The organism is Rhodobacteraceae bacterium M385 (assembly GCA_025141835.1).
In the GTDB taxonomy this organism is placed as follows: Bacteria; Pseudomonadota; Alphaproteobacteria; order Rhodobacterales; family Rhodobacteraceae; genus Gymnodinialimonas.
Genome location: CP081102.1, coordinates 2559594 through 2617264, shown reverse-complemented (window position 1 = coordinate 2617264; position 57671 = coordinate 2559594). Strand labels below are relative to the sequence as shown.

General features: G+C 58.4%; 52 protein-coding genes and 1 pseudogene (1 of these 53 only partly in view). 32 read left to right on the top strand and 21 right to left on the bottom strand.

Going from position 1 to position 57671, the window contains the following annotated elements:
- The first annotated feature begins 1010 nt into the window (after positions 1-1010).
- From K3728_12715 to K3728_12685, 7 genes are read left to right on the top strand one after another with little or no spacing between them, the layout of a single operon-like run.
- A complete protein-coding gene (locus K3728_12715; protein UWQ94568.1) occupies positions 1011-1730 on the top strand; it encodes a TetR family transcriptional regulator in 720 nt (239 codons plus the stop codon).
- 49 nt (positions 1731-1779) lie between these two features.
- Complete coding sequence (locus tag K3728_12710; GenBank protein ID UWQ94567.1) at positions 1780-2844, top strand: C4-dicarboxylate TRAP transporter substrate-binding protein; 1065 nt, start codon at positions 1780-1782, stop codon at positions 2842-2844.
- Positions 2841-3407, top strand: a complete 567-nt coding sequence (locus K3728_12705) for a TRAP transporter small permease (GenBank protein ID UWQ94566.1) — start codon at positions 2841-2843, stop codon at positions 3405-3407. The genes K3728_12710 and K3728_12705 overlap by 4 nt, the downstream gene beginning before the upstream one ends.
- Positions 3404-4711 (top strand): TRAP transporter large permease, encoded by a 1308-nt coding sequence (locus tag K3728_12700; protein UWQ94565.1) that lies wholly within the window; start codon positions 3404-3406, stop codon positions 4709-4711. The genes K3728_12705 and K3728_12700 overlap by 4 nt, the downstream gene beginning before the upstream one ends.
- Before the next feature lie 12 nt (positions 4712-4723).
- Entirely contained in the window at positions 4724-5722 is a 999-nt protein-coding gene (locus K3728_12695; protein UWQ94564.1) for an MBL fold metallo-hydrolase, read from the top strand.
- 3 nt (positions 5723-5725) lie between these two features.
- Positions 5726-6475, top strand: coding sequence for a glutathione S-transferase family protein (locus tag K3728_12690; protein ID UWQ97549.1), 750 nt, complete (start codon positions 5726-5728; stop codon positions 6473-6475).
- Entirely contained in the window at positions 6472-7392 is a 921-nt protein-coding gene (locus K3728_12685; GenBank protein UWQ94563.1) for a fumarylacetoacetate hydrolase family protein, read from the top strand. Before K3728_12690 ends, K3728_12685 begins: the two co-directional genes overlap by 4 nt.
- A 138-nt stretch (positions 7393-7530) precedes the next feature.
- On the opposite strand, the pseudogene K3728_12680 reads toward K3728_12685, so the two are convergent.
- Positions 7531-8949 (bottom strand): annotated as a pseudogene (locus tag K3728_12680) (IS3 family transposase).
- 86 nt (positions 8950-9035) lie between these two features.
- Between K3728_12680 and K3728_12675 the strand changes: the two are divergent.
- From K3728_12675 to K3728_12660, 4 genes are all read left to right on the top strand, one after another.
- Positions 9036-9233, top strand: coding sequence for a ParD-like family protein (locus K3728_12675; protein ID UWQ94562.1), 198 nt, complete (start codon positions 9036-9038; stop codon positions 9231-9233).
- A 779-nt stretch (positions 9234-10012) separates the two neighbouring features.
- Positions 10013-10573, top strand: a complete 561-nt coding sequence (locus K3728_12670) for a hypothetical protein (protein UWQ94561.1) — start codon at positions 10013-10015, stop codon at positions 10571-10573.
- A gap of 41 nt (positions 10574-10614) precedes the next feature.
- A complete protein-coding gene (locus K3728_12665; GenBank protein UWQ94560.1) occupies positions 10615-13074 on the top strand; it encodes an autotransporter domain-containing protein in 2460 nt (819 codons plus the stop codon).
- An 8-nt stretch (positions 13075-13082) separates the two neighbouring features.
- A complete protein-coding gene (locus K3728_12660) occupies positions 13083-13571 on the top strand; it encodes an invasion associated locus B family protein (protein ID UWQ94559.1) in 489 nt (162 codons plus the stop codon).
- Positions 13572-13593: 22 nt separating this feature from the next.
- Here the strand turns inward: K3728_12660 and K3728_12655 are convergent, their stop codons facing one another.
- A complete protein-coding gene (locus K3728_12655; GenBank protein ID UWQ94558.1) occupies positions 13594-13959 on the bottom strand; it encodes a hypothetical protein in 366 nt (121 codons plus the stop codon).
- 928 nt (positions 13960-14887) lie between these two features.
- Between K3728_12655 and K3728_12650 the strand changes: the two genes are divergently transcribed.
- From K3728_12650 to K3728_12620, 7 genes are all read left to right on the top strand, one after another.
- Entirely contained in the window at positions 14888-15241 is a 354-nt protein-coding gene (locus K3728_12650; protein ID UWQ94557.1) for a hypothetical protein, read from the top strand.
- 82 nt (positions 15242-15323) lie between these two features.
- A complete protein-coding gene (locus K3728_12645) occupies positions 15324-16046 on the top strand; it encodes a hypothetical protein (protein ID UWQ97548.1) in 723 nt (240 codons plus the stop codon).
- Positions 16047-16115: 69 nt separating this feature from the next.
- Entirely contained in the window at positions 16116-17315 is a 1200-nt protein-coding gene (locus tag K3728_12640) for a DUF1611 domain-containing protein (GenBank protein ID UWQ94556.1), read from the top strand.
- Positions 17312-18433 (top strand): alanine/ornithine racemase family PLP-dependent enzyme, encoded by a 1122-nt coding sequence (locus tag K3728_12635; GenBank protein UWQ94555.1) that lies wholly within the window; start codon positions 17312-17314, stop codon positions 18431-18433. The genes K3728_12640 and K3728_12635 overlap by 4 nt, the downstream gene beginning before the upstream one ends.
- A gap of 49 nt (positions 18434-18482) precedes the next feature.
- Entirely contained in the window at positions 18483-18674 is a 192-nt protein-coding gene (locus K3728_12630; GenBank protein UWQ94554.1) for a hypothetical protein, read from the top strand.
- A gap of 104 nt (positions 18675-18778) precedes the next feature.
- Positions 18779-19060, top strand: a complete 282-nt coding sequence (locus K3728_12625) for a hypothetical protein (protein UWQ94553.1) — start codon at positions 18779-18781, stop codon at positions 19058-19060.
- A 559-nt stretch (positions 19061-19619) separates the two neighbouring features.
- Positions 19620-20303: a hypothetical protein gene (locus K3728_12620; GenBank protein UWQ94552.1), complete on the top strand. Its 684-nt coding sequence runs from the start codon at positions 19620-19622 to the stop codon at positions 20301-20303.
- A gap of 369 nt (positions 20304-20672) precedes the next feature.
- On the opposite strand, the gene K3728_12615 is transcribed toward K3728_12620, so the two are convergent.
- Positions 20673-21395 (bottom strand): DeoR/GlpR family DNA-binding transcription regulator, encoded by a 723-nt coding sequence (locus K3728_12615; protein UWQ94551.1) that lies wholly within the window; start codon positions 21393-21395, stop codon positions 20673-20675.
- A gap of 234 nt (positions 21396-21629) precedes the next feature.
- Here K3728_12615 and K3728_12610 point away from each other — a divergent pair, with 234 nt between their 5' ends.
- Positions 21630-22178 carry an SDR family oxidoreductase gene (locus K3728_12610; GenBank protein ID UWQ97547.1) on the top strand — a complete coding sequence of 183 codons (549 nt, stop codon included), beginning with the start codon at positions 21630-21632 and terminating at the stop codon, positions 22176-22178.
- A 1334-nt stretch (positions 22179-23512) separates the two neighbouring features.
- On the opposite strand, the gene K3728_12605 is transcribed toward K3728_12610, so the two are convergent.
- The 3 genes from K3728_12605 to phnF form a co-directional block, all read right to left on the bottom strand.
- Positions 23513-26620 carry an efflux RND transporter permease subunit gene (locus tag K3728_12605; protein UWQ94550.1) on the bottom strand — a complete coding sequence of 1036 codons (3108 nt, stop codon included), beginning with the start codon at positions 26618-26620 and terminating at the stop codon, positions 23513-23515.
- Positions 26617-27918: an efflux RND transporter periplasmic adaptor subunit gene (locus K3728_12600; GenBank protein ID UWQ94549.1), complete on the bottom strand. Its 1302-nt coding sequence runs from the start codon at positions 27916-27918 to the stop codon at positions 26617-26619. Before K3728_12600 ends, K3728_12605 begins: the two co-directional genes overlap by 4 nt.
- A 136-nt stretch (positions 27919-28054) precedes the next feature.
- A complete protein-coding gene (phnF, locus tag K3728_12595; protein UWQ94548.1) occupies positions 28055-28777 on the bottom strand; it encodes a phosphonate metabolism transcriptional regulator PhnF in 723 nt (240 codons plus the stop codon).
- Positions 28778-28869: 92 nt separating this feature from the next.
- Between phnF and phnN the strand changes: the two genes are divergently transcribed.
- Positions 28870-29448 carry a phosphonate metabolism protein/1,5-bisphosphokinase (PRPP-forming) PhnN gene (phnN, locus tag K3728_12590; GenBank protein ID UWQ94547.1) on the top strand — a complete coding sequence of 193 codons (579 nt, stop codon included), beginning with the start codon at positions 28870-28872 and terminating at the stop codon, positions 29446-29448.
- Here phnN and K3728_12585 read toward each other — a convergent pair.
- Positions 29424-30104 carry a DUF1045 domain-containing protein gene (locus K3728_12585; GenBank protein ID UWQ94546.1) on the bottom strand — a complete coding sequence of 227 codons (681 nt, stop codon included), beginning with the start codon at positions 30102-30104 and terminating at the stop codon, positions 29424-29426. The genes phnN and K3728_12585 overlap by 25 nt on opposite strands.
- Before the next feature lie 40 nt (positions 30105-30144).
- Here K3728_12585 and K3728_12580 point away from each other — a divergent pair, with 40 nt between their 5' ends.
- Positions 30145-31290, top strand: coding sequence for an alpha-D-ribose 1-methylphosphonate 5-triphosphate diphosphatase (locus K3728_12580; protein ID UWQ97546.1), 1146 nt, complete (start codon positions 30145-30147; stop codon positions 31288-31290).
- Here K3728_12580 and K3728_12575 read toward each other — a convergent pair.
- Positions 31287-32213, bottom strand: coding sequence for an aminotransferase class IV (locus K3728_12575; protein UWQ94545.1), 927 nt, complete (start codon positions 32211-32213; stop codon positions 31287-31289). The genes K3728_12580 and K3728_12575 overlap by 4 nt on opposite strands.
- A 125-nt stretch (positions 32214-32338) precedes the next feature.
- Here K3728_12575 and K3728_12570 point away from each other — a divergent pair, with 125 nt between their 5' ends.
- Positions 32339-32587 carry a hypothetical protein gene (locus tag K3728_12570; protein ID UWQ94544.1) on the top strand — a complete coding sequence of 83 codons (249 nt, stop codon included), beginning with the start codon at positions 32339-32341 and terminating at the stop codon, positions 32585-32587.
- Here the strand turns inward: K3728_12570 and ltaE are convergent.
- Positions 32584-33615, bottom strand: a complete 1032-nt coding sequence (gene ltaE / locus K3728_12565; GenBank protein ID UWQ94543.1) for a low-specificity L-threonine aldolase — start codon at positions 33613-33615, stop codon at positions 32584-32586. The two genes, K3728_12570 and ltaE, sit on opposite strands and share 4 nt — an antisense overlap.
- A 130-nt stretch (positions 33616-33745) precedes the next feature.
- Between ltaE and K3728_12560 the strand changes: the two genes are divergently transcribed.
- The gene (locus K3728_12560; GenBank protein ID UWQ94542.1) at positions 33746-35221 is read left to right on the top strand and encodes a PLP-dependent aminotransferase family protein; all 1476 of its coding nucleotides are present in this window, start codon (positions 33746-33748) and stop codon (positions 35219-35221) included.
- A gap of 135 nt (positions 35222-35356) precedes the next feature.
- On the opposite strand, the gene K3728_12555 is transcribed toward K3728_12560, so the two are convergent.
- The 6 genes from K3728_12555 to K3728_12530 form a co-directional block, all read right to left on the bottom strand.
- Complete coding sequence (locus tag K3728_12555) at positions 35357-37795, bottom strand: FAD-dependent oxidoreductase (GenBank protein ID UWQ94541.1); 2439 nt, start codon at positions 37793-37795, stop codon at positions 35357-35359.
- Positions 37796-37863: 68 nt separating this feature from the next.
- A complete protein-coding gene (locus K3728_12550; GenBank protein UWQ94540.1) occupies positions 37864-39195 on the bottom strand; it encodes an aminotransferase class III-fold pyridoxal phosphate-dependent enzyme in 1332 nt (443 codons plus the stop codon).
- A 113-nt stretch (positions 39196-39308) separates the two neighbouring features.
- On the bottom strand, positions 39309-40334 hold the full coding sequence (locus K3728_12545) for an acetate kinase (protein ID UWQ94539.1): 1026 nt from the start codon (positions 40332-40334) through the stop codon (positions 39309-39311).
- Positions 40334-42115, bottom strand: a complete 1782-nt coding sequence (xsc, locus tag K3728_12540; protein ID UWQ94538.1) for a sulfoacetaldehyde acetyltransferase — start codon at positions 42113-42115, stop codon at positions 40334-40336. The genes K3728_12545 and xsc overlap by 1 nt, the downstream gene beginning before the upstream one ends.
- Before the next feature lie 225 nt (positions 42116-42340).
- The gene (locus K3728_12535; protein UWQ94537.1) at positions 42341-42862 is read right to left on the bottom strand and encodes a chemotaxis protein CheD; all 522 of its coding nucleotides are present in this window, start codon (positions 42860-42862) and stop codon (positions 42341-42343) included.
- On the bottom strand, positions 42859-43698 hold the full coding sequence (locus tag K3728_12530) for a chemotaxis protein CheB (protein ID UWQ94536.1): 840 nt from the start codon (positions 43696-43698) through the stop codon (positions 42859-42861). Before K3728_12530 ends, K3728_12535 begins: the two co-directional genes overlap by 4 nt.
- A gap of 403 nt (positions 43699-44101) precedes the next feature.
- Between K3728_12530 and K3728_12525 the strand changes: the two genes are divergently transcribed.
- The 7 genes from K3728_12525 (at position 44102) to K3728_12495 (ending at position 48998) form a co-directional block, all read left to right on the top strand.
- On the top strand, positions 44102-44407 hold the full coding sequence (locus K3728_12525; protein ID UWQ94535.1) for an STAS domain-containing protein: 306 nt from the start codon (positions 44102-44104) through the stop codon (positions 44405-44407).
- Complete coding sequence (locus K3728_12520; GenBank protein ID UWQ94534.1) at positions 44404-44784, top strand: response regulator; 381 nt, start codon at positions 44404-44406, stop codon at positions 44782-44784. Before K3728_12525 ends, K3728_12520 begins: the two co-directional genes overlap by 4 nt.
- Positions 44781-46901 (top strand): chemotaxis protein CheA, encoded by a 2121-nt coding sequence (locus tag K3728_12515; GenBank protein UWQ94533.1) that lies wholly within the window; start codon positions 44781-44783, stop codon positions 46899-46901. The genes K3728_12520 and K3728_12515 overlap by 4 nt, the downstream gene beginning before the upstream one ends.
- Positions 46888-47355 (top strand): chemotaxis protein CheW, encoded by a 468-nt coding sequence (locus K3728_12510; protein ID UWQ94532.1) that lies wholly within the window; start codon positions 46888-46890, stop codon positions 47353-47355. Before K3728_12515 ends, K3728_12510 begins: the two co-directional genes overlap by 14 nt.
- Complete coding sequence (locus tag K3728_12505) at positions 47352-48212, top strand: protein-glutamate O-methyltransferase (protein UWQ94531.1); 861 nt, start codon at positions 47352-47354, stop codon at positions 48210-48212. Before K3728_12510 ends, K3728_12505 begins: the two co-directional genes overlap by 4 nt.
- 10 nt (positions 48213-48222) lie before the next feature.
- The gene (locus tag K3728_12500; GenBank protein UWQ94530.1) at positions 48223-48609 is read left to right on the top strand and encodes a response regulator; all 387 of its coding nucleotides are present in this window, start codon (positions 48223-48225) and stop codon (positions 48607-48609) included.
- A 74-nt stretch (positions 48610-48683) separates the two neighbouring features.
- A complete protein-coding gene (locus K3728_12495) occupies positions 48684-48998 on the top strand; it encodes a hypothetical protein (GenBank protein UWQ94529.1) in 315 nt (104 codons plus the stop codon).
- Between the two features lie 48 nt (positions 48999-49046).
- Here the strand turns inward: K3728_12495 and K3728_12490 are convergent, their stop codons facing one another.
- A complete protein-coding gene (locus tag K3728_12490; GenBank protein ID UWQ94528.1) occupies positions 49047-49535 on the bottom strand; it encodes a hypothetical protein in 489 nt (162 codons plus the stop codon).
- A 361-nt stretch (positions 49536-49896) separates the two neighbouring features.
- Here K3728_12490 and K3728_12485 point away from each other — a divergent pair, with 361 nt between their 5' ends.
- Positions 49897-51621, top strand: a complete 1725-nt coding sequence (locus K3728_12485; protein ID UWQ97545.1) for a hypothetical protein — start codon at positions 49897-49899, stop codon at positions 51619-51621.
- 3 nt (positions 51622-51624) lie between these two features.
- Complete coding sequence (locus K3728_12480; GenBank protein UWQ97544.1) at positions 51625-52647, top strand: hypothetical protein; 1023 nt, start codon at positions 51625-51627, stop codon at positions 52645-52647.
- Positions 52648-52708: 61 nt separating this feature from the next.
- Here the strand turns inward: K3728_12480 and K3728_12475 are convergent, their stop codons facing one another.
- The 5 genes from K3728_12475 to K3728_12455 form a co-directional block, all read right to left on the bottom strand.
- Positions 52709-54175: a hypothetical protein gene (locus K3728_12475; GenBank protein ID UWQ94527.1), complete on the bottom strand. Its 1467-nt coding sequence runs from the start codon at positions 54173-54175 to the stop codon at positions 52709-52711.
- Between the two features lie 206 nt (positions 54176-54381).
- Positions 54382-55116: an SDR family oxidoreductase gene (locus K3728_12470; protein UWQ94526.1), complete on the bottom strand. Its 735-nt coding sequence runs from the start codon at positions 55114-55116 to the stop codon at positions 54382-54384.
- Positions 55113-56411 carry an FAD-binding oxidoreductase gene (locus tag K3728_12465; protein UWQ94525.1) on the bottom strand — a complete coding sequence of 433 codons (1299 nt, stop codon included), beginning with the start codon at positions 56409-56411 and terminating at the stop codon, positions 55113-55115. Before K3728_12465 ends, K3728_12470 begins: the two co-directional genes overlap by 4 nt.
- Complete coding sequence (locus K3728_12460) at positions 56408-56818, bottom strand: GtrA family protein (GenBank protein ID UWQ94524.1); 411 nt, start codon at positions 56816-56818, stop codon at positions 56408-56410. The genes K3728_12465 and K3728_12460 overlap by 4 nt, the downstream gene beginning before the upstream one ends.
- A protein-coding gene (locus K3728_12455) for a UbiA family prenyltransferase (GenBank protein ID UWQ97543.1) crosses the window boundary here: on the bottom strand, positions 56815-57671 show its 3' portion. Its footprint extends 583 nt past the window's final position; only the last 857 of its 1440 coding nucleotides appear in the window; the start codon falls outside the window, past its right edge — the gene reads right to left on this strand; it ends in the stop codon at positions 56815-56817. Before K3728_12455 ends, K3728_12460 begins: the two co-directional genes overlap by 4 nt.

The window sequence follows — 57671 nt, the reverse complement described above, 5'->3', positions numbered from 1 at the left end:
CGATTCCGCCCCCGGGCACCATTTGGAATCTATAAGCTATTGATTTGTAATATTTTAAGTCGATTCTAATTTATCCCATAGATATACACCCTATGGCCTTTAGTTGGCGTCTGTTGCTCACCTTCTGAAAACGTCAGCCTCAAACCTATGGCACCACTCTGATCCTCCTGCACTGGGTTGGTCAGCCGCTATAGTTAGAAAATGGAGGACCAAACATGGGAAGCAAACACCACAAGCCGGAAGAGATTGTTGCTAAGTTACGGCAAGTTGAGGTGCTGTGCGGACAGGAAATGCCGCGCTAGGATGCAATCAGGCAAGTTCAGATAACAGCACGGACATTCTATCGCTGGCGCAACCGCCCAGACATTACGCGCCATCTTTCGCTGAAGGCGCAATCGCAGCCGAAGCCAGCTCACGCAGGCTGTTCTTAAGGTCAGATTCCGGCCAGTAGACGCGGCCACCCAGTTTCAGAGGTTGTGCGGTAACCGACCGGCCGCCAGATCGGTGTAAATTGCCGAGCGGCTGCGCCCACCAAGATTTTGAGAGACTTCACGGAGGGTGAGATACTTTTGCACGTCCTGTCCTTTCCATCGCTGTTCAGATGGCCACCCTGCTAGTTGGGGAAACGCAGACCCGTCGTGGGCGATAACCCCCATGTTTTGGAGCTAAAATACGCTATCTGTGGAAAGAAACATCTTAAGCTGCTGATACAAATAACTTTCATACGTTTTAGATGGGCCATGAATTGGGAAAAATGCGTTGGGTGGTGTAAGCGAGATTGAGAGTGGCAACCCAATTGAGTTTGCCTCGCAGATGCGCTCTAGCCTCGGATCTGTGTGCTGAGTCTTCGCCGATCCGCGCTGCGAGCCCGCTTTCGCGGTCACTGCTTGTCAGCCGTAGGCGACCACTAGCCAGCCCCATGAAGACTCCTTACGGCCTTCAAACTTCTCAAAATGTGGAAGTCCTAGGTCTATTTGGCGTTCGCCATTCAGTTGATCTAGGAGCGCAGGTTGACAGCTGATAAAATTCAAACGTATGTTTCAAACATGCGTTTAGAATCAAAAACAGATGAAGCGACTCTTGATCGAATACTTGATGCCGCTGCATCGATGTTTGCAGAACGTGGGATCGAGGGCGTCACGATGCGCGCTCTGGCAGAACGGTCAAATGCCAATCTTGCCGCTGTCTCGTACCACTTCGGTGGGAAGGAAAACCTCGCTGTCGCAGTGTTTCGACGTGTCGCGCGCGAGAGCGCCGATCTTCGGATGGCCGCACTGGACGCCGTCCTAAACCTCGCGGAGCAAGAGGGAAGAGCTCCGAGCGTCGAGGAGATCGTCACTGTATTTGTCGATGCTTACGTTAGTACCGACGAGCCCCGCGATGGCGTTCTGCTTTCGCACTTCGTATTGAAACACCGTGCCAATCCAACGGCTTGGACAAACGCTGTCGTAAAGGAAGAGCTCGACACGATGGCGCATCGCTTCATTAATCTTCTACAGCAAGCTGCCCCGCATCTTTCGACCAAAGAGGTGAACTGGCGCTACCATATGATGGTTGGCGCGACGGTTCTCACTCTCAGCGATCGGGGCGTAACCAATCGCATCAACCGACTTTCAAGTGGGCTGTGTTCGACCGCGGAAACGACCGAGATGCGCGACGCTTTGGTCCGCTTTCTCACGAGCTCCTTCATAACAACTGACGACGGAACACTCGCAAACTCGAACAGCTAATCCGCACACAGCCAATGCTAATGACTGACATTTTCTGGGAGGAAACCACATGTCACGACTACCTACGAAAATTGCCCTTGTTGGGCTGCTTTGTCTGACGACATCCATGACAAACGCCGAGACGTTCAACCTGACCGTTGTGGCGGGACACCCACCAGTCACGAAAGGCGTCGCCGCTGTGCGCGACTTTTTCATTCCCGAAATCAATCGGCGTTTAGAAGAGGCGGGCAGTGAACATTCGATTGAATGGACCCAAGCCTACGCTGGATCAGTTGCCGATGTCCGTGGCGTGTTGGAAGCCGTCGAAGACGGCATTGCAGATTTCGGCTACGTCCCGCATTTGTTTGAAGCTGACGCCGTTCCATTGGAACAAATTACTTACGTCACCCCCTTCGGCACAAACGATTTGCCTTTGCTGATGCAAGTCATCAGCCAACTCCACGATGAAATTCCTGAGATGAACGAAGGTTGGGAACGTCACAACCAAATGGTTCTCGCCCCTGTCGGCATTGACACATACCACTTTGTTACGAACTTCCCGATCGAAGAGATTGCGGACCTCGATGGTCGCCGCATCGGCACAGCAGGTCTTGCGCTGAACTGGCTCAATGGCAGTGGTGCTATTCCGGTGTCGGGTGCTTTGCCCAGTTTCTATAACTCGCTTTCGACTGGGTTGGTTGACGGTGTAATGACCTTTGAATCTGCCGTTGCCCCTTACGACTTCTATGAGGTCGCGCCCTATATCACACGGATCAATTTCGGGGCGCAGTATTCGTCAGCCTTGACCGTCAACCTCGACACATGGGAGCGCCTCCCCGAAGATGTCCAGGCAATAATCCTTGAGGTGTCAGAGCAATATCGCGATCAGACGGCAACTGATTACTTCGAAGGCGGGCAGGTCAGCTTGGACATCGCGTCCGAGGCTGGTGCCACAATCTCTGACTTGTCGACTGAGGTACGTGAAGCCTACGCCGCTCAAATGCCAAACGTGGCCTTGGAATGGGCGGCTGATCTAGATGCCCGTGGTATGCCCGGCACCCAAGTACTCGAAACCTACATGCGGCTTGCGCAAGAGGCGGGTATCGAGTTTGCGCGTGATTGGACCGCGGAATGAGCGAAGCCTCCCACATCTCCGATTTGACGAACGGACCAGTTCTTCGGTTTCTTAGAACCCTTTCGCTCGCCGTGGCGGTGATTGGGGGGCTCGGGACGGTCACGATCATGTTGTTGATCAATGCGGACGTGATAGGGCGGGGGGCTTTCGGCGCCCCCGTGCCCGCGACGGCCGAGATTGTCAGCGCTGCGATCGTGACCGTTGTCTTTTTACAATTGCCCTTTGCGACGATCACTGGCCGAAACATCCGGTCAGATATCATCCTTAGTCGTATCGAGCGGCGGAGCCCGCGTATCGGATACTTCTTCGATAGTTTTCACCATGCTGTCGGCACAGTGATGCTATTGATCTTGCTATGGTACATAGCGCCAGATGTCGCTTCGGCGATCGAGGATCGCGAAACAGTCGGCCTCTACCGCATCTTTACACTACCCCGCTGGCCCTTCGTCGTGGCCGTCCTCGTAGGCTGCGCCCTTACGGCACTGAACTACGCACTATTAACAGTCTTGCTGGCACGTGAGGGCTTCCGAACGCCTCACGCCAGTGCGGGGAATGCACAATGAGCAACGTTGAAATCGGCGTCCTTTCAATTGTGGCGATCCTTGTTCTGATTCAGTCTGGGATGCATGTGGCGATCGCGCTGTCGCTGGTATCATTTATCGGCGTCTACCTCGTGCGCGGCCGTTGGGACATTGCTGGTTCGCTTTTGTCGAATGCCGCTATGGACAGCATTGCGAAATACTCCTTCGGGGTGATCCCGCTCTTTGTCTTGATGGGGGTGCTCGTGGGGGCCTCGGGACTTGGACGCGATGTGTTCGACGTCGCAGGCCAGATATTCCGGCGCTTCAAGGGCGGATTGGCAATTGCGACCGTTTTTGCCAATGCAATCTTTGCGGCGGTGAACGGCACATCTATTGCGTCAGCCTCGGTCTTTACCAAGGTCGCCGTCCCGGAACTGATGCGTCAAGGCTATTCACCACGTTTCTCGGTCGGCGTTGTGGCCGGGTCCTCGGTGCTTGGAATGCTGATCCCACCTTCGCTGTTGCTAATCCTGTTCGGGATCATTGCAGAGGTCTCTATCGGCGATCTGTTTACGGCGGGCATTGTTCCCGGCCTCCTTCTCGCCTTGTTTTTTTGCATTCTCATCATGCTCCTCACCCGATTTGCACCGGGTTTCACAGGCAATCCACGTGACAACGATATGCCTGTCATGGGGGGGAGGGAGATGTTCCTGAAAGCAGCGCCGATCATCGCTTTGGTGGTGCTCGTTTTAGGCGGCATCTATGGCGGTTTCTTCACGCCGACGGAGGCCGGGGGTGTCGGCGCGTTCGGTGCGTTTATCGTCGCGATGGTCAAGGGTCGTCTAGGCTTCAAAGCGATGGGGCGCATGTTGCTGGAAACGGGTCAAGTTACCGCCTCGATCACGTTCCTTTTGATCGCCGCTCATATGTATTCGCGTCTGTTGGCACTGACCGGATTGCCCGGCGCAATGGCTGATCTTCTGGCCGTCTATAACCTGGGCCTATTCGCGGTTCTTGTCTTGTACTTGGTCGCGATCGTGCTTCTGGGCACGATCCTCGATAGCGCCTCAATTCTGCTGATCCTTGTGCCGCTGATCCTACCCGTTGTCATGCCATTCGGAGTTGATCTTGTTTGGTTCGGCATTGTCACGATTATCGCTGTGGAGGTTGGGTTGCTAACCCCGCCGCTCGGGGTCGCATGCTTTGTCATTAAGTCAAACCTTGACGACAAACGAATTGGTCTGACGGACATTTTCGCGGGTGCGGCCCCATTCGCGCTGGTGATGGTGGGAATGACATTTCTTGTCCTGCTGTTCCCCGCGCTCGCCCTTTTCCTCATCCAGTAACGGAGCAGTCAGATGTACAATGACGTGACCCGCACTCTGACAGACCTCGGCAATGGCTTGTTTGCCTACATCCAAAGCGATGGCTCTTGGGGGTGGAGCAATAGCGGATTGATCGTGGCCGATGGCAAATCCCTTTTGGTCGACACACTTTTCACAGGGGCGCTGACCCGCGACATGCTGGAGGTCTATCGCAAAGCCGCACCCGAAGCGGCTGAGATCGACATTCTGGTCAACACCCATGCCAACGGCGATCACACTTTTGGTAACTCACTGATCGAGGGCGCACGCATCATTGCCTCAAAAGCTTGCGCCGATGAGATGGAAGAACGCACTGCACCTGAGTTCTTGGCAATGATGGAAAATTGGCGCGATCATGGCAATGCAGGTCGGTTCATGCATGAAACAATGGGTGTCCGATTTGATTTTTCCGACATACGTCACACCCCACCAACCGAGCAGTTTACCGGCCATACGAGCCTGACTTTAGGCGACCGGGCGATACACCTTCACGAATTTGGCCCGGCCCATACCAAAGGCGATATCGTGGTTCACCTTCCTGATGCCCGGACTGTGTTCACTGGTGACCTTTTGTTCTCTGGCAGCCATCCAATCCTTTGGGTCGGGCCCATCAGCAACTGGATTAATGCCTGTGAGGCGATCCTATCATGGGATGTGGAGACAGTCGTGCCGGGCCATGGGCCTGTTAGTGGCCCGAAAGAGCTGCGTGCTATGCGCGACTATTTGGTGATGATCCGTGACGGATCCGCCGCAAGATATGAAGCCGGACTTTCATGGGACGAGGCAGCATATGATCTGGCGCGGGCGACGTCTGACGATTGGCTCGACCGCGAACGTATCGTCGCCAACGTCGCCACTGTATACCGCGAGCTTTCCGGCGGAGCGGTCAATCCTCCCAAGGACGAAATATTTCGGCAGATGCTGCGCTTCCGCGCCGGTGCGGTTTGCCCCCATGACGCCGCTTGCGGCTGTGCCACAAGAAAAGGGACCTAAATGATGGCTCTGGAACTTCTGAATAATCCCTATTCGACGTGCTCGCAAAAAGTCCGACTGACGCTGCATGAAAAAGGCTTGCCCTTTACCGATACCCGGCTCGACTTTCGCAAGAAGGAACATTTGAGCCCTGAATATCTGAAGCTGAACCCGAACGGTGTCGTGCCCACGCTTCTTGATGACGGCCGACCCGTCGTCGATAGCTCGGTCATCATGGAATACTTGGAGGAGCGTTTCCCTGAAATGCCTCTTGCGCCGGCGGATGCCTACGGTCGTGCGCAAATGCGCGCTTGGCTGCGTTTTTTGGAGGAGGTGCCTACTACTGCAATTCGGGTGCCGTCATTCAACCGTGTGTTTGTGCGGCACAGCCGTGACTTGAGCGAAGAGGACCGAGCTGAGAACGCGGAAATTCGGCCACTTCGCAAGCATTTCTATCAGAAAATGGGGCGGGACGGCTTTGATGATACTGAACATCAAGCGTCCCTCGACCGATTGCGCCAAACAGTCGAGCGTATGGAGGGCGCCTTGCAGAAGCACGATTGGCTCGTAGGTGACGCCCTGACGCTTGCAGATTTTTGCGTCGTCCCGACAATCGATCGGATGGAGGATTTGGGCTTAGCCGACACTTGGTCCGACCTGCCGGGCGTGACGCGCTGGTGGACTGCGATCCAAAAGCGCCCGGCCTTCACTGCAACCTATGCCTCAGGCGCGCGCCTTTCAGATATCTATGAAGACCTGCAGAGGCCAGCATGAAACTTGTTACTTTCGACGATGGTGCGGGGCAATACATTGGCGTGCTTGCCGGTGAAGAGATTGCTGTTCTAGACGCAAGCGTTCCGGCTTTCGCCTCGATGCGAGCATTGCTAGATGCCGGGCCGGAGGCCATGAGCGCGGCCCGATCCGCTGCACAAACCAGCAAAGATCGCCGTGCTTTGGGTGAAGTTAGGTTGCGTGCTCCGCTGCCGCGCCCTGCACAGATGCGCGATGCGTTGTGTTTTGAGAAGCACTTGCGCCAAGCCCGAGCCAATCGTCATCTTTTCGGACAAGCGCCCGGTCGGGTATCGCCAGAGGACATCGACGTTCCACAAATCTGGTACGATCAGCCGATCTATTACAAAGGCAACCGCTTCGCAGTCTCCGGACCCGAGGACGAAATTCTCTGGCCGAAAGGTGAGACAAGGCTCGATTACGAACTGGAGATTGCAGCGGTGATCGGCCGGGCAGGGCGCGATATCGTCGAAGCCGACGCCCACAAGCACATAGCAGGCTATATGATCTTCAACGACTTTTCAGCGCGTGACCATCAGATCGCCGAGATGGCGGGCTCTTTAGGCCCTGCAAAAGGAAAAGACTGGGACACTGCCAACGCTTTGGGCCCCTGGCTGGTAACACCGGACGAGGTTGATCCAGTTGACGGATTGGACATGACCGCAACGGTAAACGGAAAGATCTGGTCGCAGGGAAATTCAAACACAATGCACCACAGTTTTTCACGTGTTTTGGCTCATATCTCCAGAGATGAGACCCTATGGCCCGGCGAAGTCATCGGCTCTGGCACCGTCGGCAATGGCTGTGGCCTGGAGCTTGGGCGTTTTCTGAAATCGGGCGACAGAGTTGCACTTACGGTAGATGGGTTGGGCGTTCTAAAGAACAGCATTGGTCAACAGTGATTTCCGGTACACGCACGGAGCACTTTTTATTTCCGATGTCCGATTTGTGGAAGCTGCGGTGAAATGTTCGTCGTCAAAGTTTTTGGGACCACATGGCGCCTAAACTAAGAGATAGTTTGGCTCATCTGGTTTGTTTGATTATGCGGCTCGCTGGCGGTGATGCAAGCGCCGCGCTTCGAGTGTCTTTCGTTTGATCCTTTCTCGTTGTTTCAGAATGGCTTTATTACGCCCGAAGTAGACGTCGGCGGGTGTGACGTTGTTGAGGCTCTCGTGGTAGCGTTGGTGATTGTAGTGATCGACGAAGCTTTCGATCTGAGCTTCAAGGTCACCGGGTAGGAAGTAGTTTTCCAGCAAGATGCGGTTCTTGAGGGTTTGGTGCCATCCATTGCCCGGCAGGCAATTGCATCGCAATCTGCCGAGAGGGGGCGATCTTGTTCTGGGTTTGCGGATGATAGGGTGCACCGCGCGAGTGCTTCATGCCTTTGTCCTTCAGCCATCCGGCCAGATCACCTGAGACATAATTAGAACCGTTGTCGCTGAGCAGGCGCGGCTTATGAACGACGTGAACCTGATCGCACCCAGACGCCTTCAATGCGAGGTCTAGCGTATTGGTCACGTCTTCTGCCCGCATGGTCGTGCAAAGCTTCCACGAGACGATGTAGTGGCTGTAATCGTCGAGAACTGTGCTGAGATAGAACCAGCCACACCCAAGCACTTTAATATAGGTGAAGTCGGTTTGCCAAAGCTGGTTGACGGCCGTCGTCTTGTGCTGGAACTCATCGGCTGCTTTCAGGAGGATGAACGCCGGGCTGGTTATCAGATCATGCGCCTTGAGCACGCGATACACTGTGGATTCCGATACAAAGTAGCGTTCTTGATCCGTGAACGTCACGGCCAGCTCACGCGGTGACAGCTCCGTCTCCTGCAAGGCGAAGTCGACAACCTTGCGTTTCACCTCGTCAGGCACCCGGTTCCAGACGTGTCTTGGCTTCGAAGATTGATCCTGCAACCCAGCCTCACCACGCCGTAGATAACAGTCGTACCAGCGGTAGAAGATGGTGCGCGGAATGCCCAGTTTGGCCAATGTCTGGCGCGCCGACAGGTGGCTTTCCTCGACCAGCCGTATGATCATCAGCATTTTCAAATGCGGGATACCTCATTCGTGATCGCCCCCACCGTCGAACATGCTTTTTTGAGAAGACGCAGTTCGAGCGTCTGCTCTGCGACGACTTCCTTCAGATCTTTTGCTTCGCGGCGCAGTTCCTTCACTTCGTCAGTGTTCGCTGCACGTGCCGTATCGCCAGCCAAATGCTTCTTACCCTGCTATCGGTCACTCGGACCGATGGCGCTCCCTCAGCAGTCCATGAAGTCCTTCGACCACTTGTAATAAATACCCTGCGATATGCCTTCACGACGGCACAGCTCAGCAATGCTATCCTCGCCACGCAGGCCATGCAGCACGATCCGGATCTTCTCTTCGGATGAATAATGCTTGCGCGTTGCACGCTTGATGTCTTTGACAACCTCCTCGCCGGGGCTCTTGGTTGTCTTTCTCATCGTCCACTCCTTGGTGGCTACGATGAGCAACAAACCCTCTCATAGCAAATTGCCCTAATTGGACCCATAAGCACTGACGTCAGACAGTGAAAATCGGGGACGATCTGCAAGAGCAACTGCGCAAGTCCAGTTCGGTCATGTGCCGTTTGATCAATGCGCAGGCCGAATTCTGGATGAAGGTCGGTATGCTTGCCGAATTAAACCCGACCTTGCCGCTTACGGAGATTATGGCGCAGCAACTCAAGAACGCCGATGTGCAGGTGCCGGAAATCGAAGCAGCCTGAAACTTGATGCTCCCGCTGTTAGGTTGCGAGTTGGGCGAAGCGGTCGTCTGCTAGGCGGCATCTAACGGCATCTTCGTCCGCATAGCCGACCTTGGTGCGAGCCGCAGCGAACGACCGCTTTCTGCCCGATTATTTAACAGTTTCAAAGCTGTCCGGCAGCTTGTTTTCGCCCAGTACACGTCAGCTTAGGCGATAGAAGAATACTCAGAAAATACGGGAGGCGACAAACTCGTCAGTGACATTTCGAAAGTGGATTTAGGCTCACTTCCCATTGATCTGCTTGCCGACTGCATGCATCAAAGCTCCAATTTTTCGGGGGACGAGGCTGAGCGAGGCCTAAATGGAGCGGCTTTGCCCGTATTTTCCGAGGAGTCGAGGGCGCTTCCTTGAAGATGACCGCCTTTTCCTGAGCAGAATTATTCCCATCAATTTATTGGGTTAGGTTGGTACGATGCTCCTGTCGAGGATGGACCTCCGACGACATTGCACAAGCGATGGAAGCGTTGGAGGTGGGTGGCTGAACGCCACTTGTTCGAGAGAGGTCACCAACAGGGTGTTTTCGCCCGGATCATGATCGGATTGACCAACGAAGCGCTGGACAACAAGACCATTTCCATCGACGCCACTCACCTCAAGGTTGCTGTGGTTTCTGGCCCCGACCTCAATCTTAGGACATGTCAGGAGAGCAGGTCACCGGCAGTTTTGCTCATAGCCTAAATCATTGATTAATATTGAAAATTATGCGACCAATTAAAAGACTTTTTGTTTAGGATTTTCGAATGATCGAATTGTGCGCGGACCGAACGCAATTAGGGCTGCGTCAACGCAGTCTACGTAAATGTTGTCGGTTGGGCCGTGCGACGGAACTAATATTTGTTCTGGCGACGGGGGTGACGCTCGTTCTCGGCGGCACGGTGCAGGCGCAGGATGCGGTATGGATTGGTGTAAGTACTGCAAATTTCGGAGACGCTTCCAGTTGGGATACTGGGGTTGTGCCCAGCACGGGCGATCTTGCGGATTTCGACATACCAGCCGGGAATTCATTTCCAGATGTAGACCTTGGCGGTGTCAGCGTGACGATCGGCTCCGTTGAAGTGAACGCAATTGACGTAATCAGCAATGGCACCCTTCAGTTCGACAACAGTGGGGCCGAAGCGACTCTGACCTACAGTGACGTGCAAGCAACTGCGTTGGCGTCTTCAGTGACGCTGGATACCAACGGAGCGGATCTTGGCATCTTGGCGACAACTGACATGACCTTCGGCGGCGCAATTACGAACAGCGGGGGGGGAACACCACACTCTTGCTGTCGACAACAGGTGGCGCGGAAATCGACCTGACTGGAGTGATTTCCAATGGGTCCGGTCGGACGGCGGTCACCGTGCAGTCCGGAACAGTAACCTTGTCAGGCGCCAATACCTACGGGGGGGCGACCACCGTTGCGGATGGTACATTGCGTGCAGGCAACAACACCGTTCTATGGAACCGCGTACTGGTCATCGACGGCACGTTGAATCTGAATGGTTATGATGTGTTGTCACCCGACCTGTCGGGCACTGGAATTGTCACATCCAACCCTGCGGGTTTGGCGACATTTACTTTTAACGGCGCTGGGACTTTTGACGGATCTTTTCAGGATGGCGTCAACGGTGTTGTGGCGTTGGAGGTGAATACGGGCAATGCCTCCAACACGTTCACCGTGAACTCAGCCGACAGCACTGATTCCGGCAGCACCACCATCACTACCGGTACGTTTGTGGTGAATGGCGGCAACGCGATTGGCGACGAAAGTGACGTCTCGATTTCGGGTGCAGGTACTTTGCGCGTGCTGTCAAACGAGACGATCGATTCGCTTTCGGGCGCGGGCAGTGTGGACCTGGACGCCAGCACACTAACCATTGCGGGTCCAGGCGCGACGAGCTTTTCCGGTGTTTTGTCTGGTAGCGGCGGTCTGAGCCTGACTAATTCGGGCAATCTTACGCTTAGTGGGAACAACACCTATTCGGGGGCAACGACCATCACCGGCGGTACGTTGGCTGTGACAGGCGGCTTTGCTATTGGCGACGAAAGTGGCGTAGCGGTTGCAGGGGCATTGACGCTACTGTCCGACGAGACGATCGGCTCGCTATCGGGCACCGGAATGGTGAGCCTGAACGCCAACACACTGACCTTGGCAGGGACTGACACGACGGCCTTTTCGGGTGTGTTGTCAGGCACTGGCGGGCTGAGCCTGACCAATGCGGGCACTCTTACGCTAAGTGGGGTCAATAGCTATACCGGGAACACTTCGGTTAGCGGGGGTACCTTGCTGGTCGATGGTCAGATCGCGAGCCCAGTTTCCGTCAGCGGGACCGGCGTAATTGGCGGTTCGGGCGGGTTGGGGCAATTGACGGTGAATGGCGGGGGCACGATTGCGCCGGGCAACTCCATCGGCACAGTCACCGTCGTAGGTGATGCATCGCTTGCCAGTGGCAGCACATTTGCTTTGGAGGTTGACGGTGCAGGCAACGCCGATCTGTTGGCCGCTACGGGAAATGTCACGATTGATTCCGGTGCGACCCTGGCCATCACATCGGAGACAGCGGGAGAGGACGGTAGCACCTACCCGTGGAATAACTCTTACACGTTTATTACTGCTGGTTCGGTATCGGGCACCTTTGGGATAGTTACCTCAAGCTTGTCGGCCCTGGATGCATCGGTAACATATACTGCCAATTCGGCCGTTTTGACATTGGCCCGTAACAATATCGATCTGACAAGCGTCGCAACCACGCCAAACCAAATAGCCACCGCGGAATTGCTGAATGGAGCGGGCCCAACCTCACCCGTGACGACTGCGATATGGGGCGCTGGAGAGGCCGCGGCTCCTACATCCCTGAACCTGGTATCGGGAGAAATCCATGCCTCGGGCCAGACCCATCTGCTGCAAGCCTCACAGCTCGCCCTTGGAGCCGCCCCGACGCCCGGCAGCAGCGGTGGCGCGGTTGAAGTGAGCCAAGGCATCGGCGGCACGTCAGGCGGGTCTTTGGCGTGGGGCACGATCTTCGGCGCTTGGTATGAAAACCGGAGCGACGGCGTAGCTGCCACCATGGATGGCACTCAGTTCGGCGTCTTTGCAGGCACGCCGTTGATGCAGGACGCGAGCCGCTCGTTTGGGGTAATGCTCGGCTTCACCGAAAGCAGCTTTGATGTGGATGGCCGCGCATCCACCGGCAGCACCAGCGGCGCCCATTTCGGCCTCTATGGCTCCGCCCAAATCGACCCGATTACGCTTAGCTATTCGGCCGTCTACTCGGACTACGCGATTGAGACGCAGAGGAATGTTGCTGCTGGCGCATTCACGGATCGGCTTGGCGCCGACTACGGCGCCGCGGCCTTTTCGGTCAGCGTGGAGGCCAGTTATGGCCATTACATCAATGACTTAATGCTACAGCCCTTTGCGGGCCTGTCTTACACGAGGTTGGAGGTAGATGGATTTGCCGAGACAGGTGGGGCCGCCGCATTGACGGTCGCGGCCGCAAGTCATGATCTGACAACAGCCCATCTTGGTGTTCGCTTTGCCCGCGAGGTTACGTTTGGAAATACAGTGGTCGAGGCAAACGGTAGCCTTGGTTATCATCATGTTTTCGGTGATACGTCGCCCCTTTCCAACGTCAGCCTTGGCGGCTCTCCCTCGGTGAATATCGCAGGCGTGCCATTGGCGCGGGACAGCTTCACCCTCGGGCTCGGGGCCGCAATCCAGCTAACCGACACAACGGCGTTGTCGATGGATTACATCGGTGAACTCAGCGCCAACGCGCAATCGTATCGTGCAAACCTAACCTTCGAGATCCAATTTTGATCGAAGGCATGGCAATTCGAGCGGGCCTTTTATTGGTCGCGATGACCGGAATGGCAACGGCGCAGGACGCGGAACCTGTGCGTGATACGGTCGGCAACTGGCTGATCGAATGCGTTGATGCGACCTGTGTGGTCAGTCAGACGCTACTAGACGCGGAGACCAATCAACGGGTTGTCATCCTCACCTTGCAGGAGGCTGGAGCCGACCGTATGGCAGGCACACTTCAACTGCCGTTCGGCTTGGCACTGCAAGCGGGCGTGCAACTAAGCCTTGGCGGCGTGGCCCTGGACGCGGCGGTGCCGATCTCCACGTGCATGCCGATTGGCTGCCTCGTACAATTGGGGTTTGAGACCGACGTTCTGGATGGCTTTGCCAGCGGTGACACCCTGTCGGTCAGCGTCATCATCTTCGACAGCGGTGAGATGGCCACGTTTGTCCTTGAAATGGAAGGACTGTCCGCGGCCCGCGACCGCGCTGCCTCTCTCGTCGCGGGATAGGCTCTGTGCAGATAATGCGCTTTCAGCGGGCGCTGATCATTATGATGGCGGCAGCCACCCCCACAATTCCAATTACAACGGCGGCAATCAGTAGCGGCCATTTCTTTTTCCCGAATTTTGTCTCGATGTTCACATCCTGTTCAGGGATTACGAACACTTTGAAAGAGACGTTCCACATTGATTTGGTGACAATGTTGTTCGCCTTGAGGGGGTGGAATGTCGGGCGTCCGGGAAATATCCAGTTTGATCCCTTCACTTCAACGGTGCCCGATGGCGCATCCTCACCTGATACAGGCGAAGCGGAAAAACTGTAAGTTCTGGTGCTCGAATTTGAGAACTTGCTTAGGATTTTTGTCGATTTCCCTGCTTTTGCTTGAATGGTTTTCATTGCATCTCCTAACGGTCTCATAAGCGACGCAGCTAATGTGGCGGCTGAACCGTGCTAGAGCTCGATCATAACCAATTTGTATGCACGCCGTCCCAGTGCGGATCAATGGCGTCTTGCTAGCCTTGCTCACCGCAGGTCGGGTCGTCGGAAAGGATCAGATGCGAAAGCGCCAATCGCTTAATGCGGACTGTTTGCGCTGGTATCTCAGCTTTTGAAGGCGAAGCTATTCGAGCGTAGGCACGACCACGCGTGGGCCGCTGCGCTACCGAAGTCTGCATTGAGTCAAACTTGTCGAAAGCATAATGAATGCGACTTAGTCGGTTCTTGGATGAAACAGCCTGTAGCAACAAGATTATGATCAAAAATGTGTCGGCATTTGGGGGCGGCACAAAAGCGTGACAGGTCCACTCCAACCCTTGCGGCGGCCTGGGTGGTTGCCCGTTTCTAAGAGCAATCTGAATAGGTGTGAAGCTTTGCGGGCGAACTTCGAGTATTCAAGACTGGTGGCGCGTTCGCGCTCTTCATCTCACGGCTATGGGTAAAGATAACATCGAGGAAAGGTCGGCTTACATTGTAATTCGGGTCTTTATGTACTACGTTACACCTACAAAGTTGTGGTCTTCTCTCGCAGCCGAATGTCGCCTGCCAGAGCCAACTGCGATCATCTACATCTACATCTACATCTAAAACTCAACGGTTACGTGCCTTGGTCGGGTTCTGACGCTTGGACCGAAGGTCTGTGGTGTCGCCCGTGACCCTGCCTCCTCGGGCGTTGGGTCTATTCGCTTTGGAGGCCGGAGCGGTCCCATCCACTGCGGCAGGGCGTGAGATGCGTCATGTGGATCGATGAAGATTAGAGAAGACGCTGACAAGTATTTTGTCAGTGCAAAACAGCGCGGCGGCGCTTTCTCCGCCAAAGGATCAAAAAATGACTTTTCCTGAATGGACGAAACCCGGCATCTACGGTGCTGTGGGTGGCGCGATTGCGATTTCTATCCTCGGCTTCACTTGGGGCGGCTGGACAACGAACGGCAGCGCCCAGGCCATGGCACAGGATTTGGCAGCGGAAGAGGTGACGTTGGCGATGGTTCCGTTGTGCCTAAGCACGTCGGCGGCTGATCCAGAACGCGCCGCGCAACTCGCAAACCTCCGAAGTCTCACAGGCACTAGCCGCCGCAATGCAATGATGGAAACCGGGTGGGCGACTCTTCCCGGTGCAGATAGCCCAGACCGTGACCTCGCAAACGCATGCCTAGCGGGGCTTGATCTGGATGGATCATAAAACAGCAGCCCCGCTGCGATCACCTCTTTCGTTTTGTCGGCCGCTTGTATTGCCCGACGCCCGATTTCTCTGGGTTGCTTGCATGGGGCCAATCATAGCTCTTCTCCTTCTTGTACTTCCTGCATTTTCTCAAACGATGCCTGAAAACGCGAGTGCAAGAAGCTATGGTGACGGGTGGGTTTGCAACATCGGGTATCGCCACATCGGCGATGGATGTTCGGCCGTCGTGGCGCCGACGAATGCCTATGAGACAAACCGCGCCTATGGTTCCGGGTGGGAATGTCATCACGGCTATCAACTGGTCGAAGAAACGACCTGTGTTGCCGTGGTTGTTCCAGAAGGTGGCTATTTGGGCGCTTCGGGCGAACGCTGGCGCTGCTCACGTGGTTTTTTCCGAACGGATAATGCCTGCCAAGAGGTCGTCGTGCCTGAAAACGGCTATTTGGTGGATGACGACTGGGATTGTGACCGCGGTTTTGAGCGGGCGGAAGGCAGTTGCACCCCGATCGTGGTTCCGATCAACGGCTATTTGAATGAGTCTACCCATGGTCTCCCTTGGAGCTGCAACCGTGGATTCTTCGAACAAGACGGTCTGTGTTCAGCCGTCGACATCCCGGAATTCGCATATTTTGACGATTCATCTTTTGGCCAAGGGTGGAGATGCGAGAGGGGATATGAAGCTTCCGACATAGGCTGCGAGGCGATCGAAATCCCCGCGAATGCTCATCTCAACAGGTCTGGAAACCGTTGGGAATGCGACAGGAACTTCCAGCAATACAGGGGACAATGCGTACTCAACAATTGAGTTCTTCGCATTAAGTGGACCGTCTCAACAACCAGTTGGAAGGCGGTCCCGCAATCAAAGGAAAATTAGATGAAGACCGATATCCAAGCGGCAGATTCCGTGCGCCGCCCGATTAATGGCGCTCAAGCGCCCTCCGTGATCCAGGGCACAGCGGCACGATTATCTTCGCCCTTTGCATCCACCGCGTTGCCGACAGCAGTTGTATATTGCGAGGGCAATTTTGCCAAAGTTGATGGTAAGACAGCCAACGGCCTTGTGCGGCATTCAGAGGCTTACCGAATTGTTTCAGTCATCGACAGCTCGTGTAGCGGCACAAACAGCGGACAGGTGCTGGACGGCGTGAACAACACGATACCTATTCTCAAAGATCTAGATTCCGCTGTCCTCTACGAACACGTCAAGCCTAATACCTTCATCTTTGGAATGGCCCCCTCTACGGGGCGGCTATCAATCTTGGACCGTGCCGTCGTGCTGGAAGCGATCGCGCACGGTATGAACATCGTCAGTGGCCTGCATGAGTATCTGAGCGATGACATCGAAATCGCGCAAGCCGCATTGAACAGACAGGTCACAATCCGCGACATCCGCAAGCCGAAGCTTAGCAAAGACATGCGCTTGTTCGATGGCAGCATCGCAAATGTCGACGCGTTGCGTATCGCCGTTCTTGGGACAGATTGCGCGATCGGCAAGCGGACAACGGCAACGGTCCTTGCCCGTGCACTGAACGCACAGGGCATCAAGACTGTGTTGGTGGGAACAGGCCAGACAGGACTGATGCAGGGCGCTAAATATGGCGTTGCCATGGATGCCGTTCCTCCCCAATTCTGCTGCGGCGAACTTGAGGGTGCCATTGTTGCAGCCTCGCAGGCAGAGCAACCCGATGTTATTCTGATTGAGGGCCAAGGTGCGTTAAGCCATCCGGCGTTCTGTACATCGGCCTTTATCCTACGAGGCAGTCAACCCGACGCAGTTATCCTTCAGCACGCTCCAAAACGCACACATCGTTGTGATTTTCCCAATATGCCCATGCCCACTCCGGCGAGTGAAATTGCGTTGATCGAGGCGTTTTCAGACACCAAAGTCATCGGTCTCACGCTCAACCACGAGGGCATGTCGGATAGCGAGATCACAAGCACCATTGCGGAGCAGAGTGGGATACTCGGTCTGCCCGTCACCGATGCGCTTAACAGGCCAATTGCAAATATCTTGGCGATGGTGACCGCGGCCTATCCCGGTCTTCGGAATGGACCACCCATGGCCGCGACATGAGTTGCCCTCGCGTTGAAGTTGACCTGAGCAAGATACGTGGCAACACGCGAACCCTTGTTGAGCGCCTGAAGGGACGCGGCATTGGCGTGACCGCGGTGACCAAAGCGGTCTGTGGACATCCAGCTATTGCCCAGGCCATGCTTGACGGAGGCGCCGTGTCTCTGGCCGAGGCGCGGTTAAGTAATGTGAGACGGTTACGTCAGGCTGGACTGACCTGTCCGATCACCTTGATCCGAACACCGCTACTGAGCCAGGTCTATGGCGTCGTGCAACTCTGCGATGCGAGCTACAACACAGAGCCATCCGTCATAACAGCCTTGGCCGCTGCTGCTCTCCGGCAAGGTAAAGTGCATGACATTTTTCTGATGGTCGAAATGGGTGATCAGCGTGAGGGGATCAAACCCAGCGACGTTGGGGACATGGCACGGCATGTGGTCGGTATGCCGGGAGTTGCCCTAAAAGGTATCGGGGCCAACTTTGCATGTCTTAGCGGCATTTCCCCAACCGATGCCAAAATGCGGGCCTTGTCGTCGCTTGCGAATGCGGTCGAAAGACAATGCGGCGCGGTCTTGCGGACAGTATCGGGGGGCAATTCTGCTAACTTGCCTTGGGCACTCGAGGTGCACGCTACCGGCCGGGTCAATGATTTGCGTATTGGGGAGGCAGTACTTCTTGGCGTCGATCCGCTCACAGGGAGGCAAATCGAAGGTATGCATCGAGACGCCTTTACGCTTGTCGCCGAAGTGATCGAGGCGGGCGCCGGATCTGCCCGCCAATTCTTTCAAAATACCATTGGCACCCCTGCAATCAATCAGCTTATCCGTAATGCGCTGATAAATAATAAAATAATTCTCGGCCTTGGGCAGCAGGATATCGACGCGGCGGGCCTTTTGATGCCGCCTGGAGTTACTTTCATCGGAGCAACGAGCGATCATCTTGTGATTGGCACGAGAGGGACCCCGCTTCGCGTGGGAACGGAAATTCGGTTTCAGATAAACTATGCAGCTTTGATGCGAGCCATGGCCGCGCCGGATATTCAAACAAAACTACGCGATGACCAGCCAGAGCCGCCAATCCACAAACCTCAAGGCTCTAACAGACACTTGGCACTGACATGAAAGGCTTTGATCAAAGCCACCAGCGCGAAACCAACAAGGAGAATACCACTTGGCAAAGCTGACAAAATCAAGCGTATTCAAGACGCAATATCACAAGGTGGAAACACCGATTGATAAGACAACCCGGATCGCCCGAAAGATGGTCGAAGAAGCGACCGCGGAGCGTCAGGAAAAAAGCGACCGCCTTCGCATTGCGCGCCTGGAGCGTGAAGCCAATACGCCGAAGAAGCCTTCACGGTAGTGCCTTCAAGAAGGCTCGCGCTATGCCGAATATAGCGAGAACGCACGTTTCGCCCGCGCCTTCGAAGCTTCCACGGCGCACCACCACGCAAGAAGGATCTACCTATGACGACCGCTGATGAGAGCACAACGAAAGAGCATTATATCTGTCAGACATATGTGGAACAGAAGCCCGGACGCAATGGGCAGACACGCCTGAAAATTGGCAAGCAATTTCAATATTCGACGGCAGCAGAAGCCCAAAACAGAGCGGAACGAGAAGCTCAATCCGACGATTGCGCCGGCGCCGATGCCTATACGATTAGTGAAGACCCACACAGTGGCGAAGTAGGAACCCCCAGCTTTCTTGTCAGGCTCGGGAACGTCCCAGAATTTGATGATTACTAGAGCTTTGCAATGGATTAGGCGGCCGCCAAACTGTTCCATTGTTATAAGCCGACTCCAAAGAGCAGCCGTCGGAGCAGCCGCAGCGAGGGTCCGCTTTGTCCCGCTTAGCTGCCTTCCGGCGCTCTCAGACGCTGCATCCGTGATCAACGTCCGCTTCGGGGAAGCTGCGTTGCGGCGCCGACACGGGCGGCGATGGTCCGGAATGGGCCGTTCGCGTCGAACGACACCTGCGTCGCGAAACCGACCCAAAGTGAACGTTGTGTGCAGGCTCGCGTAGCGAACTATGGCAAATTATAAATCGATCGTTAGGCGGGATTTGACTTAATGCCTGCAAAACGAGCAGCCGGTACCGTCGAAAAATGTTGTAAATTCAATCGGCTCTTATACCGTATCCTCGTACTTAGAGGATTATTTTTTGTTCCATTCCATACTTCTTGCCGCTCTCGCGGCCATTGCACTGACCAGCCCCTCTTTTGCATTCGATCCGGCAAATTGTACCGAGACTAGTGTTGGCGAGGACCTGCCCGCTGATGCCACGCCTGCCGCTACCCCTGATCTCATGGCAACTCCTGGTATAGTCTCCACCCGCATCGTGTGCGTTTTGGTGCCTAATGACACCTTTGGCCCAATTTACCGGGTGTACGAGCAGGTCCACGGCCATCCCGATACCGGCTACCTTCAGTTTCAGCCAAACCTAGTCGGCGTGCTGCGCACCGAAGGGGAAACAGCGGGCCAGCTTATGACTGGCTGCGGGCGGATTGCAGAAGACGATCCCTCAGATGAGAATTCAGGCGGGTTCTGGTGCAATGTCGACATCGCCTCGGGCTTGGGCGTGGCGTTCAATTTGGACTACAACGCTGCGGGCGAACTGACAGAGGTCGATTTTTCGATCGACATTGCGCCCGACAATACGATGTTGGATGGTTCCACCATTGGACCAATTTTCCACGACGTTCCTCGCACGGAACTGCGCGCAGGCCTTTTTCTGGAAGGCACCGAAGCGGTCTTGGGTTTAAGGCTTACAGAGGATGAAGATCACATGGTCCTAATGGAGCCGTCTGAGGTCTTAGGTTTTTTCAATGGGTTACGTGACGATCCCGAAGAAATCTTGATCCTTATCGAAACAGGTGATCCTGAAACTGGCCCCTACGCGCAGGCTGAGATTTCCGCTGATAGCATCGCGGTAATCATGACGGAGCTTGATCTATTAGAAAACTTAATCAGGCGCCACAGAGGGCTGTAGCGCTCAGAGACGCTTAGTTCGTTGCTTTTGATGATCGGCGCGTGACGGGGATTGGATCGGACAACTAGCACAGTTTGCGATCGTTGGTCTGTGGCCTACACGAGATAGCCTCGTTCTGCACCAGTGGTGTAATATCTAAAGGCCTGCTGAAATCTAAATACGCGAAACTGTCCCTCAGATCGTTAGAATGCTGTGTGCCACCGGCAAGGTTCGTTTTCAGGGAGTTGCGGCGCGGCGACCCGATCTCCGCTCAATGTCTGGATTGGGCCGTTCGCGTGATGCTGATCCGCCAGTCTTATTCATTATTTACCACCGCAAGTAATGACCTATTCGAGCACCTTTCGACCGATGCCGTAGTGCGCTCGGATGTCAGCCTTCGGAGATGACTTGATCAAAGTCCTCGACTGAGGCGACGACCGCGAGAGCTGTTCTGTTGAATTTACTCCTGGTCGCAAGCAAAAAGGGATGACGGGCTGACTGCAGCGCTGCTTGTTTGATTGCGATCTTATCTACATCGAAATCCATCACTCGATCGTCTTGGTCGATGGCTGAGCAAGCAATCAACGCGTAGTCCAAAAGCACATTCCGGAGGCGATCAACGATTTCTGCGCCAACAAGGGACCCATCTCGACCCGCCATGCGGCCCCCGAGCAGGTGGACTTGATGGTGGGCCGGATCGAACTTCATTGCTGCGGGCATGGAGTTGGTGAAAACAGTGAAGCTAGGGCGCTTCGCCAATTCAACTGCGCAGGCCTCTATCGTTGTTCCAACATCGAGGTAGAGCGTTGCACCATCAGGAATGAGTTTTGCAGCTCGCCGCCCAACAATCTGCTTCTCGGGTCGGGCGATGTTTCGCTTTGCACTGTAATCAAGTCTAGCGGCTTCCGCCTGATCTACCGGCCCTGCACCACCGTGAAATCGCTGTAAACGGCCAGCATTGGCTAGCGCAATGATGTCGCGACGAACCGTTTGCGCGGAAACCCTGAAACGTTCGGCTAAGGTTTCAATCGTTGCGAAACCGCTCTGTTCAACAGTTTCCAAGATATTCGTGCGTCGCTCGGAAAGTGTAAGGTTTGAATCGTGGTTTGTCATAAATCTGTGTCAATTATCTACCATTTGTAAGCTATCTTACAAAGCAGACGGTAACGATGACAACACAAATATCTCTGGCAAAACGCAACGATGGCCGGATTGAGATTAACGGATTCGAGTTAGACGCCTCGCGGTGGTGCCTTGGGTCAGCAAGTAACTCTGGGTCGCCCATCTCACTTGAGGAAGCCTTCGAGCATCACTGTCGAAGGAAACGTCGCCGAAGTTGGGGAGCGTATGGCAGAGGCAGGCATCGACATCCTCGTAAATAACTGCGGCGGCCCGTCTGCAGGTCCAGCCCATGGCCTATCTCAAGCCGCGTGGGCAAACGCATTCGAAGCGATGGCCCTTCCCATCTTTGGTCTCACAGACGCATTGCTTCCCGGTATGAAGGCGCGCGGGTTCGGGCGCATTGTTACCATTGGCTCTTCTGGTTTGATCGCCCCGATCCCCAATCTAGCGCTTTCCAACGGAGTGCGCGGCGCAATCCTTGGCTGGTCGAAGACCCTAGCTGCAGAAGTTGCCGGCGCAGGGATCACAGTTAACGTGGTTCTACCGGGGCGTATCGCTACTGACAGGGTCCGAGAACTTGATGAGGGCAAGGCCGCAAAGACCGGAATTACGGTTGAAGAAGTGAGTGCGGCGTCACGGGCAACAATTCCCGCAGGTCGATACGGTGATCCGTCAGAATTCGCCGCAGTGGTGGCCTTTCTCACATCTACCCGAGCTTCGTACGTGACCGGTTCGATGATGCGTGTCGACGGTGGCATGATCCGGAGCGTGTAAAATCCGCTGAAATATTAGATATCTGTTTAGGCTTAAGGACCCATCAATCGGCTAGTTGTCCCCACGGCCGCATGATGCAAACCCCATCGCTTTGTGGGATATAGTGAGCAACTTTGACTGGCCGTACTAGGCGCAAATTGATCGCCGTCTCCCAAATTTCCGGAAAGAGCCGAGGTCAATCTTGTGTGGATGATCTGCACGTTTTGAGTGTGATCATCTGCATTAATCAAAATCGGTTTCGGTGATGCGACCCACCTGCCGAGCACCGTCCGTCAAAGACATTTTCCAACCGATGAAAAAAGGGTGGTGTGACGTGGGCGTTTTTGCTTGGATCAAGATGCGTTCGGCCAGATAAGCGCTTTGCAATAATACCATCTTTATCGACGGGCCGTACTTCAAGGCCTGCCGTACGGCCTCCAGACTGGAGGTGAAAAAAGGGGGAACGAACGGCTAATTGGCCAGACCAAGGGCGGCACGAATATCAAGCTGCACGCGGTCAGACTTTAGTGAGAGAACACAGACTCCGAGCGAAGCAAGGCCGATGAACTCTCCAAACCCAGTGCGCAGGACTTCCACGTGCGATGCAAGAGATGCAGAATCTTCTTAACTGCTGGACATCGGTCAAAATCCAAAGGATCGGTGGAAGTTCTGGCTTTGATAAGAGGAATTAGTGACCCATCTTGTTGTTGGACCGAAGCTGTTCACCGACTTTCAAGCCGCGAGCCACACCATCGCCAATAATTTTATCGGTTTCCCGCGCTTTCCAGATAGCTTTTAGTTCATCGTATCCGTCGGGGAATTCCGCAATAACTGCGTTCGCTACGGGATCCGTAGAGGAAGGTTTGCCTTTAGTTCATTCGCTGCATCACATGCTGAAGTCTTTTGTGTGTTGTGGTCACCCCTTGTGGCATTAAGGCCTAAACCGACCGTTATGCCGGGAAGGAATGCAGCGACTTCGCGTCCCCTTCTCCGTTCGTGTGGACCTGGTAGACCCTTGGGCCCTCCGAACGCGCCAGCCAATAATTCCTGTGTTTCGGAACAGGCATTGCGCAACCGATCCCCCAGTCGCAGAAGGGCGACAAGTCGCATGACTTGCAGTGTAGTCCCATAGATCCCTTCGACCTCCTCGGCAGTAAGCAATTCGAGCCGTTTGCCCGAGTCCACTTTCTCGGCTACGTCTGATGTCGCGTGGTCGACTAAATCAACCGCATTGCTTAGCGCTTCGAATATAACCAGCAATCTTCGCTGAATGGTGGTCGGGCGCATGCGCTCTACGGACGGACTTTTCAGAGCCAAGTGGTCACTCAAATCCGCGCGGTCGCCGTCATGCGGCGCTATTGTGCCGGAACGGTTTCGTCTGCGTTACTCTCACGCGAAAGGCGTTTTGCGGCCATGCCGGGTTCTGCGCCCCAGACGGTGATCCAGCGATAGAACACGGGCGTCAGGAAGAGGGTGAAGACGGTGGCGAAGCCTAGGCCGCCGACGATCACCCAGCCCACGGCGATCCGGGCCTCTGCGCCGGCGCCCGAGGTCAGGATCAGGGGCAAACCGCCGAAGACGGTGGAGACCATCGTCATCATCACAGGCCGGATGCGCAGGCGCAGGGCATCGCGGATGGCGCTGTCGATATCCTGGCCCGCTTCGCGCAATTGGTTGGCGAACTCGACGATCAAGATGCCGTTCTTTGCCATGACGCCGATCAGCATCACCAAGCCGATTTGGCTGTAGTAATTCAACGACCCGCCGGTCACGGAGATCGCCAGGAGCGCCGCGGCCAGTCCGAAAGGCACCGTCAACATGATGACCAAGGCGCTGGCAACGCTTTCAAATTGGGCGGCAAGCACGAGGAATACGATCAGGAACGCGACGCCGAACACCGTGTACATCGCCGTCTGGCTGTCGCTCAGCGATGCGGCCTCTCCGGTGAAGATCAGGCCCATGCCGTCGGGCAGGCTGGTCTCTGCGATCTCGGACAGGCGGGCCATGGCAGTGCCCAGATCGACGCCTTCGGCAAGGTTGGCTTGGGCGGAAACGGCCAGCGCGCCGCCTTGGCGTTGCAGCGATGATTGGGTCACGACAGGCTCTAGCGTCGCGGCCGAGGACAGGGGCACATAGCCGCCGCCGGGCAGACGCAACTGGATCGAGTCGAGGTCCGATGGGTCATTGATCGGCGGCCCGCCAGGGACCACGGACACATCGGTTTCCTGATCGTCGGCAAACACGGTCACGGCGGTGGTGCCTTGGATCATCGCGCTGACGGTTTGGGTGATTTCCGCCTCCGTCAGACCAAAGAGCCGGGCCATTTCGGGATCAACGCGCACCTCGTACTGGGCCTGCACGGAATCGTTGGACAGCTGTGCGTTAAAGAAGCTGTCGTCCTGGCCCATGGCGGCCACAAGCTCGGCTGCGGCCTCGGTCATATCATCAACGTTCGTGCCGGTGACCGCGAACTGCAAACCTTGCCCGCCACCCCGAATGTTGAGGCTGTTGGTGGACCGGGCGCTGGCCTGTACGCCGGGAACCTCGGCCAGAAGGGTACTGATCTCGGACACGATCTGTTCTTGCGAGAAGTCGCGTTCATTCCAATCAGGCAGGCGCACGATAATGAAGGCGCTGGTGCCGCCGCCAATTCCGATGATGCTTTGCACCGCAGCGATCTGGCCGCTTTCTTGGTAGGGGGTCAGGATTTCTTCGATCATCTCGACTTGGGTGTCGAGGTAATCGATCGTGGTGTCCGACGCGCCCCGCGCCATCACAAGGAAGAAGCCGCGATCCTCGGTCGGGGTGATGCTGGAGGACAAGGACCCCGCCGCGCCCGCTGCAATAATGGCAAAGCCACCCGCGACGGCCACGACAATAAGGGGCATTCGAATGGCGTGGTCCATGACGGTGTCAAACGCCCGTGACAGCCAACCGGGTTTGGATGGGACGGCGGCCGTGTCTGCGATTTTGCCGGGGTCAAGGAAGGCCGCAAGCACTGGGGCGAGCGTCAAGGCGGTGATCGACGAAAGGGTCACCGCAAAGGCCAGCACGAAGCCGAATTCGCTGAACACGCCGCCCGCTTGGCCGGGCAGGAACGAGATCGGGATAAACACCGCCGCAAGGGTCGCAGTGGTGGAGATAACGGCAAAGAACACCTCATTCGTGCCGGACGCCGCAGCGGCGAACGCCCCCATGCCCTGTTTTCGTTTTCTCACAATGTTTTCAATCACAACGATGGAATCGTCCACAACCATGCCGGTTGCCAAGACCAGTGCCAAAAGGCTGATGGTGTTGACGGAAAAGCCGGTGATCCAGATCGCCGCAACTGTACCCACCAAGGCTACGGGAATGGTGATTGCGGGGATGATCGTCGCCCGGGGAGAGCGCAAGAAGGCGAAGATCACCGCAATCACGATAAGGGTCGCAAGGCCGATGGATTTAATCACTTCGCTGATGGAGCCTTCGATGAAAATGCCATCGTCCGACGTCACCACCAGCTCCACCCCTTCGGGAAGTGAGGCGCGGAGTTCTTCCACCGCGACGCCCACATCGCGCGAAATCGCAAGAGTGTTGCCGACCGATTGCCGCGTAATGTCGAGGCCGACAGCCGTCTGCCCGTTCACCCGCGTGACCACTGCACCGTCTTCCGGCAACAGGCGCACGAACGCCACATCGGCGACGCGGGTATTGGCGTCGATCGGCACTTGGCCGACCATATCCACTGTCACATTCGCATTGCCGACCCGTAGGGCCAGGGTTTGGGTATCGGTCTCCAAGGTGCCCAAGGGGGTGTCATCACGCAGCGCCTCCAAAGCGGTTGAGACGTCAAAAATCGTCAGGCCACGGCTTAGCAGGGCAGGGCGGTCCAAGGTGACCCGGAACTCGTTTGCGCGGTCCCCACGCACGGTGACTTCGGCAATGCCGTCGATGGTGGACAACCGGTCATAGACCGCGCCCTCGGCAAGGGCGGTCAGCGTATTCAGGTCCGCGTCCCCCAGAAGCGCCAAGCGGATGATGGCGTCTGCGGCGGCATCGCTTTTGGTGACGGTGGGGTCGTCATCAAGCCCGTCGGGCAACTGGCGCAGGGTGCTCGATACGATCTCTCGGGCCTCATTGGCGGCGACATCCACATCGGTGCTGCCGGAAAGCTCGATGGTAATGCGGCTGGATTCAGCGCTGGAGGTGGACTCCATGTAAGCGAGGCCTTCCAACGCGCTCAGAGCATCTTCCAGCACCTGCGTGACATCGCGGTCCACGGTTCCGGCGACGGCCCCAGAGTAAGAGCTTCGAACCGACAGAACCGGGGAATCCACATCGGGCATTTCGCGCACGTCGACGGCCACCAATGCGGCTAAGCCAGCGATTAGGATCAACAGGTTAAGGACGATGCCAAGGATTGGGCGGGCGATGAACAGGTCGGTGAAGCCAGATTTCCGGCTTGGGGCTTGGGGCGTGCTCATGTCGCGTCTTCCGGGTTGGTGGCGTCGGCGCTTGGGGCGGCGCGTTCGGCCTCTGGCGCGCCTTCGGCCCCTGCGGTCTGCCCCCTTTGTCCGTTTTCGCGGTCACGGGGGCGACCTCCCGCATCGGCCCCAGCATTGGCCCCCTCGCCAGCCCCGGTCGATAGCGCCGCGCCGTCGCGCAGTTTGTGGGCACCCTCCGTCACCACCATGGCCCCCTCGGCAATGTCCGAGCTGATCCAGGCAGAGTCGTTTTGGCGATACAGGATCGTCACCGGCACTTGTTCGGCCACGCCCCCCGCATCAATCCAAACGCTCGACCCCTCCCGTGACCATGTGATGGCAGTCGAAGGAACAACAGGCAAAGGCTCACTTTCCTGCGTCAGGCGCACGGCAAAGGTCATGCCGGGCCATAGCAGGCCTTCGGTGTTGTCGATCAATGCCTCGACCGTGACGCTGCGGGTCACGTCATCAATGCGGCTGTCGAAGGATATGATGGAGGCTGTGAACACCCGCCCGGTGAACGAAGAGGTGGAGGCGAGCACTTCCTCGGCTTCGGCCAAGAGCCCCACGGCACGTTCTGGAAGCTCAAACTCAATTACCAACGAGCTCGACTGGTCGATGCTGACCAGCACACTGTTGGCGCTGATTGTGTCGCCAACCTCTACATCGCTTAGTGCCAGGCGCCCGCTGATTGGCGCGCGAATAATCCGGTCTTCAACGGCCAGTTCGGCCAGACCCACGTCGGCCTCGGCCAACCGTTGTGCCAACTGAGCCTCGGACAGGGTCACATCGGTGACGGTGGAATTGCCAGTGGCTTGCAAACGCTCGTACCGTGCGACGGTGGCGTTGGCTTGTTCCAATTGCGCCGTTGCAACTTCAAGGTTCAAGACCTCGGCTCGGGCGTCCAGGCGCAGAAGAACATCGCCCGCGGTGACCTCCCGGTTGGCGATCAGATTGGTCTCAACCACGGTGCCCGCAACGTCTGATACAACATCCGCGCTGCGCAAAGCCGAGGCGGTGCCCACGGCGCTGATAACGCTTTCATAGGGGCGCACCTCCAGCGCTTGGGTCACAACGGTAGTGGTGTTTGACCCGCCTCTACGGCCCCCACGTCCGCCCGCGCCGCCGGGACCGCGCCCACCGCCGGGGCGCGCGGCTGCGGCAGTATCATCAGCCTCTGCCGGGCTATCCGTTGTTCCAGAAACCATTGCAAGAAGCGGCGCAGGCACGCCGAATGTAAAGGAATATGCGCCCGCCAAAATGGCCAGCGCGACAACAACAGTGAGTAGTTTTCGCATCGTTTCAATGGTCCCCGAAAATGCATGCTCTTTATTGAACGGGCGAGCGCTCGGTTTCCGTCGTGGAAAAACGAAGTTTTTCAAATTGCGCAGGAGCATCGCCGTTTCAGGGCAAAGGCAGGTAGGTGTCCCTTGTTTAGCCCGTCGGATCGGTGTCCGTCACCGTCAGCGTGACCTTGTCTGCGGCAAACCAGGACCGTCCGAATTCGATTGGCACGCCCTCTTGGTCCACGTTGATGCTGACCGTGCGCAGAACCGGATCGCTGGCGCGTACCTCCAGCAAATCGGCGCGGGCCTTTGTGGCGACTTGGGCTGTCACCTCGGTTCGGGCGCGGGTGTAATCGGTCACGCCATGGGCCGCGAAAGTTTTCGTGACCGAGCTTGTTTCTCGCATCACCTTCAGAAAATCCGGGAACCGCTTCGCAGGAAAAACCGACCGGAACGCGCCGACGGGGATGTCATCAGACCGGATGACGCCTTCATAGACATGGATCAAAGGCGCCCCCGCAAGACTCAGCGCTTCGGCCTCATGCGGGGTCGCAGCGCGGGTTTCCAGATGCAGTACCTGCTTGTCGGGCACACGATTGGCATCCAACAGGTTTTGGTGGAACCGCACACGGCGTCCGATGGGGTAGGGCGTTGGCGAGTGGCGCACAAAGACCCCGGCACCGCGGCGCGAAAAAACAATGTCGCGGTCCGCAAGGGCCGCCAACGCCCGACGTACCGTGTGGCGGTTCACGCCGAACCGATCCGCCAGTTGCGCCTCTGTGGGCAGGCGGGCACCGGGCGGAAAGTGCCCGGCGGCGATCTCTTCGACCAGCGTGTCGTGGATCGCCGTCCAAATCGCGATACGTCCCATATTCATCCTCCTCAGATGAAGGGCTTGCATGTCTTTAGAGACAGGCTTTAAGTATTTGTATAGTTGTATATTTAAATGGACAACCCTTTAGTATGTCTAATGTCCTTGATCCTAATCGTGTTTTGCCGGGGCGGTTTATCGCTGTCGTGGGCCCGTCGGGGGTTGGCAAAGACAGTGTGATGGAGGGCATCTGCGCCCACGTTCCGGCGCTGCACCGGGCGCGTCGGGTCATCACGCGTGCCCCGGAGGCGGGGGGAGAGGACTTTGATGCCGTGTCAGAGGCTGAGTTCACCACCCGCTCTGCCCAAGGCGCGTTTGTGCTGCAATGGCAGGCCCACGGCCTGTCCTATGGCATCCCGGCGCAGGTGACGGAGGTTTTGGCTGAGGGGCAAGATGTCTTGGCGAACCTGTCGCGCAGCGTCTTGGCGCAGGCCGATCAGATATTTGCGCGACTTGTTGTGCTGCACATCACCGCCGCGCCCGAGGTGCTTGCGGAACGCCTCGCCTCTCGGGGGCGGGAAGATAGCGCCGGGCGCGACCGCCGTCTGTCCCGCATCGCAGAGCCAATGCCACCGGGTTTGCAAGTGGTGGAGGTCGATAATTCCCCTGCGCTTGAAGAGAGTGTTTCCGGCGCAATATCAGCGCTTTACCCGGAAAGGGTGTGGCGATGAAGAAGGTGGAAAACCCCCGCGTCGTCCTCGGCCATCAGGGCAAGAGAGTTAATGGCGAAAGGCGCGGACAGTTCCGGGGCGAAATGTTGCGCCAGCGCGTGCTGGACGGCGTCGGCGTGGGGCGTACGCCCGGTCAGGGTCATGTGAAAACGGAACGCCTCCATCACGTAAGGATAGCCCCACCGTTGCAACAGCGCCTCTTGCGCGTCGGTCAGGCCCGCCTTTCGGCGTCGTGCCAGTTCCGCGTCAGACGGTGGCGCACGGAAGCTGTCCAAGGCTGCCACCGTCGCGCTGGCCAAATCGGCCAAGGCATCAGAGGGTTGCGACGGCACCAGCGCCACGAAGCCCCCCAAACGCCGTACCTCCAACTTGGGGATCACCACCGCAGGGCGGGTCGCACAAAGCGCGTGGGCGGCATCATTCAGCCCATCGGCATCCGTTCCCTTTGCCAAAACGAAGGGTGGCTTTATTGTGCCATGGAACCCGTATTTGCGGGGCGTGGCGGTGAGGGCGTCAATATCGACGGGCAAGTCGTTAACAGGGGAATGCGCCAGCGATTTTCCCGCGACACTGTCCCACCCCAACCAAGTAGAGCCTTTTGAGAACAATTCGCCTTCGGGCACCACATACAAACCGTACCTTTTGAACTGATCCATTTGTCCCCCAGAGGTTGCTATGCCTGATCCGTCCTCTCTGATGCCCCAGCCGGTGACCCTTGCCAATGCCCGGCTGATCCTGCCCGAAGGCGAAATGCGTGGCCAGATCACCTTTGACGGCGAGAACATCGTGGATGTGACCGAGGGCGATACCGTGCCTGCGGCGGCCGTGGATTGCGCGGGCGATATCGTGTCGCCGGGGCTGGTAGAGCTGCACACCGACAATCTGGAACGCCACATTCGCCCCCGTCCGGGCGTCCATTGGCCCCATGCCGCCGCCCTTGTTGCCCATGATGCAGAGCTTGCATCCTGCGGGATAACAACGGTGTTTGACGCCATCCGCGCCGGGTCGCTAAAGGCACAAGGCGATGCCAGTTGGATACGCTATGCCCGTGAATTGGCGACAGAATTGCTGGCGGCCCGTGCACGTGGCGCGTTGAAGATCAGCCACCATCTGCACCTGCGGGCCGAGATTTGTTCCCATACGTTGATCGAGGAATTGGAAGAATTCGGCCCCGAGGATCGCGTCGGCATCGTGTCGTTGATGGACCACACGCCGGGACAAAGGCAGTTCGCGGACCTTAAACAATACGAGATCTATATGCGCGGCAAACATGGGCTGTCCCAGGGGACCTTTGACGAACACGTCCGCACCCGCATCGCATTGGGAGAAGAGGTCCGCGAGGTTCATGAAGCCGCCGCCGTCGCCGCTGCCGCTCGGTTTGGGGCCACCTTGGCGAGCCACGATGACACGACCCCGGATCACGTGGCGCGGTCCGGCAGCCACGGCGTGGCCTTGGCCGAATTTCCCACCACCCGCGTCGCGGCAGAGGCTTGCCGCGACGCGGGGATTGCGGTGATGATGGGCGCCCCCAACTTGATCCGGGGCGCGTCCCATTCGGGCAATGTCTCGGCGTTAGAACTGGCCGAGGCGGGCTTGCTCGATATTCTGTCGTCCGACTACGTGCCGTCAGCCTTGCTATTTGCTGCCGTGCGTTTGGGCGAGGTTTGGGGCGATCTGGCGCGCGCCATGGCCACGGTCACAACCGCGCCAGCGCGGGCTTCGGGCCTGATGGATCGGGGCGCGCTGGCCGTGGGGCAACGCGCCGATGTGATCCGTTTCCGCACCCATGAAGGCGTGCCATCAATCCAAAGCGTCTGGTCGGCAGGGGCGCGGGTGGCCTAGGCTTTCTGCTCGGCAATATGCCTTGCGATCAGTGCTTTATAAGCGGCTTGGATGCGGGCGGTCACCGGGCGATCCATTGTGCCGATGGGCTTGCCATCAATCTCGGCCACGGGGGTTTGCGCCCCGAAGGTGCCGGTCAGGAACGCCTCGTCTGCTGACACGGCCTCATACAGTGAATAGTTCTTCTCTCGTACCGTGATGCCCTCGGCGTGGCAGAGGTCAATCACCTTCTGACGCGTCACCCCGTTCATGCAGTAATCCCCGGTTGAGGTCCAAACCTCGCCCTTGCGCACGATGAAGAAGTTGCAGGCGTTCGTGGTATTCACAAAGCCATGGGGGTCCAGCATTAAGCCTTCATCCGCGCCCGCCTGTTCGGCCTGAAGGCAGGCAATCACGCAGTTTAGCTTTGAGTGGCTGTTGTATTTGGCGTCTTGGCTCATCGGCAGGCCGCGCACCTGTGGCACGGTGGCCAGACGAATGCCCGCGTCATGCAAGCGGTCCACGGGTTTGGAGTGTTCGCAGATAATCACCAAGGTCGGACCAGAGCGTGAAAGCGACGGGTGCTGAAACGGTTTCACCTTCACCCCGCGCGTCAGCATCAGGCGGCAATGCACGTCCGTGTGCATATCGTTGGCCTTCCGCGTTGCCTCTAGCGCCGCAAAGATGCCCGCGCGGTCCATGCCCACATCCAGCGATACCGCTTTGCAGCTATCGAAAAAGCGGTCCATGTGATCGTCGAAGAAGCTCCAGACACCATCATAAAGGCGCAGACCTTCCCACATGCCATCGCCCAACAAGAACCCACTGTCATAGACCGAGACCTTGGCGTCGTCGCGGTGGACGATGTCGCCGTTTACATAGATCTTGATGTCGGCATTGCGCGGGTCTTCCAGCGCATCGTGGGTGGTGAGTGTATCGTTCATGGGAAGCCTCATTTTTGTTGCGCCTTTGTGGCGAATGCCACAGCGCTTGTCACCTTTGCCAAACACGTCTGGCACTTCGGGGCCGTCTCAGGCACATCTTTGCGCGCAGAAGAAACGGAGCACCCATGGATTTCGCATCTCTCGTTCAAGGTCTGACCGATTGGATCGTACAAATCGGCTCGTCGGTTAACGCCCTTCCGGGGACGGTCGCCTTCGGCTTGGGGCTGTTCACGTGGTTCGCGGTCGAGCAGGTCTTGCGCCGGGTCATGTCCGGCTTGCGGTGGGTTATCATCGTGGGCGCGATCGTGGCCCTTGGTCTTTCGGTGCCCTACCTTGCCAGCCTGATGATGGGCAGCGGCGGGCCGACACCCTAGGCAACGGCGGTAAACGCCGCCTTCGTGGCCGCGAGGCCCGCGTCGGTCACATCGCGGTGCAACACAAGGCGCAGAGCAGGTTCCGGCGCAGAGGTGCGAATGCCGTGGCTGGCCAGTTGGCGCAGGTCCAGCCCCGGGCGCGGTGTCAGGAAAACCATGTTGGTGTTTTGCGAGACGTCGCCTAATTCCAAGGCGGTCAGATGCGCAGCAAGATCTTCTGCGCGGGCATGATCCTCGGCCAATCTGGTGACGTTGTTCTCCAGCGCGTAGAGCCCGGCAGCGGCCAGAACGCCCGCTTGGCGCATCCCTCCGCCCAACATTTTGCGCATCCGCCGCGCCCGCGCGATCAGGTCTTTCGGCCCCACAAGCACCGAGCCCACAGGCGCGCCGAGGCCCTTGGATAGGCAGATCGACACGGTATCAAACGGCCCCGCAAGCGCCGAGTCTGCGCATTCAAGCGCGGTGATTGCGTTGAAAAACCGGGCGCCGTCCAGATGCAGGCTCAACCCCGCCGCGCGGCCTGCGTCCACGGCGGCCTGCATCCGGGGCAGGGACACGGCTTGGCCGTTGTGGGTGTTTTCCAGCGATAGCAGGCGGCTGACGGGGTGGTGGCTGTCGTCTTCCTTGATCGCAGCGGTGATATCGGCGGCTTCCAACGCGCCGTCGGGGGCGGCATCCAGGGCGTGCAAGGCCACACCACCCAAGACCGAGGCACCCGCCGCCTCATAGCGGATCACGTGGTACGCGCCGCCCGCGATAACCTCTTCCCCGCGGCCGCAATGGGCAAGCATAGCCAGCAGGTTGGATTGCGTGCCCGAGGGGGCGAAAAGGGCAGCGTCCTTGCCCAAACGCTCGGCCAAGGTGGCTTCCAGGCGGTTCACGTTGGGATCGTCGCCATACACATCGTCGCCCACCACAGCGGCGGCCATGGCCTTGCGCATCTGCTCGCACGGCTGCGTGACGGTGTCTGAACGCAGGTCTGCAAGGACGGGACCATTGGGCGAGGTATTGGCGGTATATTGGGACATCAGGTGCGGCTCCTTTACGGTCACGGGAAAGCACCATGGGCGGGGGATATTGGCAACCCCAAGACGACGCTTGGCCTTGTTGTTTCATGCAGAATTTCCCATTCTGGCCTTATCATTTTTGCGAGTCTCTATGGCCATCATTTCCGAGCACCATATCTTCCTGCCGGAAGATGCAAACGTGGGTCTTCAGACACGTCTGAAGGACGCGATTACCCGCGCCATTTGGGACCGGCGCTTTGCGCCCGGCGACCGGTTGCCCGCCACACGCGCCTTGGCGCAACACCTTGGAATCAGTCGCATAACCGTCAGCCTTGCCTATGAAAGCCTGCTGTCCACGGGCTATATCGTGTCGCTGCCCCGGTCCGGTTTTTTTGTGGCCAGCGATGCGCCGACGCAGATGGAGGTCAGCCCGATGGGGCAGGCCAATGACGCGGCTCGGTTGGATTGGGGCGCCCGCCTTGGCCCGGTGCCGCCAGCATTGGGGGCGCAGGCCTCTCCGGCTGATTGGCGTAGCTTTCGCTATCCATTTATTTTCGGGGAGCCCGACGTGGCGCGGTTTCCGGTGGATGACTGGCGTGATTGCGTCCGGCGCGGGTTGGGGAAGCGGCATTTCGAGCAGGTGGCCGATGACGCCAGCGACCGCGACGATCCGTTTCTTGTAGAACAAATCGTACGACGCTCGGTGTCCGGGCGCGGCGTTGCCGCGACGGTGGATGAAGTGCTGGTAACGGCGGGGGCGCAGAATGCGCTGTGGCTGACGGTGCAGGTGCTCTTTGGCGGGAATGGCGGCGATGTCGCGATGGAGGAGCCGGGCTATCCAGAGTTACGCAACCTGCTGCGCCAACAGGGGCTGACCATCCATCCGGTGCCGGTGGATCGCGACGGGATGCAGGTGGATCGGATCCCCGATGGGGTCAGAGCAGTGTTTGTGACGCCGTCTCACCAAGCCCCCACCGGCGCGACCATGTCCATGGCCCGCCGCCGCGCCTTGTTGGAGCGGGCCGAGGCGGGCGATTTCATCGTGATTGAGGACGATTACGATTACGAGATGAGCTACGCTTCGCCGTCGCTTCCGGCGTTACGCTCGTTGGATCAGCAGGGGCGGGTTGTCTATGTGGGGAGTTTTTCCAAATCGATCTTTCCGGGCCTGCGGTTGGGGTATTTGACGGCGGACGCGCGGTTTGTGGAACATGCGCGGGCGGTGCGGACCTTGTCAGAGCGCCATCCCCCGGGGCTGACCCAGCGCACGGTGGCCTACTTCCTGTCAGAGGGGCATTACAACAGCCATTCGCGCCGGATGCGCACGCGAATGGCGCGGCGCAATGAGGTGCTGCGGGCGGCACTGGCGGAGAACGAGTTAACGCCTGCTTTGAGTCGGGCCACAGGGGGAACAACGCTGTGGATGTTGGGGCCAGAGGGGATGGATGCGGACGCCCTCGCCGTGGCGCTTCGCAAAAAGAGCGTGTTGATCGAGGCAGGATCGGCGTTTTACGCCTGTGAGGGCGCACCGCGCAACAGGCTGCGGTTGGGGTTTGCGACCATAGAGACGGCACGGATCGCCGATGGGGTGGCATTGCTTGCCGAGACCATCGCCGAGATGGGGTGACTTGCTGGTGTTGGGGACGAGGTTGGCGGTGCAGGGGGGCTAGCCCCCCACGCCTTTTTCCGGGGAAAAAGACGTTCCCCCCAGAGGTGTATTTGCCAAGATGAAGGAGCGGCCTCGCGCGTTCGGGTGCGGATCTCAGGCGCGGGCCCGTTCGGATTTTGGGTCGTACATGGGGCGTGTGGAGGCCTGGGCCTTAATGCGGGTGCCGGCGACTTCGATCTCAAAGGTGGAGGCCAGCATTTCTGCTGGGGTCTCACCGGGGCAGGGGACATAGCCCAAGCCGATGGCACCGCCGAGGGTGTGGCCGTAGTTGCCGGAGGTGATGTAGCTGACGACTTCGCCGTTGCGGATAATCGGCTCGGCGTGGAAGAGCATGGGCTCGGGATCGGTCAGTTTGAATTGGACCAAGCGCATTTGCAGGCCCTCTTCACGTTTTTTGGCTACGGCATCGGCACCGATGAAGTTGGTTTTGTTCTTGGCGACGGCGAAGCCCAGGCCCGCTTCGACGACGTGATCTTCGCCAGTAATGTCATGGCCGAAGTGACGGAAGGCTTTTTCGATCCGGGCGCTGTCCATCATGTGCATGCCACACAGGCGCAATCCGTGGTCGGCGCCGGCGGCGTGGAGGGTTTCGAAGACATGGGCGGCTTGATCGGCAGAGACGTAGATCTCCCACCCCAACTCGCCCACATAGGTGACCCGGTGGGCGCGCGCGATGCCGAGGCCGATTTCGATCTCTTGCGCGGTGCCGAAGGGGAAGGCCTCATTTGACCAGTCGTTGGGGCTGACGGATCGCATCAGGTCGCGCGCGTGCGGGCCCATGACGGCGATAACGGCCTCGGAGGCGGTCATATCGGTGAGGACCACGATTTCGTCGCGGCGGTTCATCTTGAGCCATGCCATGTCGCGGATCAGTGTCGCGGCGGGGGTGACGATGAAATAGCTGTCGCGGCCGAGGCGGGTGATGGTCACGTCGGCCTCGATCCCGCCGCGGGGGTTGAGGAATTGAGTGTAGACGATCTTGCCCACGGGAACGGACATGTCGCCGCCCGCGATGCGGTTGAGGAAGGCCTCGGCGTCGGGGCCGTCGACGCGGATCTTGCCGAAGGAGGACATGTCGTACATGCCCACAGCCTCGCGCACGGCGCTGTGTTCCTGGGCCTGGTTGGCGAACCAGTTCTGGCCTTTCCAGTCGTATTTGTATTCCCGTTCTTGGTCTTCATTGGCGAACCAGTTGGCGCGTTCCCATCCGGCAAGTTCCCCGAACACAGCGCCCTGGGCCTTGAGGTGTTCGTGCAGAGGTGTGCGCCGGACGCCCCGGGCGGTGGCTTTCTGGCGGTTGGGGTAATGGTCGGCGTAAAGCAGGCCGAGCGTTTCAGAGGCCCGTTCCTTCAGGTAGCGCTTGTTGCGTTGGAACGGCTGCATCCGGCGGATGTCCACGTCGCCCACATCGAAGGGGGGAATGCCGTTTTCCATCCATTCCGCCAGCGCCCAACCGGCGCCGCCCGCCGATTGGATACCGATGGAGTTGAAGCCCGCGCAGACCCAATAGCCGTCAACCTCGGGCGCGGGGCCCATGTGGTAGGCATCATCGGGGGTAAAGCTTTCGGGACCGTTAAAGAAGGTATGAATGCCCGCTTCGGCCAACATGGGCATCCGTTCAATGGCGTTTTCCAAGATCGGCTCGAAGTGGTCAAAATCCTCGGGCAATTGATCGAACTCGAAGTCTTCGGGGATCGGGCCCCAGGGCTTGGAGACAGGCTCGAACGCGCCCAAAAGCATCTTGCCCGCGTCTTCCTTGTAGTAGGCGCATTCGTCGGGGACGCGCAGCACGGGGAGCTGTTCGAGCGAAGGGATACTCTCGGTCACGATGTAGAAATGTTCGCAGGCTTGCAGCGGCACGTTTACACCCGCCATTTGGCCAAAGTCGCGCGCCCACATGCCGGCGCAGTTCACCACCATGTCGGCTTTGATCGTGCCGCTGTCGCCGTCTGCCTCCCAGTTAACGCCGTTAACCTTTCCACCTTCGGTATCAACGCCGGTGACTTTCACGTTCTCTAACACCGTCGCGCCGCCCATGCGGGCGCCCTTGGCCATGGATAGCGCGATGTTGGCCGGGTCGCCTTGGCCATCCAGCGGTAGCCAAACGGCGGCGGTCATGCCTTCGGTGTTCACATGAGGGTAGTGACGCAGCACTTCGGCGGCGTCGATTTCTTCCACCTCGACCCCGAAACTACGCGCCATCGAGGCTTGGCGGCGGATTTCTTCGGCGCGGTGTTCTGTCAGCGCCATGGTGATAGAGCCGCAGCGGCGAAAGCCCGTGGCGACGCCTGTTTCAGCTTCCAAGTTGCCGTAGAGTTCTTGGCTATACTTCGCCAGCCGGGTCATGTTCTTGGTCGCGCGCAACTGCGCGATCAGACCTGCCGCGTGCCATGTCGTCCCGCTTGTCAGGCGCTTGCGTTCCAGCAAAACCACATCTTTCCAACCCAGTTTCGTCAGGTGATAGGCCACGGAACAGCCAGCGACGCCGCCGCCGACGATAACGACGCGGGCGTGAGAGGGGACTTTGGTCATGTGATGGAAACCCGGTCAGGAGGAGAGAGAGGAGAGGCGAGCGGGCCACGACAGCCCGCCCGAAAATGCTAGCCGTGCGCCAGCATATGGTCGAGCGTTTTGCGGAAGCGGCCAACGATCTCGTCCACGTTTTCGCGGGTCGAGATATATTGCGGCGCAATGATTGCGTTATCGCCGGTAAATTTGACGGAAAGACCATCCCAGAACATGCGCTTTTGCAGTTCGGTCCCCCGCATACCGGGGCCGCCCTCGGCGTGGACTTCGACGCCTGCCATCAGGCCCGCGACGCGGATGTCCTTGATCATCTCGTGATCCTTGAGGCCGTCCATCAGAGATTTCTCAAAATACGGGATCATGTCGGCGGCGCGCTGGAACAGGCTTTCCTCCTCGATGATATCCATCATGGCGTTGCCGGCGGCGCAGGCGGCGGGGTGGCCGGAATAGGTGTAGCCGTGGAAAAACTCGGTCAATCCGCGCTTGGAACTACCCACGACGGTCTCGTAAATGTCATCGCGGCAGGCCACGGCGCCCATGGGGATGGAGCCGTTGGTGAGCGCTTTGGCCATGGTGATGATGTCCGGCTCCACACCATATTTCTGCGCGGCAAAGGCGGTGCCCATGCGGCCGAAACCGGTGATAACCTCATCAAACACCAGCAAAATTCCGTAGCCGTCACAAATCTTGCGCAGGCGTTGCAAATAACCTTTGGGGGGCGGCAGCGCACCGGTGGAACCGGCCACGGGCTCTACAAACACGGCGGCGATGTTGTTGCCGCCATAGGTCTGGGCCATCCGCTCCAGATCATTGGCGAGTTCTTCGCCGTTATGTTCGGAATGGCCACCGGGGATGAACGTCTCGGACGGGTCATAGGTGTGGCGCAGCATCATGACGCCGGGAACCGTGGCGTGGAAAATGTCGCGGTTTTTCACCATGCCAGATAGGGACACGCCGCCGATGTTCACGCCATGATAAGCCCGCTCACGGCTCACGAAACGGGGGCGCGACTCGCCGCGCGCGTTCCAATAGGCCATGACGATCTTCATCGCCGTATCCACGGATTCAGAGCCGGAGTTGGTGAAGAACACATGGTTCATCTTTTCGGGCAACATGCGGCTGATCTTTTCGGCCAGCGCGAACGATCCGGGGTGACCCACTTGGAACGGCATCACGTAGGTGTATTCCGTCATCTGCTTGGCGACGGCCTCGGCAATTTTGGGGTGGCAATGGCCCGCGGGGCTGCAAAACAGTCCGCTGGACCCGTCCAACAATTGGCCGCCCTTATGGTCGTAAAGGTGGACGCCTTCCGCCCGCACCACAAGGCGCGGGTCTTCTTTGAAGCCACGGTTATCCGTGAACGGCATCCAGTGGGCTTCAAGTGAATTCGTTGCATCATAGGCCATGGTGGACCCTCCTCAAAATGCCCCGCGGGACATGAATACGATGCGCAAAATTCACCTTGGTTGCTGAGTCTGAGTAGGGCCAGAAGGGACGATGGTTAGGGCCAGAAGGCGGGTCAGAACGCAAGGGCACGCAGGGCGGCTGCAATCTCTCCTTCTTCGTCGGCGGCAATGACGAAGACGCTTTCTTGTTTCAGGCCGGTCCAAGAGAGGCCCGCCGTAATCCTGTCGCGCAAGGCGGCGGCATTTTCGCCGATGCCGCCCGTGAAAACCATGGCGTCGATCCCGCCCATAGCGGCGCACATCGCGCCCGCGTGGCGTTGGACCCAATGCACATAGTGATCCACAGCAAAGCGGGCTTCTGCATCATCTCGGGCCATCAAGTCCTTCATGGATCCGCTGCCCGCCAGCCCGGTAAGGCCACTTTCGCGCGTCAGCAAATGTTCCACGGCCTCTGGCGTGTGGCCTTCGCGTAGCAAGTGAAAGATCACGCCGGGGTCCATCGCGCCCGATCGGGTTGCCATGGGCAATCCGTCCAAGGGCGAAAAACCCATTGTTGTGGCGACGCCGACGCCATCGCGCACCGCCGCAAGCGAGGCACCCGCGCCCAAGTGGGCCATAAGCGTTCGGGCAGGCAAAGGCATATCGGTCTGCGCCGTGAACCGGCGCACGAGCGAAGAGTAGGAGAGGCCGTGAAACCCGTAACGCCGAATGCCCGCTGCACGAAGGGGTTCGGGAAGGGGCAGTGTCGTGGCCAGATCGGGGTTCGCGGCGTGGAAAGCGGTGTCGAAGCAAGCCAATTGCGCCGCTTGAGGAAACGCTTGGGCGCAAAGGTCCATCAGGTTCAGCGCTGGAGGATTGTGGAGCGGCGCGAAGGCCGAGGCCTGCTCGATCACGCCGCGGACGTCCGGGGTAAGGCGGGAGGGCGCGCTAAGGTGCAGGCCATGAACGACGCGGTGCCCGATTGCCGTAGGCGGCCCCGCCATCTGTAGATCACCCACGGCAGCGGCGAATGCTCCCGCCCCGAGGGTACCTGCATCAACCTCGGCCAGTGTCCGACTGGAGAGGGGCGTACCGTCATCGCCGAAGGCCGCAATCTTTAAAGACGACGACCCGGCGTTGACGGCCAAGTGCCACGTCATCACGCGATCCGCTGCGGGCGCATATCGTCCTTGGAGATGCCCGCGACCTTGACTGGCTTCTTCATCGCGTCACGGCGGAACGGTTCGCCTAGTTCTTGGTTGATCATCGCCTCGATCAGCGTGGTCACACCGTTTTCCATCTGGTCCTTGATCGCTTGTGCCAGTGCGGCTGTCAGCTCATCCTGGGTGCGCGCAACAACTCCCTTCAGGCCACAAGCCTTGGCGATACCGGCATAGGAAACCTGTTCATCCAGCTCGGTGCCGACAAAATTATCGTCGAACCACAGCGTGGAATTCCGCTTCTCTGCGCCCCATTGGTAGTTGCGGAACACGATCTGCGTGATCGCAGGCCAGTCGCCGCGCCCGATGGCGGTCAATTCGTTAACCGAGATGCCAAACGCGCCGTCGCCGGCAAATCCCACCACGGGCACGTCAGGACGGCCAATCTTGGCGCCAACAATCGACGGCAAGCCATAGCCGCACGGGCCAAACAATCCGGGGGCCAGATATTTGCGGCTTTCGTTGAACGAAGGGTAGGCGTTGCCAATGGCGCAGTTGTTGCCGATATCGCTAGAGATAATCGCCTCCACCGGGAGGGCGGCCTGGATCGCACGCCACGCCATACGAGGGGCCATCCAATCAGGCTTGGCATTGCGGGCGCGTGCATTCCAATCGGTGCCAGGATCGTCGGCCTCTTCGGTCATCGAGGTCAATTCTTGCGCCCAAGCGGATTTGGTCTGCGCGATCTTGTCCTTGCGTGCCGAGCGATCGGTGTCGCCCGCGCCATCGGCCAACTTTTCGGTAATTGCAGTCGCCACTTTGGCCGCGTCGCCGACGATGCCAACGGTGACTTTTTTGGTCAGGCCGATGCGGTCCGGGTTCAGGTCCACCTGAATGATTTTGGCGTCCAGCGGCCAGTAATCAATGCCATACCCGGGAAGGGTGGAGAATGGGTTAAGGCGGGTGCCAAGGCAGAGGACAACATCCGCCTGAGAGATCAACTCCATCCCCGCCTTGGAGCCGTTGTAGCCCAAAGGACCGGCATAAAGTGGGTGGTTGCCGGGGAACGCGTCATTGTGCTGATAGCCAACGCACACAGGCGCATCCAGCCGTTCAGCCAACACACGAGAAGCCTCAATCCCGCCAACGGACAGGATCGCACCTGCGCCGTTCAGGATCACGGGGAACTTGGCGCTCGACAGCAAATCGGCCGCTTCTTGCACCGCGCGGGCGCCGCCTTGGGGAAGCTCGAAATCAACGATGACAGGCAGGTCAATGTCGATCACTTGCGTCCAGAAATCGCGTGGTACGTTGATTTGCGCCGGGGCCGAGGCACGTTTGGCCTGCATGATCACGCGGTTCAGCGTTTCCGCAATGCGCGAAGGGTCACGCACTTCTTCTTGATAGGCCACACAGTCGGCGAACAGGTTCATCTGCTCCATCTCTTGGAAACCGCCTTGGCCGATGGTCTTGTTGGCGGCCTGCGGCGTAACCAGCAAGACCGGCGAGTGGTTCCAATAGGCGGTCTTCACGGCGGTCACGAAGTTGGTGATGCCGGGGCCGTTTTGCGCGATCATCATCGACATTTTGCCGGTGGCGCGGGTGTAGCCATCGGCCATCATGCCGCCAGATGTCTCGTGGGCGCAGTCCCAGAAAGTGATGCCCGCATCGGGGAAAATGTCGGAAATGGGCATCATGGCAGAGCCGATAATGCCGAAAGCGTTGTCGATGCCATGCATCTGAAGTGTTTTGACGAAGGCTTCTTCGGTGGTCATTTTCATGGCGAATCTCCCCAGAGCGGACTCCCCCGTGGGTCCGCTGTTGCGCGATTAATGAGCCTATTGGTCTCAAAAATGGTAGGGCCAAAATTTCAGACGAGTAGAGCCACCACCAGCGCAAAGTGTACGTTTCAATGGCGCCAATTGATTGGTGCCGTCAAGTTGAGGCGGCGCGCCTCTCTGTCTCAGGGACATAGGGCTTTGGCTGATGCCGATCAAAGAGAAAAGCTAAAAAAGCTCAATTTCCGGGCTGGCGGGTATCGTGGCGATGGGTTTGGAGACCGGGGCCACCTTCATAAGGGATACCTCCACCTCTCCGGTGTAGGGGGAAAAGCGAACGCGCCTGCCACGCCTGCCGCCAAGATCATGCCCCCGCAGATTAAACCCTTCAGTATGCACGAAGTTGTAGGCGAAGGTGCAGTTCGCCTCTCCAACGCCAGTTTTCGCACCCAGCACATTCGCTCCGCCGAACAGCCAAACCTCCAACCGATGCCGCGCCGCGCCCTGTCGCAGCAGTGCATTGGTGAGTTCTTCCATACTGCGGCCACCGTATCGGACGCTATTGCCCTTGCGCGGATCATCCCCGGGCAGCAGGAAATGGTTCATCCCCCCCAGTCTCAATTCCGGGTCGCGCATACAGGCAGAAATGCACGAGCCCAGAATACTGGTGAGCGTTTGCTTCGGGTCGCGTGACACCCGCAACTGTCCTTGCATGACGTGCTGCATGTGGGGGTTGGAGAAGTTGATCATGGGATCGGTGCCGCGGTTAAGGAGGCGGCGCTCAGAATTGCTTTGCGTATGTCAGGAAGAGGAAGGACTTCGCGGGCAAACCCTTGTTCGGCGGCAAGGCGGGGCATGCCGTGAACTTTCGAAGTCGCACCATCTTGCGCGATGGTCCAGCCGTTGGCCCGATAGATCGCGCCCAAACCGTCAACGCCGTCGCGCCCCATGCCCGTCAGGATCACGCCCACGGCGCGGCTGCCCAGGGGGGCGACACTTTTGAATAATGCGTCGATGGACGGTCGATAGCCCGAAACAGGCGGGGCTTGCGACACGACACACCGCATGCGCTGCGGATCTAAGGTCAATTGGGAACGGGGGCCGGGTGCGAAGATAACAGTCCCGGCGCGCAGCGGCATATCCTGCTTCCCGAGCGTCACGTGGGCGGCGCAGTTGCGATCAAGGCGCGTAACGACCCGCTCCAGAAAGTCCGGCTTGATATGTTGCACGATCAGCGTTGGCGGGCAGTCTTTGGGGTAGTTAGACAACACCTCCTTTAGCGCCTCTACCCCCCCAGTTGAGGCACCAATGGCGACAACCCGTTGCGGCTTAGCTCGGCGCGGCGAATGAAGAGAAGGGAAGGGAGGCGCTTCCTCAACACTGAGGCCAAGCGCGCGGAGAATGCACCCGGCACGGGTCGCGGTGTGGGCGGCGATGAAGGCGCTGCCAATCATATGCAGCAACGCCCTGAACATCGGAAACTCTGGCCGCCGCGCGATGCAGGGCGAACAGATCGTGACGTCCGGAGGCTGTGCCTCGGTTTGGGCGTAAGCATCGGTCAATGATGCAAATGCACCAACGACCATAAGGCGCCCGTCTTGGGCAAGTCTTTGCACGAAAGCAGCCCGCGCGCTGTGGTCAGGCTGGATGACAGAAACGCTTAGGGTGGAATGCGCATGTAGCCCGGAAATCACTCTAAAACCCCTTTTATTTTCTCTTTCCCGGTGGCTGTCGGCACCGAGGACGCAAGCGACACGTCGTTTCTCAGGGCTAGCGGCAATTCGTTAAGAAACTCTTTTGAGCCATCGAATTTCCCCATCACATCAGATTTGCGATTTTCGCCTGGCTGTTAACGCAACCTTCACATTGCATCCGTTACCCCTTTGCGCGGCGGGCTTGCCTATGTCCGCGAATAGAAATGGCGTGCCGCCATAGGAGTAGCCGGGCGGGGCAGGGTGTTCTCTATTCGAGCGCCTCAAAAGGAGCGAGATGATGGTCGATACGTATAACCTTGAAGGACATCTCGATAGTCTTACAGCCCCCCCAATCGCTCGCGAATTGCTGGAACATCGCGGCGCGGCCCTTCACGTGGATAGTCGGGGCGTCGCTCACGCTGGAACGCTTCTTGTTCAGATATTGGTCGCGGCGAAACGGCAATGGCAAGAAGACTGCCACGATTTCCGCGTGGCCCCGGTCAGCCCGATATTGGCAACCGCGGTGGCGGAACTTGGCGTCGATCCATCTGCAATCGGGGCCCTGCCTGAGGACATCTTGCCGACGGAGGGCATTGCATGAGCCTGTCCGTTCTCGCGATTGATGATTCAAAAACCATGCGCAGTTTGTTGAGCACAGCGCTCGGCAGGGTTGGCTATTCGGTAGAGCTGGCGGAAGATGGCAACGAGGGGCTGGAACGGTTTGCCAACGGCGATCCTGATGTAGTGATAACCGATATCAACATGCCTAACCTCGACGGGTTCGGGTTTATCGAAGCGGCGCGCAGTCTGACCCGTGACCGCGTCGTCCCAATTCTGGTGCTGACGACGGAATCCGCGCCTGAGTTGCGGGCCCGAGCGCGATCCGCCGGCGCTACTGGCTGGATCGTTAAGCCCTTCGACGATGAAAAACTGGTCTGGGCGATTGAGCGGGTCGCGGATACGAAGGGGCAGGGATGAGCGTCGGCGGAACAGACGACTTCCAGTCCTCTTTCTTCGAGGAATGTGAGGAGCTTCTGGAAGCGATGCATGATGGCTTCGGCCACATGATTGACGGCTCCGGCGATGACGAAACTATTCACGTGGTGTTCCGTGCGGTTCATTCCATCAAGGGCGGCGCGGGGGCTTTTGGCCTGACGGCACTGGTCGCCTTCGCCCACCATTTTGAGACCGCCCTGGACCGATTGCGTTCTGGTGCGGTTACGGCATCCTCTGACCTGCTATTGCTTTGCCAACGCTGCGGCGACCACTTGTCGGACCTCGTGGCCTCCGCCCGTGAGGGCAAGGACTTGAACCCCGCCCCGGCAATAACTCTTGGGGATCAATTAGATGCGGTGATCGGCAAGGCGGTTTCCGCAGAAGAGCAAACCGAAGTGGCCGCAGCCTCCTTCGAGCCGCTTTCACTGGACTTGGGTGACTTTGACGCGATCCCTGAAATGCCCGTGGAAGTACCCGGGTTCCAACTGACATTCAGCGCCGAACCAGAGCTCTTTAGCAGCGGGAATGAGCCTGCGCTGTTATTCCGCGCCTTGGCCAAGTTCGGGACCTGTTCCGTCAGCGCCCGCGTGGAAGACGTCCCGCCCCTCGCGCAACTTGACCCTTCCATGTCTTTCATCACCTGGGACATTGATTTGAGGACGGATGCCTCGGAAGACGTGATCCGCGACGTTTTTGATTTCGTGATGGATTGCGCGCATCTCACTATTACGCCGCTCCCGATCCGAGAGGCACAGCCCCTTCCGAGCCCCGCGCCGAAAGCTCCAACGCACGCTAATCCCAACCCCGTGGTGGAAGCGCCAAAAACTAAGGTAGAAAGCGCCCCTCATCTTGCCGCGCCCGCGGCCTCTCTCCAGACAATCCGCGTCGACTTTGAGCGGGTAGACAAGCTCATTAACCTGGTCGGGGAGTTGGTCATAAAAGAAGCAATGCTGACCCAAGCGGTCGGCACGCTAGACCTACCGACGGGTCACGACGTGTTGCAGGAAATTGAAGGCCTCAAACAGCTCGCGGGAGAAATTCAGGAAGGTGTCATGGCGATCCGTGCGCAACCCGTGAAGCCGCTGTTTCAACGCATGGCACGCACCATCCGCGATGCCGGTACGATGACCGGAAAACGCGTAAAACTCGTGATGAAGGGCGAAGCGGCGGAGGTTGATAAGACCGTATTGGAACGCCTTGTGGACCCATTGAACCACATGGTGCGCAATGCGGTGGATCACGGATTGGAAACCACCGAAGAAAGGTTGGCGGCGGGCAAACCGGCCGAAGGAACCGTGACGTTGTCGGCGGCCCATAGATCTGGCCGCGTGGTGATCGAGATTTCGGACGACGGTGGCGGGATAAACCGAGAAAAGGTGCGAGAAATTGCCATTGAGCGCAAACTTGTATCGCCCGAAACCCCTCTGACCCCGTCCGAGATTGATGCGTTGCTGTTTATGCCGGGCTTTTCCCTCAAGGATGAAGTGTCCGAATTATCCGGCCGAGGCGTCGGTCTGGATGTGGTGCGCAACGAAATATCTTCGCTAGGAGGGCGCCTGGCAATCTCGTCTGAAGTCGGCCAAGGAACTGTATTTTCTATAAGTTTGCCGCTGACTCTTGCGGTGCTTGAAGGAATGATTGTTGTGGTAGCTGGTCAGACCATGGTGATCCCGATCACGGCGATTCAGGAAACCTTGCATCCCAACGGCGCACAAATTCACACGATCGGGTCCGGCAGTCGGGTGTTGTCCATCCGCGATACTTTGGTGCCGGTTGCGGATCTTGGGGCGATGTTCGGCTTTCGGCAAGAACCCGAAGGCCTTGAAGACCACGTGCTGCTGGTGGTCGAAACCGAAGCGGAGCGGCGCTGCGCCCTGATCGTCGATGCGCTCCACGACCAACGCCAAGTCGTTATCAAAAGCCTAGAGACAAACTATGCCCAGATCAGCGGTATCGCGGCGGCCACTATTTTGGGGGATGGGCGCATTGCCTTGATTGTCGATCCTGAAGGCATCGCCGCGGGCGTCGCACCCGTACCTGCCAATTCTGATCTCAAGGCGCGCCCGATAGATGAGGGAGAGTTCTATGTCGCAAGCTGAAGCAGAAGTTGAAAGGAGCACCCAGGAAGTCGTCGCGTTCTGCGTTGCGGGGCAGGATTTTTGCTTTGATATCATGTCAGTGCGCGAAATTCGGGGCTGGACTGAAACGACAACGCTGCCGCATGCCCAAAGCTATGTGAAGGGGGTCATCAACCTGCGCGGCTCTGTCGTTCCGGTGGTGGATCTGTCGGATCGATTGGGCTTTGGCCCGTCAGAGCCGAGCGCTCGTCACGTGATCATCATCACGGTGGTAGAGGGCCAAACCATCGGCCTTCTAGCCGATGTCGTCTCAGACATTCTGGCGGTCTCGGATGACGCCATGCACGCGGTGCCCGACATGGTGTCGGATCAAGTGAAAGCATTTATTTCGGGCGTCGTTTTGGTGGAAGATCGTATGATCCGTCGCCTTGATTTGGGCCGCGTCGTGCCGACAGCCGGTCGAGAAGCCGCATGAATTCAGACGTTTCGGTCCCGGAAGTTCCAAACCTACCGCCCCGTTCCCCAGAGAGAGCGGCGTTCGAGAATCTTGCAAAGTTCCTGCAAGACGAAACGGGGATCGAATTGACGGTCGGCAAACGGGGCCTTGCGATCTCTCGGTTATCTCGTCGCCTGCGCGACTTGGGCGTGCGCGATCTAAGCGCCTATTGCGACTTGCTTTCCGGTCCCAAAGGCGCTGCTGAGTTGCAGGAGATGATCCTTCTGCTCACCACCAACGTCACGCGGTTTTTCCGGGAGCCGCACCATTTCGATACTCTGCGATCAGCCATACTACCCAAGCTGATGGAGAAGGCGCGCGATGGCGCAAAAGTGCGCTTCTGGTCGGCGGGATGTTCCAGCGGTGAAGAGGCATTTTCCCTCGCCATGACAACTCTCGACGCATTCCCGGATGCATGTTCTTTGGATGTGCGCATTCTTGCGACAGATATTGACAGAAACGTCATCGACGTAGGTCGTAAGGGGCGGTTTCGGATCACCGACGAAGAAAAGTTGGCACATCCGGTCCTTGGGAAATTCACCGAAAGGGTCTCGGACGACAATTTTGAGCTGTGCAGCGCTGTGCGCTCCATGGTGCAATTCGGGTGCCTCAACTTGCAGCACCCCTGGCCGATGCAAGGGAAGTTCGACGTCGTCTTTTGTCGCAACGTCGTGATCTACTTTTCGCAAGAGACGCAGCAACGCCTTTGGCCCCGGTTTGCCAACGTGATGCAGGACGGGGGGCACCTGATTATTGGACATTCTGAACGGGTCACCGGCCCCGCTGTGAAACGGTTCAAACCGGCGGGCGTGACCCATTATGAACTAAGCGCTTAGGGGGCACGAAATGAGCACGAAAGACATGCTGAGGGTTCTTGTGGTGGACGATATGTCAACCAGTCGAGGATTAATCATTCAGGCGTTGGAATGGATGGGGATCGGGGCGATCGACCATTGCGCGGACGGGCAGGAGGCGCTGCAAAAACTTTCCGCCGCACCGGTGCATATGGTGATTTCCGATTACAACATGCCGGGAATGGACGGGTTGCATCTGTTGCACGCGCTGCGAAGCAACCAGCAGGCGGCAAAGACAGGGTTTATTCTAATAACGGGCACAACAGACAGCACCGTCATCGACAAGGGTAAGCAGTTGGGGATGAACAATTTTCTGAAAAAGCCATTTTCCCCCACGGCGTTGAAAGCCTGCATCGAACGCGTCGTAGGGCCGCTATAGTGTCGTGGGGCGGGGCATCGACCATTTCGGTCGGCAAGCTGTTTGCCAACCTTTCGGGCGAGGCGGGGCGCTTGATGCAAATTGCGCAACGGCTCGATCATGCGCTTGGCGATATTGCCGCCTCAGATAGTGAAGTTGCCGCCACCTTAATGGTGGAGCTTCAGGACATTGATAGCATCGCGCAGGCACTCGATGCCTTGAGGCAGATTACAGCGGCTGCCGCCGCCGAGGTCTCGGCGACAGGATCGATTCACCTTCGCGCCACACCTCTCGGTTCGGGCGTCACTTTGGAAAGAGTGCGTGAAGCCTGCCTAACTACTGCGGAAACGGCTCAATCTGCGTGTGCCAAGTCGCCCCCAGCCCCCAGTGCATTCTTTGAGGAATTCTGAAACCGGGCTTCCGAATGCTAAACGCAACCGGCGCGCTTGGCATAATAGTCAGGTATCGGCCGAGTCGGACTTATCCTGTGCCGCCAATTCAGCACCATTCGACCTGCCGTTCAAATGCTTGAGGACCGGGCGCACGTCGGTTGCACGGCCATCGGCCAGCATGACTTCCGCCATTAACGTGCGAAGCCCGTCATCTTTGGGGCTACGCTCAATCGCTAGCAAAAGGATCGCGCGGGCGGCAGCGCCATCTCCGACAGCCATTGCGATCCGTGCCTTCCCGGCGGCGAGTTGAGCGGGCGTCGGAACCATCCCCGACTGTGGCGGCGTCGCGTTATGGGCCGCAAGAACTGCCTCGGCATTGGCGACCAGAGTGCGAGCGTCAGCGATATTCTGACGCCTCAAAGCGTCCCGCAGTTCGGTATCGAATGAATCTTCGGACGTGATTCCCTTAGTAACGGCTTCAGTCCGCTGGGTTTTCTGCCAGGTCTCGACAGACGGATCTGTGCTCTGATGGCCTGCAATTGTTACGTCAGGCATGTCTATGGATTTTCCAGCCATGGTATTCCCTCTTGCTCAAGCGCCCCTAACCGCGGGTAGGTTGGCCGCAAAGCGTTGGATTCACAATCAATTCTAATAAGTAACTTCATCGAAGTGCATATAAGCGGCGCCTTAGTTTCGGGCCTTTGCACCTAAGTGGCAGCTTTCCCTGCCTTAACTGCAACAGGTTCACTGGGGCAGATAGGGGCGGCACTCATCGCTGGAAAGGCCCACGTGACGCAATTCGCGCGGACATTTCGTTGCGTGAATCGGTGCTTTGCTGCAAACCTTTCATAGTTACTAAGAATTCCCGCTTGTTGCCTTTTTGCGCGGCCCAATCTTTATTTTGATGGAGCTCCACTTGCTGCCCTCTTCTTCTCTTTTTTCTGCTTATTCCTTAACCATCGCGGCGACCCTCGCAGTTTCCCTTGCCCCCCAAGCGGAGGCGCAGGGCATCGCGTTGCCCGACCAAAGCGTGATCGACGCGCAAATGGCTGAATTGGGGGCGAATGTACCCGGCTCCATCTTCGCGATGCAGCCGTTTCGCAATGGCCAAACCATAACCGACGAGAATGGCACGACCTATGTGCTGACCTCGCTTAACCCCCGCGTAAATTCCTGGTTCGTGCTGGAGATGACGCCCGAGGGCGGCCGTTCAAGTTTTGTGCATTTCGAAAATGGCGACCCAGAGACTTGGGATATCTCGCTGGTCGAAGACGACTACGGCCCCGCGCTTTTCATCGAGGGGGAGGGCGATAGCTTCGCCTGCGCGCCATGGGAAGACGGCGAATTGGAAGAGGCGCAGGCCAGCTCGCTGCCCTATGCTCCGGTCTGTGATTGGAGCATGTTTGTCCGCAACCCCGTCACCGGCAACCGCACCACCCGTGAGGCCGTGGCCGAATTCCTTCGGGAAAACGTGATTTTCGGAGAATCCATCGTCAACCTGATCAAAGGCGCGTTCTTCGAGGATGCCTTCATGGTTTCGTCCGAGGGCGAGGAGGAATTGGAGGAAATCGACGGCGTCGAATTGCTCGGTAACGCGCTTCTCGCCAACACACCCAACATGCGCCCCTATATGGGGTTCGAATTGGCGGGCACCGACGCGGGCGCGATGACGGCGGGCGCGTGGTATGAGGTCGAGGAAAGTCCCGGCATCTACGCTTCGGTCATGCAACCGGGCATGATTGCCAGCGAAGTGATGCAGAGCGGCGGGGCAAATGGCCTTGATGGGATTGAACGACGCGCGGATGTCTATCTTGTGGCGTTTGACATGGCCCGGTTCGACATCGGGTACGAACTCGGCACCGATCATCCCGGCTTGGGATGGTCCTCGCGGCCGCAGAACCGCCATAGCCAAGGGCGCGGCCCCGATGGATTTAATACGCCCGCGCCGCTGGTGCGCACCGGCATGTTGAACCCCGCCTTCGTGGACCGCGTCGCGGCGACGTTCACGGGTGGTTTCAAACGTGATCACGGCGCGTGGCGCTTTGGCGATTACGCGACCTTCAATTACGGGCATCACTACGGGTTCATGCAAAACGGCGTGCTCTTGTCGCGGCTTTGGCCGAACCTTGCGACGATGTATCTGACCCAAGATGGCGAAGTGGATATGCGCACCTGGACCGAGGAAGATGACGCGCTGCTGCCGGAACTGACCTTCGCGCGTCAGAACGGTGTGGCGATTATCGAAGATGGCGTACCGGGCCCACGGGTCACGTCTTGGGGCGGGGGCAACTGGTCGGGTGATGCAAACGCCACCCTGCGGACCCTGCGCGGCGGCGCCTGCATGCGCACCGTGGAGGATCGCCAATTCCTGATTTATGCATATTTTTCAACAGCTACGCCCTCCGCTATGGCACGGACGTTCCAAGCCTACCAATGCGATTATGCCATGCTTTTGGACATGAATAGCCAAGAGCACACTTACATGGCTCTCTATATTCACGACGAAGAGGGCGAGGATGAAATGGAGGTTCAGCACCTTGTGTCAGGCATGGCCGAGGCCGACCCCGACAACGGGCGCGTCGCGCGTTTCATCTCGGCACCGGACAACAGGGATTTCTTTTACCTATTGCGGAGGCATTGATTGATGGGACTAAGCAGGATTGTAAAAGCGGCGGTGGCCGTTAGCGTTTTGGCGGTGACGGGTGCCCAAGCGCAGTCGCTGGCCGAGCGAAACGAGCTCCTTTTCCAGCAATTGCAGGACATCCGGGGTCTTTCCAATGCTGAAATCAACCGGGTGCGTACGATCTTTGCCAACTCGCCCAATGGGTGGATGGGGCAGGGTAACCCGGCAGTGACCCACCATCCGCTCACCCCGGAAGAAGCGGCGGCACGCATCGGCGGCACGGTGGAACAGGTGCAAGCCAGCTACCGCAATCGGGAGTTTGAGAGGATCTGCGGCGGGCCTTACATGGTGCCGCTCTATGATCCCGAAACCCAGACACCACGCGACGCAACGGCCTGTGCGGACATGTTCGAGTACCCAAACATTCCAATGGTTTATCCCGTCGTCTGGGTCCGCGCCAATGAGGCGGCGCAGCTTTGCGCGGCTGAAGGCGGGCGCATCGGGGATGCCCATGAATGGGAAGGGGCCGCAGCGGGACAACTTCTGCCGCCCGATTATCCCTTCGACAGGGTGCGCGGCATGGGCATGTCTGCGGCGGTCAACACCATCCGTAATTGGCACAACAATCATTACGCCAACACACGCGGCACCTATTCCATTGGCGCGTGGCAATCGGGCGTTTGTGCGACGGGATCGTTCAAGAACGCGTCGTGTAACGGCGGTAGCTTTCAGGGTTGTGGGTCAAACACCTATCCGGCGGGCAGCTTCCCGGCCTGTCAGTCGCCCTTGGGTGTCTACGACATTGATGGCAACGCCGCCGAGCATATGAACCTTCCACTGGCTGAGGATCAGATGGCCTCTGCCGGATCGACAACCTTGGGCGTGACCGAGATGAAAGGCTCTTGGTTCATTTGGGATACGATCCGGGCCCATGAACATTGGGCGCGGTGGCGGGCACCGTTTTGGCACGGGACGCGGGTGATGTCCGAGGCGAGCCACAGGAACTATCACCTCGGGTTCCGCTGTTTCCGCGACGTGCAATAGGCAGGTAGAAACACCAAAGGCGCGCCAGACCCGGCGCGCCTTTTGCTTTTGAAACGGGCCGTTACAGGGACGCGAGGCGGATAGTCGCGCCGGTTAACGCGCCGTCAGAGTTCAAGAAGCCTGCATAGCGATCGTCTGTCAGCAGCTCCCGCAGGTCCACGGCGCGGCCATCAACGTAAGCTGTGCGGCTGACCAACCGGATGCCGTGGGAATAGTCGGCATAGTATTCGCCATGAACCGTAGACAGCGGCTGGATCGCGCGGCCGTTGGTGCGGTGCCAGCCATAAATCGCGACACGGCCCGGATTGCGCGACAACCGGTTGGCGAGGACCAGATCCTTTTTGTGGCCGGCCACGAGCATCCCGGCTTGCACACCTGCGCGCGAGAATTGGCCATCAATGGTGGCATCGTGGCGCAGGAAGTAGTCCGTGGACGACATGGCAGAGCCCGGCGTCATAGGGGACGGGGCCACGCGCACGTCGGCCTGCTGGTAAATCGCATCAACCATGGTCGTCGTGGGCAGCATCATGTCGAAGGCATCGGCGACCCGAAGGGCGGCCTGCAAGCCAAGTGGCACACGGACGTGGTCGCTGTCGGACCCGATGGCCAAGTAATCGGGCGTCACGCAGATTGTGACTTCAACCGAACGGCCGCCGACGGTGCCGTTGAAGGTGACCGGATGCAGGTCGCGGATATGGCTGGGGACGTTTCCGGCCAATGCTTCTTGCACCATGCGGTTGTCGCGGCCCGAGCCTGATCCGTTCCCGGCGCTCGCCATAACGGCAGAGCCACTGGCGGCAGAGCCAGAGCGGCGCGGGATCGCACGCGCCAGACGGGGTGAACAATCGCCGCTGCCGCCTGCAAAGATGCTGCCGCGCGGGCTTTCACCGATGCCGGCGATGCCCCCCAAAGCGTCGGGCGCTTCCGCGCGGGCGACTTCAATGTCAAACGCTTCTGATATCGCGGCGGCGCGGGTCACAATCTCAGCGGGGCGCAGGGTGGGGCGCGGGCTGGACGCGGCGAGAAGGGGGGAGGTTTGCGGCGCCGTTTCGGTCGCCAAGGGTGCAGGCGTGGCGCCGGGGCGGGCCACCGGATGGGGCAGGGCCAAGGCCCGTTCCGCATCCAAATTCCGCGCAATGGCAACCGCAGTCGCAATGGACGGAACAGTAATGATCGTGCTTGGGCGTGGTTCAGGCATCACCGGTGGACGGCCTGCTACAATGGAATAGCGCTCCACCGGATCAGTTGGTGCCGCGGCAACCTCGGCGGGGGCGGCCAATTGGGGGGCGACCCGCACGCCGGGCGCTTGGTCAATCACAACAGAAACACTGGTGTCGAATGTCGCGGCGTCGGGGTAGCGGCGTTGCGGCGTCGGGTTAATAGCGACAACCTCTTCCGTTTCGGTCACCGGGCGCGGCGTCGTCATCGCGCCGGACACCACCACATAGGCGCAAGCCGAGGTGATAATCGTCGAGGCCAATACAACGGCCAACACGCCATTCGGCCGTTCCAGCGCCGTGGCTGTCAAAAATTTTGTTCGCGCAAATACACGCGCGATTGCTGTCCCGTTCATCGTAAAACGCTGCCCATCTAGTACGTCGTAGCTCTTCAGCCACGGATAATGTCCCTTTGTCTGAGCCAGCCCTAAGGCGGAGGTGTTAATATCGCAACAACGCGCCCAAGATTCTCAGTCAGCGCTTGATTTTTGCGCGGAATCTTGCCAGCCGGTCGCGCCTAGATCGAGGTCTTCTTAAACACCGGCTCGGGAATATTTCGGATCACCGCCATGACGATGCGCCAGATCGGGCGTGTATAGATGACGTTGGTATTTCGCTTCACCGCTTTCACGATCGCGGCCCCGACTTCCTCGGGCTCGGCAGTAAGCGGGGCGGGCGTAGAAATCCCCTCTAGCATGGCCGTATTCACGAAGCCGGGAAGCACTGTGACCACGTGAACCCCCTTTTTTGCAAGGCGATTGCGAAGACCCGACAGGAAAGCGGTGAAGCCCGCCTTGGCCGAGCCGTAGACGTAATTGGATGCGCGCCCCCGGTCCCCCGCGACCGAGGAAATGCCAACCAAGGTGCCCGCGCCGCGGGCCTCCATCGCGTTGGCCAGATGCGCCAGAATGCTGGCGGGGCCTTCAAAGTTGGCGCGCATAACTTGGGCTGCGGCCAGCGGATCAGCCTCGCTTTCCGCTTGCGTGCCCATTGTGCCCACGGCGCAGACCGCAACGGCGGGAAGCGTGGGCAAGGCCTCCACAAAGGCTTTATGAGAATCAGTCGCCAGCGCGTCGAACTCATGAACAGTGACCTCAACGCCGAAGCGGGTGCGCAGATCGCTGGCGTCCTCATCAAGGCGGGACACGTTGCGGGCGGCCAGTTGGATCGGGTGGCCTTCCGCCGCAAAAGACCGCGCCACGGCACGGGCCATGTCAGAGGCAGCCCCCAGGATCAGGATCGGGCGGCTCATAATCCCAACCTCCGCGATTGGACCGAGGTGAAGCGCTCAGCCAACCCCGCCTGTTTGCGCATCTCGGCGAAGTCGGCGGCACGCGGATCAGCCTGCGCCACGGCTTTCGGCATCCGGGCGTCCTTGGCCAGGTAGAAGCGGCCGTTGTGGGCCAAAGTTATCGTGTCTAACCGTTCCATTAGCGCGAGGCTCCGTTTGTTAGCCGGGAAATCCATGGCGAGCGTATAGCCCTCCATTGGGAAGGAAAAAGGGCCGGATTGCGACCCAAAGCGTTTAAGGACGGATAACACCGAGCCTTGGTCAGAGGCGGCTATCGCCTCCATAATCTCGGCCAATCCGGCTTCCGCCGTGTCCCTTGGCAGGGCGCATTGGAACTGCACAAACCCGTGCCGCCCATAGAGCTTGTTCCAATTCGCCAATCCATCGAGAGGGTAGAAGTAGCTATCCCAATCCACCACGGCGCGGCCCGCTTTGCGCCGTTGCAACCGCCAGTAAAGGCTGTTGATTGTGCGCAGGGCTGTACCTTTGAACAGGAACGGAAGCCCAAAAGGGACGGGGGTTTTGCCGGGTCGGCCAAGGTCGAACTCGGTGCGGTCCATCGGCAAGTCATGGGGCAGGGCGTGGCGGCCTTTGAGCAAGATGCTGTGGCCATGGGTCTTGCCCGCGCTGCAATTGATCCATGCCACCGAATAGGGCGCGTCCATCGCACCCTCAAACGCAGCGATTGTATCGGTTAACGACGTTAACGCTTCGCTTTCCTGCACGATCCAAGATGTCTCGACCCGGCGCAGGCGGATCTGTGCGCGCAAAATCACCCCCGTCAGCCCCATGCCGCCAAGGGTCCAGTCAAACAGCGCCTCCCCCGGTTTGGTCCGGGTCACCGTGCCATCGGGCCCCATCAGGTCTATCCAGTCGACACAGGACCGGAAAGAGCCGTCAATGTGGTGGTTCTTGCCATGGACATCGGCCGCAATCGCGCCGCCAAGGCTGACCAATTTGGTGCCCGGCGTGACCATGGGAAACCAGCCACGGGGCAGGAAGGCTTGGATAATGTCGCCCAGAAGTACGCCGGCCTCGGCCACTAGCACTCCGTTTTCAAAGGACCGCATTCGGTCCATGCCGGTCATATCCAGCGTCAATCCGGGGTTCAGGGCGGCGTCGCCATAGGCGCGCCCGTTGCCTCTTGCGATCAGCGGCGCCTCCAACACCGCTTGGCGCACATCTTCCTGGTTGCGGGCCCGTATCACCCGGCATTCGACCTTGGGAAAGCGGCCCCAGCCGCTCAGCATCCTCATCGGGCCCCCCCATGAAAGACAAAGCGCCGGTCCAGTTGATACTTCGTCAGATACCCAATCCCAAGGCCGATCAACGCGCCTACCTCCCTTGCGAAATCTGTGCCCCATGTCAGCCAAAACGCGGTTTCCGTGACCCAGAATATCGCCGTGGTCGCCACGCCCATAAGGGAATAAAGGCCAAACTGCCGCCCCTGTGCCGCAGCACCTTGGGTCTCATCGAAAAAGACCCACCGCTTATCGAGAAGGTATTTCACCACCAATCCCGCAAGGGTCCCCGCCCCTAGGGCAGCCACAAACCAACCCGAGCCATCGCCGCCCAGTAGCACCAGCCGCTGCACCAAAAGGTTAACCACAACGGCCACCGCCGCGAAGGCCACGTAGCGGATGATAAGGCCAACCCGCGTCATAGGAACATCGCGCCCACGACCAGAACACCGCACAGAAGGATCACCCACCGAGAGGTGGAATTCGACACCGCAAAGATCATCGGATCGTCGTGCATTAACCCTCGGTCCGCTTTCAGAACCATGCGGCTGATCCAGAAAATCAACAGCGGACAGACGCCCCACAGCAACCAAGGCGCGCCGAACTTGGCCTGTGTCGTCGGCTCGTCCACGTAAAGGGCAAGGACCAAAACCGCCAGATAGCCCGAGGTGATCGCCATCTGGCTGACGATGCGCCGGTCCTCTGCGATATAGCCCCGGCGTGAGGTTTCGCGGGTTGCTGTCTCGGAATCTGTCAATTCTGCCAATCGTTTAACGGCGGCCAAAGCGAAGAAGATGAACATCGAAAACGCCAATATCCACACCGATAACGGAGAGCCGATCGCTAGACCGCCCGCGATGATCCGCAAGGTGAACAAAAACGCCAACAAGCAAATGTCGATCAACGTGTGCTGCTTTAACTTCACTGAATAGGCGACCGTCGCCACGAAATAGAGCGCCACAGCCCCCAACAACGCGGGCGTCACCAACAAAGAGACTACAGCCGACAACGCCAGCAATACCGGGATCGCCATCGTGCCGATCTCGGGGGAAAGGGTGCCCGCCGCAAAGGGGCGCAGACGCTTTCTCGGGTGGCTGCGGTCGTCGCGTAGGTCCAGAAGGTCGTTAATCAAATAACCGGCGGACGCGGCGAAACTAAGGGCCAGAAATGCGCCGATGATCGGCAAAATCGCCCCGAACCCGTGGCCGGGATCCGCGATCAAGGGCACCGCGACGAGCAGGTTCTTGAACCACTGCTGCGGGCGAATGGCGCGTA

Excerpts from the sequence above, each read along its gene's own strand:
- K3728_12710 (UWQ94567.1), top strand. The coding sequence starts at position 1,780 with ATGTCACGACTACCTACGAAAATTGCCCTTGTTGGGCTGCTTTGTCTG.
- K3728_12705 (UWQ94566.1), top strand. The coding sequence starts at position 2,841 with ATGAGCGAAGCCTCCCACATCTCCGATTTGACGAACGGACCAGTTCTT.
- K3728_12700 (UWQ94565.1), top strand. The coding sequence starts at position 3,404 with ATGAGCAACGTTGAAATCGGCGTCCTTTCAATTGTGGCGATCCTTGTT.
- K3728_12695 (UWQ94564.1), top strand. The coding sequence starts at position 4,724 with ATGTACAATGACGTGACCCGCACTCTGACAGACCTCGGCAATGGCTTG.
- K3728_12690 (UWQ97549.1), top strand. The coding sequence starts at position 5,726 with ATGGCTCTGGAACTTCTGAATAATCCCTATTCGACGTGCTCGCAAAAA.
- K3728_12685 (UWQ94563.1), top strand. The coding sequence starts at position 6,472 with ATGAAACTTGTTACTTTCGACGATGGTGCGGGGCAATACATTGGCGTG.
- K3728_12670 (UWQ94561.1), top strand. The coding sequence starts at position 10,013 with ATGATCGAATTGTGCGCGGACCGAACGCAATTAGGGCTGCGTCAACGC.
- K3728_12660 (UWQ94559.1), top strand. The coding sequence starts at position 13,083 with ATGGCAATTCGAGCGGGCCTTTTATTGGTCGCGATGACCGGAATGGCA.
- K3728_12655 (UWQ94558.1), bottom strand. The coding sequence starts at position 13,959 with ATGAAAACCATTCAAGCAAAAGCAGGGAAATCGACAAAAATCCTAAGC.
- K3728_12650 (UWQ94557.1), top strand. The coding sequence starts at position 14,888 with ATGACTTTTCCTGAATGGACGAAACCCGGCATCTACGGTGCTGTGGGT.
- K3728_12645 (UWQ97548.1), top strand. The coding sequence starts at position 15,324 with ATGGGGCCAATCATAGCTCTTCTCCTTCTTGTACTTCCTGCATTTTCT.
- K3728_12640 (UWQ94556.1), top strand. The coding sequence starts at position 16,116 with ATGAAGACCGATATCCAAGCGGCAGATTCCGTGCGCCGCCCGATTAAT.
- K3728_12635 (UWQ94555.1), top strand. The coding sequence starts at position 17,312 with ATGAGTTGCCCTCGCGTTGAAGTTGACCTGAGCAAGATACGTGGCAAC.
- K3728_12625 (UWQ94553.1), top strand. The coding sequence starts at position 18,779 with ATGACGACCGCTGATGAGAGCACAACGAAAGAGCATTATATCTGTCAG.
- K3728_12620 (UWQ94552.1), top strand. The coding sequence starts at position 19,620 with ATGGCAACTCCTGGTATAGTCTCCACCCGCATCGTGTGCGTTTTGGTG.
- K3728_12615 (UWQ94551.1), bottom strand. The coding sequence starts at position 21,395 with ATGACAAACCACGATTCAAACCTTACACTTTCCGAGCGACGCACGAAT.
- K3728_12610 (UWQ97547.1), top strand. The coding sequence starts at position 21,630 with ATGGCAGAGGCAGGCATCGACATCCTCGTAAATAACTGCGGCGGCCCG.
- K3728_12605 (UWQ94550.1), bottom strand. The coding sequence starts at position 26,620 with ATGAGCACGCCCCAAGCCCCAAGCCGGAAATCTGGCTTCACCGACCTG.
- K3728_12600 (UWQ94549.1), bottom strand. The coding sequence starts at position 27,918 with ATGCGAAAACTACTCACTGTTGTTGTCGCGCTGGCCATTTTGGCGGGC.
- phnF (UWQ94548.1), bottom strand. The coding sequence starts at position 28,777 with ATGGGACGTATCGCGATTTGGACGGCGATCCACGACACGCTGGTCGAA.
- phnN (UWQ94547.1), top strand. The coding sequence starts at position 28,870 with ATGTCTAATGTCCTTGATCCTAATCGTGTTTTGCCGGGGCGGTTTATC.
- K3728_12585 (UWQ94546.1), bottom strand. The coding sequence starts at position 30,104 with ATGGATCAGTTCAAAAGGTACGGTTTGTATGTGGTGCCCGAAGGCGAA.
- K3728_12580 (UWQ97546.1), top strand. The coding sequence starts at position 30,145 with ATGCCCCAGCCGGTGACCCTTGCCAATGCCCGGCTGATCCTGCCCGAA.
- K3728_12575 (UWQ94545.1), bottom strand. The coding sequence starts at position 32,213 with ATGAACGATACACTCACCACCCACGATGCGCTGGAAGACCCGCGCAAT.
- K3728_12570 (UWQ94544.1), top strand. The coding sequence starts at position 32,339 with ATGGATTTCGCATCTCTCGTTCAAGGTCTGACCGATTGGATCGTACAA.
- ltaE (UWQ94543.1), bottom strand. The coding sequence starts at position 33,615 with ATGTCCCAATATACCGCCAATACCTCGCCCAATGGTCCCGTCCTTGCA.
- K3728_12560 (UWQ94542.1), top strand. The coding sequence starts at position 33,746 with ATGGCCATCATTTCCGAGCACCATATCTTCCTGCCGGAAGATGCAAAC.
- K3728_12555 (UWQ94541.1), bottom strand. The coding sequence starts at position 37,795 with ATGACCAAAGTCCCCTCTCACGCCCGCGTCGTTATCGTCGGCGGCGGC.
- K3728_12550 (UWQ94540.1), bottom strand. The coding sequence starts at position 39,195 with ATGGCCTATGATGCAACGAATTCACTTGAAGCCCACTGGATGCCGTTC.
- K3728_12545 (UWQ94539.1), bottom strand. The coding sequence starts at position 40,334 with ATGACGTGGCACTTGGCCGTCAACGCCGGGTCGTCGTCTTTAAAGATT.
- xsc (UWQ94538.1), bottom strand. The coding sequence starts at position 42,115 with ATGAAAATGACCACCGAAGAAGCCTTCGTCAAAACACTTCAGATGCAT.
- K3728_12535 (UWQ94537.1), bottom strand. The coding sequence starts at position 42,862 with ATGATCAACTTCTCCAACCCCCACATGCAGCACGTCATGCAAGGACAG.
- K3728_12530 (UWQ94536.1), bottom strand. The coding sequence starts at position 43,698 with ATGGTCGTTGGTGCATTTGCATCATTGACCGATGCTTACGCCCAAACC.
- K3728_12525 (UWQ94535.1), top strand. The coding sequence starts at position 44,102 with ATGATGGTCGATACGTATAACCTTGAAGGACATCTCGATAGTCTTACA.
- K3728_12520 (UWQ94534.1), top strand. The coding sequence starts at position 44,404 with ATGAGCCTGTCCGTTCTCGCGATTGATGATTCAAAAACCATGCGCAGT.
- K3728_12515 (UWQ94533.1), top strand. The coding sequence starts at position 44,781 with ATGAGCGTCGGCGGAACAGACGACTTCCAGTCCTCTTTCTTCGAGGAA.
- K3728_12510 (UWQ94532.1), top strand. The coding sequence starts at position 46,888 with ATGTCGCAAGCTGAAGCAGAAGTTGAAAGGAGCACCCAGGAAGTCGTC.
- K3728_12505 (UWQ94531.1), top strand. The coding sequence starts at position 47,352 with ATGAATTCAGACGTTTCGGTCCCGGAAGTTCCAAACCTACCGCCCCGT.
- K3728_12500 (UWQ94530.1), top strand. The coding sequence starts at position 48,223 with ATGAGCACGAAAGACATGCTGAGGGTTCTTGTGGTGGACGATATGTCA.
- K3728_12495 (UWQ94529.1), top strand. The coding sequence starts at position 48,684 with ATGCAAATTGCGCAACGGCTCGATCATGCGCTTGGCGATATTGCCGCC.
- K3728_12490 (UWQ94528.1), bottom strand. The coding sequence starts at position 49,535 with ATGCCTGACGTAACAATTGCAGGCCATCAGAGCACAGATCCGTCTGTC.
- K3728_12480 (UWQ97544.1), top strand. The coding sequence starts at position 51,625 with ATGGGACTAAGCAGGATTGTAAAAGCGGCGGTGGCCGTTAGCGTTTTG.
- K3728_12470 (UWQ94526.1), bottom strand. The coding sequence starts at position 55,116 with ATGAGCCGCCCGATCCTGATCCTGGGGGCTGCCTCTGACATGGCCCGT.
- K3728_12465 (UWQ94525.1), bottom strand. The coding sequence starts at position 56,411 with ATGAGGATGCTGAGCGGCTGGGGCCGCTTTCCCAAGGTCGAATGCCGG.
- K3728_12460 (UWQ94524.1), bottom strand. The coding sequence starts at position 56,818 with ATGACGCGGGTTGGCCTTATCATCCGCTACGTGGCCTTCGCGGCGGTG.